At 43.4% G+C, this 57,671-nt stretch carries 49 protein-coding genes and 2 pseudogenes (2 of these 51 running past the window's edge); 27 read left to right on the top strand and 24 right to left on the bottom strand.

Features of this window, described 5'->3' with window-relative positions:
* Positions 1-544, bottom strand: partial view of a 30S ribosomal protein S16 gene (locus BVU_RS13855; RefSeq protein WP_005843292.1) — the 5' portion only. 8 nt of this gene lie to the left of the window's left edge; 544 of the gene's 552 nt are visible here — the first part of the coding sequence; its start codon is at positions 542-544; its stop codon lies beyond the left edge, outside the window.
* 206 nt (positions 545-750) lie between these two features.
* Between BVU_RS13855 and BVU_RS13860 the strand changes: the two genes are divergently transcribed.
* Positions 751-1,233, top strand: a complete 483-nt coding sequence (locus BVU_RS13860) for a ferritin (protein ID WP_011965728.1) — start codon at positions 751-753, stop codon at positions 1,231-1,233.
* A 451-nt stretch (positions 1,234-1,684) separates the two neighbouring features.
* Here the strand turns inward: BVU_RS13860 and BVU_RS13865 are convergent, their stop codons facing one another.
* The 7 genes from BVU_RS13865 to BVU_RS13895 all read right to left on the bottom strand — a co-directional run bounded on the left by BVU_RS13865 (position 1,685) and on the right by BVU_RS13895 (position 9,479).
* Positions 1,685-2,530: an alpha/beta hydrolase gene (locus tag BVU_RS13865; protein ID WP_005843296.1), complete on the bottom strand. Its 846-nt coding sequence runs from the start codon at positions 2,528-2,530 to the stop codon at positions 1,685-1,687.
* A 33-nt stretch (positions 2,531-2,563) separates the two neighbouring features.
* The gene (locus BVU_RS13870; RefSeq protein WP_011965729.1) at positions 2,564-4,555 is read right to left on the bottom strand and encodes an OPT family oligopeptide transporter; all 1,992 of its coding nucleotides are present in this window, start codon (positions 4,553-4,555) and stop codon (positions 2,564-2,566) included.
* Positions 4,556-4,640: 85 nt separating this feature from the next.
* Positions 4,641-5,402, bottom strand: a complete 762-nt coding sequence (locus BVU_RS13875; RefSeq protein ID WP_041174459.1) for a hypothetical protein — start codon at positions 5,400-5,402, stop codon at positions 4,641-4,643.
* The gene (locus tag BVU_RS13880) at positions 5,368-6,174 is read right to left on the bottom strand and encodes a metallophosphoesterase family protein (protein WP_005843301.1); all 807 of its coding nucleotides are present in this window, start codon (positions 6,172-6,174) and stop codon (positions 5,368-5,370) included. The genes BVU_RS13875 and BVU_RS13880 overlap by 35 nt, the downstream gene beginning before the upstream one ends.
* A 208-nt stretch (positions 6,175-6,382) precedes the next feature.
* Entirely contained in the window at positions 6,383-6,796 is a 414-nt protein-coding gene (locus tag BVU_RS13885) for a DUF1573 domain-containing protein (RefSeq protein ID WP_005843311.1), read from the bottom strand.
* Between the two features lie 94 nt (positions 6,797-6,890).
* A complete protein-coding gene (locus BVU_RS13890; RefSeq protein WP_005843313.1) occupies positions 6,891-7,244 on the bottom strand; it encodes a diacylglycerol kinase family protein in 354 nt (117 codons plus the stop codon).
* 21 nt (positions 7,245-7,265) lie between these two features.
* Positions 7,266-9,479 (bottom strand): RelA/SpoT family protein, encoded by a 2,214-nt coding sequence (locus tag BVU_RS13895; protein WP_005843316.1) that lies wholly within the window; start codon positions 9,477-9,479, stop codon positions 7,266-7,268.
* 143 nt (positions 9,480-9,622) lie between these two features.
* On the opposite strand from BVU_RS13895, the gene BVU_RS13900 reads away from it, so the two are divergent.
* Positions 9,623-11,140: a DUF4301 family protein gene (locus BVU_RS13900; protein WP_005843318.1), complete on the top strand. Its 1,518-nt coding sequence runs from the start codon at positions 9,623-9,625 to the stop codon at positions 11,138-11,140.
* 119 nt (positions 11,141-11,259) lie between these two features.
* Complete coding sequence (locus BVU_RS13905) at positions 11,260-12,510, top strand: PNGase F N-terminal domain-containing protein (protein WP_005843321.1); 1,251 nt, start codon at positions 11,260-11,262, stop codon at positions 12,508-12,510.
* Positions 12,511-12,614: 104 nt separating this feature from the next.
* Here the strand turns inward: BVU_RS13905 and BVU_RS13910 are convergent, their stop codons facing one another.
* Complete coding sequence (locus BVU_RS13910) at positions 12,615-13,331, bottom strand: DNA alkylation repair protein (RefSeq protein WP_005843323.1); 717 nt, start codon at positions 13,329-13,331, stop codon at positions 12,615-12,617.
* Positions 13,332-13,351: 20 nt separating this feature from the next.
* Complete coding sequence (locus BVU_RS13915) at positions 13,352-13,849, bottom strand: GNAT family N-acetyltransferase (RefSeq protein ID WP_005843325.1); 498 nt, start codon at positions 13,847-13,849, stop codon at positions 13,352-13,354.
* A 176-nt stretch (positions 13,850-14,025) separates the two neighbouring features.
* Between BVU_RS13915 and BVU_RS13920 the strand changes: the two genes are divergently transcribed.
* The 3 genes from BVU_RS13920 (at position 14,026) to purT (ending at position 16,678) form a co-directional block, all read left to right on the top strand.
* Positions 14,026-14,352: a PadR family transcriptional regulator gene (locus tag BVU_RS13920; RefSeq protein WP_005843327.1), complete on the top strand. Its 327-nt coding sequence runs from the start codon at positions 14,026-14,028 to the stop codon at positions 14,350-14,352.
* Between the two features lie 12 nt (positions 14,353-14,364).
* Positions 14,365-15,411 carry a PspC domain-containing protein gene (locus BVU_RS13925; protein ID WP_005843329.1) on the top strand — a complete coding sequence of 349 codons (1,047 nt, stop codon included), beginning with the start codon at positions 14,365-14,367 and terminating at the stop codon, positions 15,409-15,411.
* A gap of 88 nt (positions 15,412-15,499) precedes the next feature.
* Complete coding sequence (gene purT, locus BVU_RS13930) at positions 15,500-16,678, top strand: formate-dependent phosphoribosylglycinamide formyltransferase (protein ID WP_255323734.1); 1,179 nt, start codon at positions 15,500-15,502, stop codon at positions 16,676-16,678.
* A 541-nt stretch (positions 16,679-17,219) separates the two neighbouring features.
* Here purT and ccsA read toward each other — a convergent pair.
* The 6 genes from ccsA to BVU_RS13960 all read right to left on the bottom strand — a co-directional run bounded on the left by ccsA (position 17,220) and on the right by BVU_RS13960 (position 25,303).
* Positions 17,220-19,472 (bottom strand): cytochrome c biogenesis protein CcsA, encoded by a 2,253-nt coding sequence (gene ccsA / locus BVU_RS22970; protein WP_011965731.1) that lies wholly within the window; start codon positions 19,470-19,472, stop codon positions 17,220-17,222.
* Between the two features lie 119 nt (positions 19,473-19,591).
* Entirely contained in the window at positions 19,592-21,211 is a 1,620-nt protein-coding gene (locus BVU_RS13940; protein ID WP_005843336.1) for a di-heme oxidoredictase family protein, read from the bottom strand.
* 20 nt (positions 21,212-21,231) lie between these two features.
* Positions 21,232-21,429: a hypothetical protein gene (locus tag BVU_RS13945; protein WP_005843339.1), complete on the bottom strand. Its 198-nt coding sequence runs from the start codon at positions 21,427-21,429 to the stop codon at positions 21,232-21,234.
* Positions 21,430-21,447: 18 nt separating this feature from the next.
* The gene (locus BVU_RS13950; protein WP_011965732.1) at positions 21,448-22,629 is read right to left on the bottom strand and encodes an imelysin family protein; all 1,182 of its coding nucleotides are present in this window, start codon (positions 22,627-22,629) and stop codon (positions 21,448-21,450) included.
* A gap of 33 nt (positions 22,630-22,662) precedes the next feature.
* Positions 22,663-23,997: a hypothetical protein gene (locus tag BVU_RS13955; protein WP_005843343.1), complete on the bottom strand. Its 1,335-nt coding sequence runs from the start codon at positions 23,995-23,997 to the stop codon at positions 22,663-22,665.
* A gap of 640 nt (positions 23,998-24,637) precedes the next feature.
* Positions 24,638-25,303 carry a rhomboid family intramembrane serine protease gene (locus tag BVU_RS13960; protein WP_011965733.1) on the bottom strand — a complete coding sequence of 222 codons (666 nt, stop codon included), beginning with the start codon at positions 25,301-25,303 and terminating at the stop codon, positions 24,638-24,640.
* Between the two features lie 180 nt (positions 25,304-25,483).
* Here BVU_RS13960 and BVU_RS13965 point away from each other — a divergent pair, with 180 nt between their 5' ends.
* The 10 genes from BVU_RS13965 to bioD all read left to right on the top strand — a co-directional run bounded on the left by BVU_RS13965 (position 25,484) and on the right by bioD (position 36,190).
* Positions 25,484-27,424, top strand: a complete 1,941-nt coding sequence (locus BVU_RS13965) for a glycogen debranching enzyme N-terminal domain-containing protein (protein ID WP_005847983.1) — start codon at positions 25,484-25,486, stop codon at positions 27,422-27,424.
* Between the two features lie 14 nt (positions 27,425-27,438).
* On the top strand, positions 27,439-28,704 hold the full coding sequence (locus BVU_RS13970; RefSeq protein ID WP_005843349.1) for a glycosyltransferase: 1,266 nt from the start codon (positions 27,439-27,441) through the stop codon (positions 28,702-28,704).
* Positions 28,705-28,722: 18 nt separating this feature from the next.
* Positions 28,723-30,135 (top strand): glycoside hydrolase family 57 protein, encoded by a 1,413-nt coding sequence (locus BVU_RS13975; RefSeq protein WP_005843351.1) that lies wholly within the window; start codon positions 28,723-28,725, stop codon positions 30,133-30,135.
* Between the two features lie 152 nt (positions 30,136-30,287).
* Positions 30,288-30,653 carry a hypothetical protein gene (locus tag BVU_RS13980; protein WP_005847981.1) on the top strand — a complete coding sequence of 122 codons (366 nt, stop codon included), beginning with the start codon at positions 30,288-30,290 and terminating at the stop codon, positions 30,651-30,653.
* 12 nt (positions 30,654-30,665) lie between these two features.
* A complete protein-coding gene (gene bioB / locus BVU_RS13985; RefSeq protein ID WP_005843355.1) occupies positions 30,666-31,625 on the top strand; it encodes a biotin synthase BioB in 960 nt (319 codons plus the stop codon).
* 38 nt (positions 31,626-31,663) lie between these two features.
* Complete coding sequence (gene bioA, locus BVU_RS13990; protein WP_005843357.1) at positions 31,664-32,935, top strand: adenosylmethionine--8-amino-7-oxononanoate transaminase; 1,272 nt, start codon at positions 31,664-31,666, stop codon at positions 32,933-32,935.
* 27 nt (positions 32,936-32,962) lie between these two features.
* The gene (locus tag BVU_RS13995; protein WP_041174548.1) at positions 32,963-34,114 is read left to right on the top strand and encodes an 8-amino-7-oxononanoate synthase; all 1,152 of its coding nucleotides are present in this window, start codon (positions 32,963-32,965) and stop codon (positions 34,112-34,114) included.
* Positions 34,111-34,764, top strand: coding sequence for a DUF452 family protein (locus BVU_RS14000; protein WP_005843361.1), 654 nt, complete (start codon positions 34,111-34,113; stop codon positions 34,762-34,764). Before BVU_RS13995 ends, BVU_RS14000 begins: the two co-directional genes overlap by 4 nt.
* 11 nt (positions 34,765-34,775) lie before the next feature.
* Positions 34,776-35,531: a malonyl-ACP O-methyltransferase BioC gene (gene bioC, locus BVU_RS14005; protein ID WP_011965735.1), complete on the top strand. Its 756-nt coding sequence runs from the start codon at positions 34,776-34,778 to the stop codon at positions 35,529-35,531.
* A gap of 14 nt (positions 35,532-35,545) precedes the next feature.
* Positions 35,546-36,190 carry a dethiobiotin synthase gene (bioD, locus tag BVU_RS14010; RefSeq protein ID WP_005843364.1) on the top strand — a complete coding sequence of 215 codons (645 nt, stop codon included), beginning with the start codon at positions 35,546-35,548 and terminating at the stop codon, positions 36,188-36,190.
* Positions 36,191-36,409: 219 nt separating this feature from the next.
* Here the strand turns inward: bioD and BVU_RS21720 are convergent.
* The 3 genes and pseudogenes from BVU_RS21720 to dapF all read right to left on the bottom strand — a co-directional run.
* A pseudogene (locus tag BVU_RS21720) lies at positions 36,410-36,571 on the bottom strand (P-II family nitrogen regulator); the annotation flags it as partial.
* A gap of 62 nt (positions 36,572-36,633) precedes the next feature.
* Positions 36,634-37,359, bottom strand: coding sequence for a hypothetical protein (locus BVU_RS14015; protein WP_005847970.1), 726 nt, complete (start codon positions 37,357-37,359; stop codon positions 36,634-36,636).
* Between the two features lie 89 nt (positions 37,360-37,448).
* Positions 37,449-38,055, bottom strand: a pseudogene (gene dapF, locus BVU_RS21725) (diaminopimelate epimerase); the annotation flags it as partial.
* 264 nt (positions 38,056-38,319) lie between these two features.
* Between dapF and BVU_RS14030 the strand changes: the two are divergent.
* The 3 genes from BVU_RS14030 to BVU_RS14040 all read left to right on the top strand — a co-directional run bounded on the left by BVU_RS14030 (position 38,320) and on the right by BVU_RS14040 (position 42,310).
* The gene (locus BVU_RS14030) at positions 38,320-39,768 is read left to right on the top strand and encodes an ATP-binding cassette domain-containing protein (RefSeq protein ID WP_005843375.1); all 1,449 of its coding nucleotides are present in this window, start codon (positions 38,320-38,322) and stop codon (positions 39,766-39,768) included.
* Between the two features lie 162 nt (positions 39,769-39,930).
* A complete protein-coding gene (locus BVU_RS14035; protein WP_005843378.1) occupies positions 39,931-40,863 on the top strand; it encodes a dihydrodipicolinate synthase family protein in 933 nt (310 codons plus the stop codon).
* Between the two features lie 13 nt (positions 40,864-40,876).
* Positions 40,877-42,310, top strand: coding sequence for a sodium:solute symporter (locus BVU_RS14040; RefSeq protein ID WP_005843381.1), 1,434 nt, complete (start codon positions 40,877-40,879; stop codon positions 42,308-42,310).
* Between the two features lie 208 nt (positions 42,311-42,518).
* Here BVU_RS14040 and BVU_RS14045 read toward each other — a convergent pair whose 3' ends face one another.
* Entirely contained in the window at positions 42,519-43,469 is a 951-nt protein-coding gene (locus BVU_RS14045; protein WP_008667319.1) for an NAD(P)H-dependent flavin oxidoreductase, read from the bottom strand.
* A 241-nt stretch (positions 43,470-43,710) separates the two neighbouring features.
* Between BVU_RS14045 and BVU_RS14050 the strand changes: the two genes are divergently transcribed.
* From BVU_RS14050 to BVU_RS14060, 3 genes are all read left to right on the top strand, one after another.
* Entirely contained in the window at positions 43,711-45,009 is a 1,299-nt protein-coding gene (locus BVU_RS14050) for an anaerobic C4-dicarboxylate transporter family protein (RefSeq protein ID WP_011965736.1), read from the top strand.
* A 167-nt stretch (positions 45,010-45,176) separates the two neighbouring features.
* Complete coding sequence (gene ansB, locus BVU_RS14055; protein WP_005843386.1) at positions 45,177-46,235, top strand: L-asparaginase 2; 1,059 nt, start codon at positions 45,177-45,179, stop codon at positions 46,233-46,235.
* An 87-nt stretch (positions 46,236-46,322) separates the two neighbouring features.
* Positions 46,323-47,492 (top strand): porin, encoded by a 1,170-nt coding sequence (locus BVU_RS14060; RefSeq protein ID WP_005843388.1) that lies wholly within the window; start codon positions 46,323-46,325, stop codon positions 47,490-47,492.
* A 204-nt stretch (positions 47,493-47,696) separates the two neighbouring features.
* Here BVU_RS14060 and BVU_RS14065 read toward each other — a convergent pair whose 3' ends face one another.
* Entirely contained in the window at positions 47,697-48,875 is a 1,179-nt protein-coding gene (locus BVU_RS14065) for a dicarboxylate/amino acid:cation symporter (RefSeq protein WP_005843390.1), read from the bottom strand.
* An 84-nt stretch (positions 48,876-48,959) separates the two neighbouring features.
* On the opposite strand from BVU_RS14065, the gene gnd reads away from it, so the two are divergent.
* The 3 genes from gnd to pgl all read left to right on the top strand — a co-directional run bounded on the left by gnd (position 48,960) and on the right by pgl (position 52,719).
* Positions 48,960-50,396: a decarboxylating NADP(+)-dependent phosphogluconate dehydrogenase gene (gnd, locus tag BVU_RS14070; protein WP_005843392.1), complete on the top strand. Its 1,437-nt coding sequence runs from the start codon at positions 48,960-48,962 to the stop codon at positions 50,394-50,396.
* 48 nt (positions 50,397-50,444) lie between these two features.
* Positions 50,445-51,953: a glucose-6-phosphate dehydrogenase gene (gene zwf, locus BVU_RS14075; protein ID WP_005843394.1), complete on the top strand. Its 1,509-nt coding sequence runs from the start codon at positions 50,445-50,447 to the stop codon at positions 51,951-51,953.
* A 61-nt stretch (positions 51,954-52,014) separates the two neighbouring features.
* Positions 52,015-52,719 carry a 6-phosphogluconolactonase gene (gene pgl / locus BVU_RS14080; protein ID WP_005843397.1) on the top strand — a complete coding sequence of 235 codons (705 nt, stop codon included), beginning with the start codon at positions 52,015-52,017 and terminating at the stop codon, positions 52,717-52,719.
* Between the two features lie 295 nt (positions 52,720-53,014).
* Here pgl and cydB read toward each other — a convergent pair whose 3' ends face one another.
* The 3 genes from cydB to BVU_RS14095 all read right to left on the bottom strand — a co-directional run bounded on the left by cydB (position 53,015) and on the right by BVU_RS14095 (position 56,059).
* Positions 53,015-54,160, bottom strand: coding sequence for a cytochrome d ubiquinol oxidase subunit II (gene cydB / locus BVU_RS14085; RefSeq protein ID WP_005843399.1), 1,146 nt, complete (start codon positions 54,158-54,160; stop codon positions 53,015-53,017).
* A 154-nt stretch (positions 54,161-54,314) separates the two neighbouring features.
* Positions 54,315-55,817, bottom strand: a complete 1,503-nt coding sequence (locus BVU_RS14090; protein ID WP_005843401.1) for a cytochrome ubiquinol oxidase subunit I — start codon at positions 55,815-55,817, stop codon at positions 54,315-54,317.
* Between the two features lie 23 nt (positions 55,818-55,840).
* A complete protein-coding gene (locus tag BVU_RS14095) occupies positions 55,841-56,059 on the bottom strand; it encodes a DUF4492 domain-containing protein (protein WP_005843404.1) in 219 nt (72 codons plus the stop codon).
* A gap of 153 nt (positions 56,060-56,212) precedes the next feature.
* Here BVU_RS14095 and BVU_RS14100 point away from each other — a divergent pair, with 153 nt between their 5' ends.
* On the top strand, positions 56,213-57,556 hold the full coding sequence (locus BVU_RS14100) for a TolC family protein (protein ID WP_011965737.1): 1,344 nt from the start codon (positions 56,213-56,215) through the stop codon (positions 57,554-57,556).
* Between the two features lie 24 nt (positions 57,557-57,580).
* Positions 57,581-57,671 carry the start of an efflux RND transporter periplasmic adaptor subunit gene (locus tag BVU_RS14105; protein ID WP_005843408.1) on the top strand. 1,133 nt of this gene lie beyond the right edge of the window, so only the first 91 of its 1,224 coding nucleotides appear in the window; its start codon is at positions 57,581-57,583; the stop codon falls past the right edge of the window.

Here is a 57,671-nt window from a genome sequence, read left to right on the forward strand (position 1 = left end):
CAGCAGGAGCTTCAGTAGCTTCAGCAGCAGGTGCTTCTTCAGCAGGAGCGTTAGCGGCTTCTGCTTCAGCTTTGGCAGCGGCTTCAGCAGCTTTCTTCTCAGCTACTTTCTTGGCAATTTCTTCATTTACTTTCTTTTCAGCTTCCAAACGAGCTTTTGCTTCAGCTTTCTTTGCTTCATCCAGTTTAGCCTTCAAAGTAGCCAGACCAGATTGTTTGTTGTTCTTCCAAGCTTCGAATTTAGCTTCAGCTTCTGCTTCTGTGAATGCGCCTTTGGCAACACCGCCCAGCAAGTGCTTTTTCATGTAAACACCTTCTTTTGACAAGATGTTACGTACTGTGTCAGTAGGCTGTGCACCGCACATTACCCAATGAAGTGCGCGTTCAAAATTCAAATCTACTGTGGCAGGATTGGTATTAGGGTTGTAAGTACCAATTTTTTCAGTAAATTTACCATCACGTGGAGCTCTTACGTCTGCGATAACGATTGAATAAAACGCATAGCTTTTGCGTCCGTTTCTTTGCAATCTGATTTTAGTTGCCATTTCTAAATAATGTTTTTATAATTAATGATTTGAATTAATGCTAATAACCCGTATTAGCGGGTGCAAAGGTAAGACTTTTCTTTTGAATCGCAAAGACTTGGATGAGATAAAATATAATTTTTATACAAAGGTGAACGGACATAGTGTTAATCGCTAGAAAAATTATATATTTGCAACAGTTACAATTTAACTAAAAAATAAAAATTATGATTTCACAAAAATTACAAGAAGCAATTAATGCTCAGATTGTAGCCGAAATGTGGTCGGCCAATCTTTATCTTTCCATGTCTTATTTCTTCGCTGCGAAAGGCTATGAAGGTTTTGCTTCATGGATGAAAGCGCAGGCTCATGAGGAGAGTGATCATGCTGATGTGTTGGCGCAATATGTGATGAAACGTGGCGGACAAGCCAAGGTGGGGGCTGTGGATGCTGTTCCTCAGGAATGGGCTTCTCCGCTGGATGTGTTCGAGCATGTATACAAGCATGAATGCCATGTTTCCGAATTGATTGACAAACTGGTAGATGTTGCTTCTGCTGAAAAGGACAAGGCTTCTCAGGATTTCTTGTGGGGATTTGTACGTGAGCAGGTAGAAGAGGAAGCTACCGTTCAGGGTATTTTGGACAAGATCAAGCTGGGTGGTGATGTGGCTTTGTATCATTTGGATATTCAACTTGGCGCAAGAAAATAAGCGAAAGAGAAACGAATGCCTGTTTTTTGTCTTCTGCAGATAAAGATGCAGGTGTTTATCGGAAATAGAAAGTGGGTGTGTCAAAATCCAGTTTTTGGAAATATGAATTTATAATTTGAGCATCCTAAAAGACTAAAGAAAGGGTCGCATCAAACTCTGTATTGGTACAACCTTCCGCGATAGCGTATAAGCTATAAAAAAGATAGCCGTCCAGATTTTGGGGCGGCTATTTTTGTGTCTGCTTCCATTTGCCCGGAAGTAAATCACGATATTTTTCTATAGAGGTATTGGGAAACCATGCGGCACAACGGTCTATAATGTCGCATAGGTATTCAAATACGTTTATACCACACCTGTGACAGGTAATGGCCAATGAATAAGTGTTATAATTACTATCTGTAACTTTTCGGAGCAGTCATTTTTGTTTTGACACATTCATCTCCTTGCTTTTTTACAGTATTTCTCTCAACCATTTTTCTAATTCTCCCGTCCATTGGCGCTTATAGGTAAAGCTGTCACGGAAGCCCCAGCCGTGGCCGCCGATAGGATAGGTGTGGAGGGAAGCAGGGACTTTATTCTTTACCAGTGCCAGGTAATAGCTCACGCTGTTGCTGACGGGTACAGCTCCGTCATCGCTGCTATGCATGATGAAGGCGGGAGGAGTGTCGCCTGTTACTTGCAGTTCATTGGAGTAAAGTCTCACTAGCTCTTCTGACGGGCTTTTTCCTAAAAGATTGTCACGTGAGCCCTTATGGCAGTTGGACAGATCCATGCTTATGACGGGATAAAACAGGATCTGAAAATCCGGACGCGTTCCGGCTGTATAGTGGGTGGCTGCCGTACTGGCCAGATGTCCGCCCGCAGAGGCCCCCATGATACCCACTTTTTGAATATGCCATTCGTTGGCGTGTTCTCTCATCAGCCGGATAGCCTGATGGGCGTCGCTCAACGGTACATCATGGTGTCCGTTTGGCATACGGTATTTCAATACGGCGTATGTGATGCCTTGTGCGTTGAACCAGTCTGCCATATCGTGCCCTTCGTGATTCATTGCCAGGCGTATGTATCCCCCTCCGGGACAAGCCACGACTGCCAGTCCGTTCGGTTTGGCTGCCGGATAAATGGTAAGGGTAGGCTCACTGACATTGGAAATCCGGTTGTTCTCTAATTTCTGCTCGGGAGTGGTGATGCCGTTGGAGTTGGGGGCGCCATCGGGCCATAATTCCAACTCTACAGGTTTCTGGGCAGATAATGCGGTAGAGATTGCAAGTAAACTCATTAGTAAGATTCGTTTCATATAGCTTTTATTTTCACGGTATTTGAAAAAGGGTTATTTTTTCTTTATATGCATACTGGCTTTAACCAGCCATATGATCAGGAGGATATAGGCGGCCATTGACAGCACTTCGCTCAACGGGTTGCTCAGCCATTCTTCGTTGATCAGATTGATACCGCCAAAGCGCATGGCGGCACTGACAACCCCCATCAATGCGCCTCCGGCTATGAATCCGGATGCCAGCAAAGTTCCCTTCTCGCCACGTTCGGCGTTCACCGCCTCGTCTTTGCTGCGGGTAGTGACATACCAATTCACCGCTCCACCTACCAGCAACGGCAGGTTCAATTCCAGTGGAATGAACATACCCAGCGCAAAAGCCAGTGCGGGTACTTTGAAGTAGGTCAGCACCAATGCCAGCACAGCGCCTATTCCGTAAAGCAGCCAGGGAGCGCCTACACCGTTCATCAGCGGGTCTATTACGGCTGCCATCGCGTTGGCCTGCGGAGCTGCCAATGCGCCGGTGGAGAAGCCGTAGGTCTTGTTCAGGATCATGATGACGCCGCCCACAGTTGCTGCCGATACTAGTGTGCCGAGGAATTTCCATGTTTCCTGTTTGGCAGGAGTACTGCCCAGCCAGTAACCTATTTTCAAGTCTGTGATGAATCCGCCTGCCATAGAGAGTGCCGTACAAACCACACCACCCATAACCAGTGCAGCAACCATGCCGGTAGCACCTTTCAGTCCAACGGCAACCATTACTACTGAGGCAAGTATCAGTGTCATCAGTGTCATTCCCGATACAGGGTTAGTGCCGACTATGGCGATAGCGTTGGCTGCTACGGTGGTGAACAGGAATGCAATGCCGGCTACGAGCAGGATGGCTACAATGCTGTGTAATACATTTCCATGCATCACATCAAAAAAGAAGAACAGTAAGATCAGCAGGATGGTGAAGATGGACCCGAAGGCGATTATTTTCATGGAAAGGTCTTTCTGCGTGCGGATGACGTTTGCTTCCACCTTCTTGCCGCCCATCTCTTTGGCGGCCAGTCCCACAGCACTCTTTATAATGCCCCATGAGCGCACGATACCGATCACACCGGCCATGGCGATACCACCGATACCGATACTTTTGGCATATTCCTTGAATATAAGTTCGGGTGACATTTCGCTGATGGTTTGTGTCAAGGCCGGATTCCATGCATTCAGCACTTGGTCGCCGAACAACAGGGCCATACCTGGAACAATAACCAGCCATACCACCAATGAACCGGCACAAATGATAGCCGCGTATTTCAAGCCGACAATATAGCCTAGGCCTAATACTGCTGCACCGGTGTTTATTTTCATCACCAGTTTGGCTTTTTCGGCAACCATCTCACCCCAGCCGCATACGCGGGTGGTGAAGTTTTCATTCCACCAGCCGAATGTAGCTACAATGAAATCGTACAGACCTCCTATTAGTCCTGCAAAAAGCAATGGCTTTGCCTGGCTTCCGCCTTTCTCGCCGGAAACAAGCACTTGCGTACTGGCAGTGGCTTCGGGGAAGGGATATTCGCCATGTTTGTCGCTGACGAAATATTTACGGAAGGGGATGAGGAACAGGATCCCCAAAATACCTCCCAGCAGTGAGCTGACAAACATCTGAAAGAAGTTGACTGTCATTTCGGGGTATTTGTCCTGCAATATATAAAGGGCGGGCAATGTGAAGATGGCTCCTGCCACTATGACTCCCGAACAGGCACCGATGGATTGGATGATGACATTCTCACCTAACGCGTTTTTACGCTTGGCGGCTCCCGATACACCTACGGCGATGATGGCGATAGGGATGGCGGCTTCAAAAACCTGTCCCACTTTTAATCCCAGGTAAGCTGCGGCCGCCGAGAATAATACCGCCATGGCGATACCCAATAGCACAGACCATAGGTTTACTTCGGGATATTTTTTGTTTGGTGACATGATGGGGTGATATTGTTCCCCCGGTTTCAGAGGTCGGAACGCGTTATCGGGCAATCCAACCGATTTTTCTTCTTCTTGTTTCATGTTTCTCTATGTTGTTATTTTTGAAATTTATCATAATAAATGCCCAAAAATAGTGAAAAAATAGAGAAACATCCTCATGATTTGATTAGAATATCTGAAATTTCAATCCAAATGATAGTCTCAGATAGTCATCGGGTTTCAAATAACTGTTGTTGAACGCACTGACAACGTATAAATCGCATGTGCTGATTTCGTAGAATGCGGTGATGCTTTTAGAGAACTTCCGGTACTTTTCGGGCACATCGAAACGGACGCGTTGTCCCAGAAAGATATGGGTGCGGATACGGGTGGAAAATCCGTAGTATCCACGGGGATAGCGCTCAGGTTCGCTTGTCCAGAAATCATCGCTGAATACGGTGTTGAAATAGATTCCGGTAGTCAGCGGTTCCAGCGAGAAGTCTTTGCCCAGCCAGATACTCCACGGGATATAATTCTGTTTCAAGGTCATGGTCATCTTGAAATGTTTGGATGAGTAGCGGGGGATGAAGCCCAAAAGAAGATCGGTTTCCCATTGGCCTCTTTTTCCATAATCCCAGCCTATGCCCCAGGATAACAGGCCCATTCCACCGGCGTACTGTAATTTGGTGTGGGTGGGGATCAAAGCTTCCCACGCACGCCTGTAACGGTGTACGCGCTTGTCGTATTTATGGTGCCGGTTTGGCATTTGGGTTACAATATCTTCCTCTTGGTTTTGAACGGAAGGAGAGGAGACAAGTATGTTGTCTTTGGATAAGATGGAGTAAAGTGTATTATTTTCTTGGGCTTGTGCCGTAAAAGGCAATAGTGGCCACAATAGGTTCAGAAATATCTTTTTAAAATTCAACTGTTTCATAATCGTAGGTTCCATCTTCTTTAATGGTGAATAATAAGTAGATGCGTTTGTCTATGCAGGGGCATTGGAAATACAGAACTCCGTCGTTGAATAGATCATCTACTGCGAATTTGTGTTCATGGCCGTAAAGACAGAACTGGACTTTGGGGAACTGGTTGACGTATAGTTGGAAGATTTTTGCTACATTGTTGTTGAATACAAATTCAAAAGGTTTTACGTGCATTGCGAATACCGTTTTTTCTATTTCAGGCGACAGGTTGTTCAGTTCATTTTCTATAAAATTGAAATCGGGAACCGGTTCCGAATAATCATATTCCATCGCATTGGTATTGAGGCAGATAAAGCGTACATTTCCGGCTGTGAAGGCGAAGTTGGGATCTCCATAAATGGCTCTGTATGCGTCTTCACCTGTACCCAGGCAGTCGTGGTTGCCTAAAAGGCATACGTAGGGCATCTGGAATTTGTTAAATATGTCCCGCATCCATATGAATTCTTTTGTGACGCCGAAATCGGACTGGTCTCCTCCGTGAATGACAAAGTCTATGTCACCACGGGCATTGAGGGCTTTTACAACATCTTCGGTAGAGTTGTACCATCGTTGGGTATCACTGATCATGGCAAAGCGGATTGTTTTTTTGCCTTGCATTTTGTTTTCTATCAACTGGATGTTTTTGTTGGTCAGTTCTCTTTCTCCTGTAATATGTACATCGTATGGATGGGTTTCCAGCATGTCACAGCCACTGAAACAGAGGGCCAGCAGGACAAAGAATAATAGCTTGTTTGTCATTGTTCTCTTAAATTTGCTGCAAAGTACGTTATTTTAATCAGAATAAGAGTGGCTTATTATTGGGGAAAAATGTTCTTTTTTTCTTATTTTTTTGTCTTTACTTGGATACAGGCAGGCGGGGCAGTGTTTTCCGGATATAAAAAGAGGATGTATCAAACTCGAATCTTCTTTTGTTTTGATACATCCTCTCTCTTATGATGTGAGAATTCTATTCTGCAACTGTGCTTTTCGGGGTCATATCACCTTCTATATAAAGACGTGTCATTTCATTTTTCCCGTTTGTGCGGATAGTGATTGATTTCTTGAAATGTCCCGGAAATTTGCCGGCTCCATTATAAGTCACTGTTATCTGTCCACTTTCACCCGGTTTGATGGGCTCTTTAGGATATTGGGGAACAGTACATCCGCAAGATGCGATCGCTTGATGAATGACCAAGGGACCGTCTCCCGAATTTTTGAATTTGAAAACGCAAGTAACTTTCGGGCTAGACTCGGGGAATGAACCGAAGTTATGTGTTGTTTTCTCAAAGGTTATTTCTGCTTCTCCTTGAGATTGCCATACGGCTGCGTATGTGGTTAACCCTATAATCAACAATAATGTTGAAAGCAAAATTTTCTTCATTAGTTCCACTTTTTAAAAATTATCGGGGCTAAATTACTGTTTTTTTTATAAAAGGTCTTTAACTGTTAGTGAAATAAATGGTAAATTAACACCTTTAAAAATAAGGGACAAAGATAATCAACCCTATGAGGGCGGCAAAGATAGCGCAAATCAGTACGGCTCCTGCCGCTATGTCCTTTACGTCTCCGGCTATAGGATGGTAGTCTGGTGATACCAGGTTTACCAGGCGTTCTATGGCTGTGTTGAATGCTTCGGCAGCCAGTACCATTGCAAAGCACAGGAGGATGACAAGCCATTCGGTGCGTGTTATTTCAAACCGGATGCCTGCAATGGTTACGGCGATGATGGCTGCGCAATGTATCCAGGCATTGTGTTCCTTGCTTAAAAAACTACATACGCCTTTCCAGGCGTATGTAAAGCTTTTTAGTCGTTTATGCAGTTCATTCATTTTTTTAAGTTTGGGGTGAGTTTATCCTCTGTTTACCTGTTTTACTCCTTTTACTGTCTTTATCTTTTTTACTAATGATTCCAGCTTTGAAGTATCATCTACCATTACGGTCATCATGCCGCTGAACAGCCCGTCGTGCGAGTCGATACTGATGGAACGGAGCAGGATATCGTTTTCCTTATTGATAATGGAGGTGATATTTGTCACAATTCCTATATCGTCATGGCCAACGATGCGCAGCGTGATGGGGTATTGTTTGCCGTGGCTTTTCCCAGCCCAACGCGCCTTTACGATACGGTAGGCGAAACGTGATTGCAACTCCCGTGCGTTAGGACAGTCGGTACGGTGTATTTTGATTCCTCCGCTGATGGTTACAAATCCGAATACATCATCGCCATAGATAGGGTTACAGCATTTGGCTAATTTGAAGTCCAGTCCTTTCAAATTCTGATCAATGACCAGTACGTCCTCTTTGAAGGTCTTGTCGTCCTGTGCTGTCTGCATGCTGAAATTCTCGGCGCTGCGATAGACAATATCTTCCCGGTTTTCCGTTTCCTTTTTCTTCAGTTCCAGGTATTTTTCGATGATGTCGTTCGCATCTCTTGTCTCGTTGGCTATGTCCTGGTAGAACTCGGTTACGGTTTTGTATCCCAGCTTTTTTATCAGGCGCATCATCACTGCTTCATCGTATTCCAGTTTGCGGTTCTTGAATTTACGTTCTATGGTTTCTTTGGCGAACTCTGTCTGGCGGGCTTCTATCTCTTTGATGGCCTGGCGTATTTTGGTTCTTGCCTTCGAAGTGGTGACGATGTTCAGCCAGTCGCGTTTGGGTGTCTGGGTGTTTGAAGTCATGACTTCTACCTGGTCACCGCTGTTCAGCGTTTGCTTTAATTGTGCGTTCTTTCCGTTCACCTTTGCTCCGATACACTTGGACCCCAGTTTGCTGTGGATGGCGAAAGCAAAGTCCAGTACGGTCGCTCCTTTCGGCATCTTGTACAAGTCACCTTTGGGGGTGAATACGAATACTTCGTCTTCGTATAATTCCAGTTTGAACTGGTCCATCACTTCCAGGTCACTGTCGGCGTTCTCCAGTGTTTCCCGGATGGAGGTCAGCCATTCATCCAGACCGCTTTCTCCTTTTACGCCTTTGTAACGCCAGTGGGCTGCCAGACCACGTTCCGCTATCTCGTCCATGCGTTCGGTGCGTATCTGTACTTCCACCCATTTGCCTTCAGGCCCCATTACAGTGGTATGCAAGGATTCGTATCCGTTACTTTTGGGTACGGAGAGCCAGTCGCGCAGACGTTTGGGATTGGGCATATACATATCGGTCACAATGGAATATACCTGCCAGCATTCTTGTTTTTCCTTGTCGACGGGAGAGTCCAGAATGATTCGGATGGCAAACAAGTCATACACTCCTTCGAAGGGACATTTCTGTTTCTTCATTTTCTGATAGATGGAATGGATGGACTTGGTACGCCCTTTCATGTGGAACTTCAATCCTGCTTCTTCCAGCTTATGCTGTATCGGTTCGATAAAGGCGGCTATGTATTTGTCACGGGAGGCTTTCGTTTCGTTCAGTTTGTCCTTTATATGATAATATACGTCGTGTTCGGTATATTTCAAGGAAAGGTCTTCCAGTTCCGATTTCAGTTTGTATAGCCCCAGCTTGTGTGCCAGTGGTGCGTACAGATAGGCAGCTTCGTTGGCTACTTGGGTGCGTGCTTCTATATTGGGAGTCTCCTTTATCTGTCTCATCAGGTTCACGCGGTCTGCAATGATGATCAGAATAACACGCATGTCTTCGGCAAAGGAGAGTAGCAGGTTGCGGAAATTTTCCGATTCTATGGTAGGGCTTTTGGAGTATAGCTCATTGATTTTCACAAGACCGCGTATGATCCCCGCTACATCCTCTCCATATTCCTGTTGTACAGATGCTAAGGTGCATAAATGGTTCTTTACCGATTCGTGCAGCATGATCCCCAGGATGGAAGCCCGTTTCATCCCAATTTCCTCGGCCACGATGACAGCGGTCTGCATATCTTTGATGATAGGATTCATTCCGAAACAATTTCGTGGCAGGTTACCTTCGGCAACTGCTTTTATGAGGTGTATTTTTAACTTATGGCAATCACCCTTCTGCAAGGTGTCGCCGGATAATTGCAGCAATCGTTTATAGAGGGCGAACAGTTGCTCACGCTCTTTGGCTGTGAAAAATGCTTTTTCTTCCATAACACGTGAAATCTTTTCGAGGGTAAAGGTAGTTTTTTTCTTTATTTATTAGGTAGTGTTCTCGCATTTTTTTGTATTTTTGGGCAATTAATAGTGAAAGAATAAGGTAACAATTTATTTAAACCATATAAAATCATGTACTTATGTTAACACCTGAAGACAAAGACTTATTAGTGAAAAAAGGAATTTCCGAGCAGCAGATTGCAGAACAACTGGCTTGCTTTGAAAAGGGTTTCCCATTTTTGAAGCTGGATGCAGCCGCTTCTGTTGAAAAGGGAATCATGGCTCCCGCCGAAAATGAAATGAAAAATTATTTGGAAGCATGGGATACATATAAGGAAGGGGAGAAAACTATCGTGAAGTTTGTACCCGCCTCTGGTGCTGCCAGCCGCATGTTCAAGAATTTGTTCGAATTCCTGGGGGCTGATTATAATACTCCGAAGACTGATTTCGAAAAGAAATTTTTCGACCATATTCATAGCTTCGCATTCTACAATGACTTGAATGCGGCTTGTATGGATAATACAGGAAAGGATATTGATGCTTTGATGGCCGGGAAGGAGTATAAACCTATAGTAGCCAATTTGTTGGAAGCTGCCGGCTTGAACTATGGGGCATTACCGAAGGGGTTGTTGAAATTCCATCGGTATGCGGATGGTGTGCGTACACCGCTGGAAGAACATTTGGTGGAGGGTGCGTTGTATGCGGCAGGCAAGACCGGAAAAGTGAATGTGCATTTCACCGTCTCTACGGAACATCGTGAGTTGTTCACAAAGCTGGTGGAAGAGAAGGTTGCCGTTTATGCAAAGAAATACGGGGTGGAATATGATGTGTCGTTTTCTGAACAGAAGCCGAGTACGGATACGGTTGCTGCCGATATGGAGAACAAACCTTTCCGCGATAAAGGCAAGCTGTTGTTCCGTCCGGGGGGGCACGGCGCGCTGATTGAGAACCTGAATGATTTGGATGCCGATGTTATCTTTATCAAGAATATAGATAATGTGGTTCCCGATCGCTTGAAAGAGGATACTGTTACGTATAAAAAGCTGATTGCGGGGGTACTGGTTACTCTGCAGAAGCAGGTATTTGAATATTTGGAATTACTGGATGGCGGTAAATATACACATGCGCAGCTGGAAGAGATCATTCGTTTCTTACAGCAGACTTTATGTTGCCGCAAACTGGATATCAAGGATCTGGAAGATGCCGACCTGGTTATTTATCTGCGTAAGAAGTTGAACCGTCCGATGCGTGTATGCGGTATGGTGAAGAATGTGGGTGAACCGGGAGGCGGCCCGTTCCTGGCTTATAATGCGGATGGTACTGTTTCATTGCAAATTTTGGAAAGTTCTCAGATTGACATGAATGATCCGGTCAAGAAAGAGATGTTCGAGAAGGGTACTCACTTTAATCCGGTGGATTTGGTGTGTGCGGTACGCGATTATAAAGGAAACAAATTCGACTTGGTGAAGTATGTGGATAAGGCTACAGGTTTTATCTCTTATAAATCAAAGAACGGTAGAGAACTGAAAGCATTGGAGCTTCCGGGCTTGTGGAACGGCGCAATGAGTGACTGGAACACTGTTTTTGTTGAAGTGCCGTTGAGTACCTTTAATCCGGTGAAGACTGTGAATGATTTGTTGCGTGAACAGCATCAATAATTCCTTTTTTTATTATAGACTACATGGATTTATACAGATCGGACGATTTGTGTAGGTCCGTGTAGTTTTTTGTGAAATTAATTTATATACCCTTGATTACTAACCTATAATTAAAAAGAATGAACCTGCTGACCTTTATTGCCCCACTGGCTGTGGCGGCAACTTTTATGATGCCGGCCGATGCTGCAAATCACAAAGAATTACCGGCATTGGGAAATACTCATATTCAAGTATTCGACAAAACCCCTGTTTGTTTTCGTCCCGATTCTTTCCCTAATTATACTCCTGCCAATGCTGACGGAGTGATCCGTCTGGTAAACGGGCGTATCATTTTAAAGAAAATAACCTTGCCCGATTATAAAAGGGATGTGGATGTTACTCTGAAAGTAACTGTAGCTTCCAATGGTGACCGTTGGGATAAATCTGGCTCTTGTTTTGTGCTTCCCAAAGAATCGGTGATTAATCTGATGAATATAGCCGAAGGCAAGAGGGCGTTTCCTGCGGTAGACAGTACCAAATATGAAAAAATGATTGGTATTGTTCCGGGTCAGGATTATGTGCCTACCCTTGAACTGATGCGTTTTATGACCCCGTTCGGTGTGGGGTATTATAGTTCGGATAATGATTCTTTGAGCAGCAAGAGGCGTCCTGTATATATCCCGAAATGGGAAAAGAGTGTGACTTGGGTGCAGGATATTACCGATCTTTATCCGGCATTGGAGAGAGAGGCATACGTGGGAATTTATATTGATACATGGACTGCCGAGGGGTATGTGGCCAGTATGGAATTGGATGTGAAGGAGAGTAAGATCACTTGCGACGTGATGCCGGAGCGCCGTGTGAAGCCTTTGATGAATACGGTGTATTATATCGGACAGACTTATCCGGATATTTTCTCACGCAAAGATGTGGTGATGGATTTTGATATGCCGAAAGCTGCCAAGAATGTTCGTTTGAAGTATATTGTAACAGGTCACGGAGGACATAGTGGCGGAGATGAGTTTGTGGAGAAACGGAACATCGTGTCTGTTGATGGCAAGGAGGTGTTGAATTTCATTCCTTGGCGTGATGACTGTGCTTCTTTCCGCCGTTTTAATCCGGCCACGGGAGTATGGCTGATACCACGAGTTGCCGCATATATAGGTGATAAGGGGTATACGACAAAAGAGATTGAAGAACCTTTGGCTTCTTCGGATTTGTCCCGTTCCAATTGGTGTCCGGGTAGCGATGTGATGCCTGAGGAGGCTGTTATTGGTGACTTGTCGGCCGGTAAACATTCTTTTAAGGTAAGTATCCCTGAGGCACAACAGGTAGATGGCAATAAATTGAATCATTGGCTGGTTTCAGCTTATTTGGTTTGGGAGGAATAACTTTTCCCGATTATTAATAGCTGCTGGAGCGGTTTGAATCTTTCCGAATATGAATGGTGAATTTCTTTCGGAAGGATTCAAAGCCTCTTTGCGGTAAATGGACATTATTTGTTTTTTCTTTTCATGCTGCGGATGATTTCTTTGTCCTCCGTGCTTACCCGATAAGATTCTATGATTTTTTGTAGTGCCTTATTGTAAGTAAAGTCATCTAAATGATTTTCCTTCAGATAGTTCATCGTTTTTTGAGGAAACTTGACATAACATACGGATAAAGCCCATGCTACAGCCATCTTCACATAATATCCTTCGTGACTGATCCGGTCCATCCATTGCAATACGTTGTCTATATACTCTTCGTCAATATAATGAGCCATTGCCATTACTACTCCGAAACGTATTTCATATTCTTTGTCGGATTTCATCCGGTCTTCCAAAAATAGCCAGACCCTTTTCTTGTTCTTGTCCACAAACCGTTGTTTGCCGTAAAAGTCAAAGGTGTCACAAACAGACCAACTGTTGATGATGGCAACAAACCGGGCAACCAGTGAAAGATATGCTTGCGTGTCTTTCATTTTCAGATTACTTATTACCATACCTTGTAGCATACGTTCCTCCATATAATAAGTATCCGCAGTCTGTAGATAACTCTCCCAGTCATCTTTGGCAATTTGTGCTCCTAACCGCCTTAGGGCAGGGATGCGGATACCCAATACATTTTCTATTCCCGGATGCAGCGATTCGGTGAACTTTTTATTTTCATTTTCTGCCAGTTGCAGCAAATTTTCTTTTATGGTCAATCCATTGATACGATATTCGTCCATTTTGTTTTTGTAAGATAGGGTTAGATTTTCAGTCCCATGATATAATCGTTCATATAATATCCGTTGCCTATATGGAAATCTCCTTCTGCAACTTTTTCCATTCCCAAATGTTGGTAGAATTGTAAAGCCTTATTGTTACGGTTTACATTCAAATGCATTTCGCAAGGTCCGGGATGGATTTCTTTAATTGCTTTGACGGCCTGCTCAAATAGTGCTTTGCCCAACCGGCAACCTTGAAAAAGGGGAAGTACATAGATTTTCTGCAGATGAAATAAATGTTCTCCTTCGGGCTGTATGGAAACATATCCGGCAGCTTCTCCATCTTTGTAAGCTATGTAATAGATGTGCCCTTCCTCTTCCATTTGTTTACGCAGGTTTTTCGGAGAGTACATCCAGTCCATCATGTAATCCAATTGTTCTTTTGAAAGAATTTCCCGGTAGGTAGCCGGAAACACGATCTGAGCCATCTCGTTAATCAACTGAATATCATTGGTCGTTGCCTTTTTTATGGTAAACATGATCTTTATATCTTTTTAGTGTTATAACGAGAGGCAAAGATAAACTTTTTGCAAGAAAAAAAGGGGCTTCCTTTCTTTTTCTTGTTTAAATATTAATTTATGCAAAATAGTAGAACTATGTAATACAAGGTACTTGTATAATACATATATTTGTGCCAAACAAAGTATTATAGATTATGAATGTAGACAATGTACGATCTCAGATGCGCAAAGGAATGCTGGAATACTGCATTTTATTGTTGTTGCACAAAGAGCCGTCATATGCTTCGGATATCATTCAAAAATTGAAAGAAGCCCGGCTCATTGTAGTAGAAGGGACGCTTTATCCGCTGCTTACCCGGCTGAAAAACGATGACCTGCTCTCATACGAATGGGTAGAGTCCACTCAGGGACCACCTCGTAAATATTATAGTCTCACTCCTCAGGGTGAAACATTCCTTAGCGGACTGGAGGCTGCCTGGGAGGAGCTGGCGAATACAGTGAATCATTTAAAAAACAATTAAAAACAGGATACAATGAAAAAGACTTTAACCATAAATTTAGGAGGTACCGTTTATTATATAGACGAAGACGCTTACCATTTGTTGGATAACTATTTAACTAACCTGCGTATTCACTTCTGTCGTGAGGAGGGAGCGGAAGAAATTGTACATGATATAGAATTACGTATCTCTGAGCTGTTTACCGACCGTTTGAATGAAGGTAAACAGGTTATTACCATTGAAGATGTGGAAGAAATCATAGCCCGGATGGGTAAACCCGAAGATCTTTCCGATGAAGAAAGTGGAGAAGCATCGGGTTCGGAAAAACAAAAAGGAACCACTATGCGCCGCTTGTTTCGTGATCCGGACAATAAGGTACTAGGTGGAGTGGCTTCCGGACTGGCTGCTTATATGGGATGGGATGTTACTTGGGTACGTATCATTCTATTGGTTCTTGGTTTCTTTGTTCATGGGGTGATATTGGCTTATATCATAGCGTGGATTATTATTCCTATGGCGCGTACCGCTCCCGAGAAACTCGCCATGAAGGGGGCTGCTATTAATGTGGAGAATATAGGCAAGACTGTAACAGACGGATTTGAAAAAGTGAATGATTATGTACGCTCAGACCGTCCTAGGAGTATCTTGCAAAAGATAGGGGAGGGGATTGTGTCTGTGGCAGGGTTCCTTATCAAGTTCCTGCTTGTTTTCATTGCTATTTGCTGTGCGCCTGTATTGTTTGTATTATTGATTGTCTTTTTTGCATTGCTGATGGCGGCTACGGGACTGATTGCTGCATTGCCGGCTGTGCTTTATGAGGTGCTGCCTGCGGTTAATTGGGCTACGGTGGGTAGCTCTCCGGGGTTGACTGTCGCTATGTCCGTAGCAGGTATTCTGGTTATCGGTATTCCTATTATAGGACTGATACACATGCTGATGCGTCATTTTGGAGGTTGGCAACCCATGTCCATTGTAACTAAAATTATATTTATCGTATTGTGGCTCATCGCGTTGGGAGTGGGTGTTTTCTTTGTACTGAATGATCCAAATATTGCTTCAATGATATCGTATAGTTTATAAAATACACTATCTTTGCAGATGGAAAGTTGGGAATCAAGAGGTGTTTTGTTCTCAACTCTCCGTTTTTTGTAAGGAATATCAAACATATATAAATACTATGACTAAGAAGATTTTATTGCTGGGTTCTGGCGAATTAGGTAAGGAATTCGTCATTGCGGCAAAACGTAAAGGGCAGTATGTTATTGCTTGCGACTCTTATGCAGGTGCTCCGGCCATGCAGGTGGCTGATGAATTTGAAGTGTTCAGTATGCTTGACGGTGATGCGTTGGATGCTGTGGTAGCCAAACACAAGCCGGATATAATTGTGCCTGAAATTGAAGCTATCCGTACCGAACGTCTGTATCATTTGGAACAGGAAGGTATTCAAGTAGTGCCGAGTGCCCGTGCAGTGAATTTCACGATGAACCGCAAGGCCATTCGTGATTTGGCAGCTAAGGAATTAGGATTAAAGACAGCCAAGTATTTCTATGCCAAGTCTTTGGAAGAATTGCAGGAGGCCGCAAAAGAGATTGGTTTTCCCTGTGTGGTGAAACCTTTGATGTCTTCATCCGGCAAAGGCCAGTCTTTGGTCAAGAGCGCGGATGAGTTGGAACAGGCATGGCATTATGGGTGTGAAGGCAGTCGTGGAGATATTAAAGAATTGATCATTGAGGAATTTATTCAGTTCGATAGTGAGATTACTTTGCTCACCGTCACTCAGAAAAACGGTCCTACTTTGTTCTGTCCGCCTATCGGACATGTACAGAAAGGGGGAGATTATAGGGAAAGTTTCCAGCCGGCGCACATTGATCCCGAACATTTGAAGGAGGCACAGCGTATGGCCGATAAAGTGACGGCGGCTTTGACCGGTGCGGGAATCTGGGGAGTTGAATTTTTCTTGAGTCATGAAAACGGAGTTTATTTCTCCGAACTTTCTCCCCGTCCGCATGATACCGGAATGGTGACTTTGGCAGGTACTCAGAATTTAAATGAGTTTGAGTTGCATCTGCGTGCGGTGTTAGGCCTTCCTATCCCTGAAATTACACAAGAACGCATAGGGGCCAGTGCAGTGATTCTTTCTCCAATTGCCAGCAAGGAAGCTCCCCGTTATCGTGGTGAAGAGGAAGTTTGTAAGGAGACAAATACTTATCTCCGTATTTTTGGTAAACCTTATACAAAATTGAACCGCCGTATGGGAGTTGTGGTTTGTTATGCTCCTAATGGCAGTGACTTGGACGCTTTGCGTGACAAGTGCAAGGCTGCTGCTGCAAAGGTAGAGGTGTATTAATATCTTGTATTGATGGATATAAAATAAAGGTCCGGGCTTTCCCAAGTCCGGACTTTTTGTTGTTCCGAAGGTATGCTTCCCTGGAACAAGGTTTTATAGTCTCTCTTTTGTGACTAACATTACAGAGAAATAATAATAGAGAGAACTCCACATCAATGGTTACGGTATAATAAGATAAATTCTTTTTGGCAAAATTGCAACATTTAATAATCTCAGACAATACCTACAAATAATGATTTTGATAGATACCTTTTCTACTTTCGTTTATTATAGTTATAAATAGGGATGTCTGACTGTCCAGAATACCTATATCATGGATTGCACAGACAGATGGCAAACCTTATCTTTGCATTGTAAATAAGTCATATAAAAATTACGTAAACCACAAGTTAGTTATTAGTTAGTAGTCTCCCTGCGAAGTGATTCGCGGGGAGTGCTTCTTTTATGGGGTAATTTCCTTTTTTTATAGTGTTTCAGGTTCTTTGTCCAAGTTGGTTTCTATTTGTTTCGGAAAGGATAGCTTTTCATTGATGGATGAGGGCTATCCGTTTGCGTAGCTATGCATTCCTCCTAACAGAAAATTCACTCCGAAGTAAGTAATCAGTACTGTTATAAAAGCAGTTATACAGAAAACATGAAAAAACATGGTGCGATGAAACCATGGCAGTGATCTCGGATGCAGTGCCAAGGCATATACCAGCATGGTGATTAAGGCCCATACTTCTTTAGGATCCCATCCCCAATAGCGTCCCCATGATACGTTTGCCCATACAGCACCAATGAAAATACCGATAGCGAGTAAGAAAATTGCCGGATAAAGAATTATTTGGCTTATTATCTGCAATCGTTCTATTTGTTCTTTGCATTCTTTCTGTGATTGGTGGAGTATGACCGCTGTTACACCATTCAGCATGATAAATGCCAGCAGCGAATAAGCGATCATGATAACTACTACGTGGATACTCAATAATGGAGATTGCAGAACCGGCATCAGTTGTGTGATTTGTGGGTTTGATTCTCCCAGCATGGATACCATCAGCGTAAGTCCGCAAAGCAGGAAACCGAAAGGGAGCAACATTGCGAATTTACGTTGTAGCAGAAAAGTGAGCAATAGCGTACACCATGCCATGAACTGCATGGTTTCGAAGCCGTTGGACAATGGCAGATGATTGCTCACATAACCACGCAGGCAGATAGCAGCCGACAAATAGGTAAAAACAATCCATAGCAAAATATTCAATATTATGATTGCCTTCCGGCTTGTTCTCTTTTGCGATGCCATGCAATGGCAATAATAGATAAAACATATCAGGCCGATGCAAATACATGCCATGGCGACAGATTTGCTATAATCAAATTGATTATATATTTTCTCAGCCTTGAATTTATTATCTGCAGGAAGCAGTCCGTCACACTCTTTCTGCTGGTATTTCTTGATTTTTTCTAATAACAGGCAGGCATCATTGTACTTTTTCATCACAATCATTTCGTTTACATAACTCATAGATTTACGAATGAATACCCATTTGTCATTATCCATATCTTGAGGTAATTGGTCGCTTTGCGAATACCATTCCAATGTCTTTCCGGCTATATTGCGACAAGGGAATATTTTCATCATGGCACCGGTACATACTAAATTGATGATATTGAATTTCTCATCAGCTTCTTCTATGCCTCGTTTGTCAGTCACCTGTTCTCCTGAACGGATATGGTTCATCATTTTTTCCAGCTTGTATTCATTAATGGTACTGATATAGTCTTTCAGCCTGGCGTAATTCCCTTCTATTTCCAGTAATTTACGGGCTTCATTACTCTTGATTCGTATAATTGGCTCATTTTTCCAACTGTCATAATAAAACAGCCATCCGGTAAGTACTTCTTCTGGTGTCAGTCCTTTATATGAGGAACTACCGTAAAGTTTGATTGTAAAATCACGGGCAAAGGTTTGTAAAGGACAGATACGGTTGTTGTATAAAATATATAAATCTCCAAAATGTTCGGCTACTTCGCGCGGAAGCACCTTGGGGGATGGATTGTTTGCTTTGAGAAAATTACTGTTGAGACTGAATGCGAATAAAAGCAAGATGACTGTCAAGCTTCTGTGTAGCAAAGGGCTTTTCAGCAGTTGGCGGAACCGACTTTGCGGGCTGAAGAAAAAGAAAACGGTGGAAAGTAGCAATAAAGTATATCCTGCATAAGTGATTCCTATACCATAAGGATCATGAGATACACTAAATACGCTTCCTTCATTATCTTCACTGTAGCCTGATTGATAAAAGCGATAGTGCTGGTATGAAAATATATGATTCATGGAAACCTTCCCCTGTATCTGGCGGTGGCAGTCTTTGTCTGCTACTGAAATATGACTGATAAAGTCCATTGGAGCCAAGGTTCCTTTGTAATAAATAATTTCAAATTGGTTTAGTGTGATGCTGAAAGGTAGCTGGTGGGAAATTCCTTTGGAATCGGTGAAAGAGGTCTGTTGTTCTCCTTGGCGGACACGCATAGTGCCTTGTTCTCCATATATCCATGTGGTGAATGCCCCTGCCAATATAAAGAGAAGAGAAAGATGAAGCAAAAAAATAACAGGCTGACGATGCAGTTTGCTTTTTATGATGTATAATAAGGAAGTAATTGCGGTTACTCCCCATAAAATGACAAAAGGTACGGAACTGTAGATATACTCGTTTACAAAGTCCGTACCATATATTTTTTCCAATATAGTAGCTATAGTAAGAATCAGAAGTAATATGCCTAGCAGACTGAAGGCAGTTCGTTTTAATAATTTCATGTAGTTATAATTTTCTGAAAGATAACCAGAAGGTGAATCTTGAATTTGTCTCATCCCCCTGAATGTCCTGTCATATTATTGGTGATAGGATTCAGGAGGGAGACAATCTGTTTCATTGTTTAAATGGCATCAATAAATTTGACGATGGCGTCACGATCTTCTTTACTGAGTTCGCGGAACTTGTCAATGCTCCAGCGTGCGTCACTATTTGAAGCTCCATGCCACATAATGGCTTCAATGACATTACGTGCACGACAGTCATGCAAACGGTCGCTGTGTCCGGCACAGATTAAGGAAAGTCCGCGTCCCCAAAGAGGAGTGGTACGGCACCATCCCGTGCGGATATTGTTCTTCATTTCCAGGCGGTGCTGAACCATATCTGAATATGGCCAGATAGTTTGGTGTGGATGGCGTGGCAGACGGCTGTCACCATCTTTGAAGTATCCGTTCGGATCGGGATAATTATCGTCTCCTGTAGTCCATGACGGACGATGGCAGGTAGCACAGCCTATTTCACGGAATAATTTGTGACCTCTCTGAACTGTTTCGTCATCCAGATTCCGTGCGGCAGGAACTGCCAGTCCTCTGTGCCATATCATGAAGTTTACATAATCTTCGTCTGTCATTTCCACCGGAAGTTCCTTATTCATCAGATAGTTGTATATATCTTGTTCTACATTACCGGTCTGTTTCCATTCAGGGAAATAGTTATAAAAATCTTTTTGTACATCCGGGTCTTTGGAGGCTGTTTTGGCATACGTGTCAGTCATGTAGTGATAACGGCGGTCACTACGGGTAACATTGGTGATGTTCCAGATTGCATTGGCACCGGGACCATCCTGTATGGAAGATCTGGTCAAAGCGTAAGTATAACGTTTGGGATATTGTTTACCTGTAAGTCCCTTATAGAGTGAAGTCCACTCTCCGTTTGCGAAGATGGCTGGATTCAATTTTACACCTGCTTTTTCCTGACGTGCATATTCTGCTTTCAACGAATCATCGGGAATGGCATCTAGTAATCCGGTTCCGTAGATACCAATGGTAGATTCCAGCAAAACTACTACATCAGAGTAGTTGACAGGGGTGACAACTTGATTATAAGTAGCCTCCAAAGGTACGTAGTATGCATCTTGAGGAATAGTCACTTCCGGATAGATCAGACTGTATGTTTCTCCGTCAGGAAATTTATTTCCCCATTCGTCTGTGTAAGGCAGCCAGTCTATTTTTATCTTATCTTCATCTATTGGTGCTTTGAAAGGGGCTACAGCTTTGGTTTGAGGCATTCCCGTTAAAGAACTTAGGTAGTTATCCTTTCCATCGGTCACAACAAGTAGATATCCATTTCCCCAGTCATCAGCACGATAACGGTCTACCCGTTTGCCATGACCGTATCCGGGGTGGCAGTTCATACATGAATTGCGGATATAAAGCGGTCCCAAACCATTGAAAGGTTTGGAATTCTGCGTATAAGAACGTTCAAAGAAATATTCCCCATATTTGAATTTGTCGGTCATACCTGCATTTTCCGTTGCAGGAGTAGGATCTTCATAAGCAGAAGCGGAATTGTTGAAGGTTGTACCCAATTCTCCGCCTGCATAGGTCTCTACATTTACGTTGATATCAGGATTGACTTCCGGAGATTTGTTTTCCGGATTGTCATCGTCATTACAGGCTGTTAGCGAGAGCATTGTAAGGCCGCATAGAGCAGCAAGCCAGTGTATTTTAAATAACTTATTCATATAAGAATGTTTAAAGTTAGTTACTTTTCAAATTTATATACCAAAGAATCTACATAAGGTTGTCCTCCCCCGGTCTTTTTCACTATCATGTCTGTTGTAGAGGGGACATCCGGCAGCACAAAGCCGGTGCTTGGAGCGAATGTAAAATCACCATCTACAGCAAAAGATAGTACAATAGACCTTTTCCGGACACCCTCTTGCAGATCCTTTGTGGTCATTGGGGTAAACAGTTCTTTTTAATTGTTTCTTAAAGCTGTTTTAACATCAGACAATATGGCATCAAGATCCTGACAAGCTTTAATTGCTTCACCTGCACTTGGATCTTTAATATTGTTTACAAATGGAGCTGCCATGGCATTGATTTTGGTCAGAGCATTGTTTATGGCATTTACAACTTTTGTATCCAGTTCTTTATCTACTCCAGCAATATAGTTGTGTAGTGAGTTGGTTTCGTCACGTTCATTTTCTATACCGCCCATGTAAGCATTCTGAATACTGATGATGTTGTCATAAAAGTCTAGAATGGACTTGTGACTGTATGGTGATTCTATATAAGCAGGGTCTTCTCCGCTATAAGGTTTTCCTATTTTAGAAGTTCCTACTTCATCTGCGATAGTCTTGCAGCCGTCAATGATAGCTTGCATGGCCAATGTCCAGCTGGCGTATGTACTACCTGCTTTTCCTGCATTCAGCATATTCTCACCATAAGAATATTCACCACTGTTTACAGTGTAAGGCAGTTCTAACTCATTTGCGACTTTAGCGACACGGTCGGCATTGACAGCACTTTCGCCTCTCCATGAAAGTTCCAGCTGCCAGCAACGGTTACGCAAATCACCAGCTACAGCTACGGCGTAAGTCAGATGTAAGTCACTGATTTTAGAAACTGATTTGGGGCTACCATCTTCGAAAAGGATGTATTCAATACCATGAAATCCTAATAAAGAATTACCCAATTTCTCGCCGGCATAAATATCTCCGTCTTCACCACCCATTGCTTCTACCTGTTCCGTATTTTTCAGTGCGGTCTGTAATCCGTCCAAGTCCAAAGGCCATGAGTCAATATGCGGGTCGATACCGAAATCGGTAGCTGCCCCATACAGGAAAGCTTCACTCTTTTCCCACCATGCACGTGCTTCAAGGAAGGTTTCGCAGGTAGCTTTTACATTTGCATCAGTCTTGCTGCTTTTTAATGCTTGTAAATCTTTTACTAGCTGTTCGGTTTCATCAGCCAGGTTCTTGTAAGTAACATATACCGTGTGATCAAGATACTGTTTTGCGATTGCTTTGAATTTTGCATCTGTTTCAGACGTACCGGTATCCGGAGTCGGATCATCGTTATCACTGCATGCGCTGAAACTGCAAGTCATCATTGTTGCTACAGCAACAAGTAAGGGGATTTTTAACAAACTTTTCATACCTATTTAATTTTAAAAAATGAATAATCGGGTTTATTTAATGAAAAATCCTGCATAAGCTATGCCCAATGAAAAAGAGGGTTCGTTATTATACTGGCTTTTCAAGAAGCGTTTTGAGTATTCGGCTTTTACTACGATGTCTTTCATAGGATAGTAGTTCAAACCGACGGCCATGCGTTGTTTTTTAGTCCATTCATATTTGCTGAAACCTTTAGCAGCCTTATGATATGAGTCATAGTATTCATATCGTCCAAATACATATAGTTTTTTACCATTGTCTCTCATTTTCTTTACTTGAGAAAAAATATCATATCCTGCCTCGATTCCGGCGGCAATGGCTGTCTTGCCCACGGCTGTGTGAGGATAAGGGGACTGTGTGCTATTGTCTTGGCTTTTGTTGTGAGTGGAGATCAGATCAGCGTCTCCCAGATGGCCATAATCAAAATTGCCGCGTACTACCCAGTTATGATCATTATAATCAAAGTCGAATGCACCTATGACCACTGTTCCTTTCACATCTTTATATTTGGTGGATTTTTCATCTTTAATAATGTCGTTTTGGAAACTGTTACCTATATAGCCGCTTATTCCCATACGCAATCCTTTGACAGAGTAATTGTCGATACGTGCCGCTCCTGCCAGATTGTTGGCTACTTTAAATTCATAGGCTGATGCAGAACCATCATGAATCCATCCGCTATGATTGAACATATTAGCATTCAATGCGGGAATAACCATTGCCTCATAACGCCAGTCACCTATACGCCCCCATACACTAAGACCGGTTTCATGCCATGTGCAAGGCATTATTGTGTTTTCACCTTCAGGACGATATACTGTAAAGAACTGAGTGGGAAGATGGGCGTTGTTTATTTGTCCTATCGGCACGATGATGTGCCCTGCGCGGATATTGAAGCCCGAGCAAAAAGATTTCTGAATCCAGAACTGCTCCAAAGCCACTTCACCCCCACGTTCTATTTCTTTTTCAAATTCTCCGGCTTCTTCGTCTTCTACTTCTATAGCCGATTCTGTTCCTCCGTGTTCAAACTCTATTTCACTACCCATGCTCCATCCTTTTCCGAAATCGTAGCCAATCATGATTACTACATGAGGTAAGTCTACGCGTCCGTGTCCGTCAGAGTCTTTGTAACTGTCTGCTTTAGAATAGCGGTACATATTGTCACTATAAAAGTTACGTGTGTACACTGCTTCTCCGTAACCTCCCAATGTTAGCCGGGATTTTTTTTTAGGTTCTTCCTCCGTAGTTTTCTCTGTGTTATCCTTATCTATACTTGTTGCTTTTTCTGCATAACTGTTTGCAAGACAGGCCAACAAGCATAATGAGAACAATAAAACCTTTCTTTTCATTTTTGCTTTAATTTTTATAATTTTAAATCGGTGCAAAGTTATGGGAGGTTAAAAGGGTGGGCAATACCTAAAAATGGGTATTATTTTATGAAAATTGGTAATGAGTAGGTATTAAAGCTTGAATGATGCTGTCCGGAAAGGTTTATTACCCTGTTTTTCAGTTGTAAAATGATGCATTAAAATTTAAGATGGCAAAATAATAGTCTGTTTTAGTCTTTCCACATATGGCCAGATGCATATCTTCTTGCCACATGCTTTTTTACCTTTTTAAAAGAAGGGTGTTAGGGGATTTTTCTCTGTAAAGAGTGCAAGCCTTGTAATCAGATTCATCCTTAAAAGATCTTGTTTGTATCCCTAACCCTTTCCTGCCGTGTGGTTAAGGGTTTTCTTCCTGCCTGTTTTATCTCCGCAAGCCTTTGGAGTTATCTCCATAAGCTTTGGAGTTAACTCCATAGCCTTGGGAGATAACTCCAAAGGCTATGGAGATAGAATATATCCGTATAAAAAGGTTTAATCTGAAGATAGAAAAGGCTTATACAATAGGGAGGATATGAGCATTCGTTTAATTCCGTTAGCGGGTTATTGCTTTTTTCATCCCTTCCGGTCCTTTGGACTTCATGAGGCGGAAAGATTGGTTTAGTCATTCTTTCTTTTCTTGGTCCGGATTTGTAATGACTTCTTCGTCTTCCGGATAACTCCTGTTATCTTCTTCTTCCTCGTCAATGAAAAGTTCCGGTTGTTGAGGGCCTTTGTGTCTGAACAATATAGCTGCGGCTATTCCGGCCGCTGCGCCCCCCAAGTGTCCCTCCCAAGAAGTGGTGGAGGAAGCGAACTGTGGGAACATGTTCCATACCAGGCTGCCATATAGAAAGGTGACAAGCAATGACAGGGCTACTAAAGGAACGTGTTTGCGGAGAATGCCACTGAAGAACAGAAAGAAGGCGAGTGAATAAATTATACTGCTGGCACCTATATGCCATCCCGGCTTGCCTATTATAAATGTAAGTATTCCACTGACTATCCAGATGAAAAAAAGTATACCAATGCCCAAATCACGATAAAAGTAGAGCAGACACCATAATAAAAAAAGAAGAGGGAAAGTGTTCGCAAATAAATGTTCCCAATCGGCGTGTATCAACGGAGAAGTGAGAATTCCCATTATTCCTTTGGTTTCTTTGGGATATATGCCCCAGGTGATAAAATCCCAATTCATGACACTTTCCATTGTACGCAGGGTGTACAGAATGAAAAGAAGTAATAACGGAAGAGCAAAAGCCAATAGAATTTTTTGAATTTCAAGTTTCATTTTGTCATAATTATGCTGATTTCTGTGCAATACTACGGATATTTGAGCGAAAAATGAAAAATATTTTGCTATTTAATTTTGCTTTATCCATTTAATTACTAATTTTGAGCGTTGCATACAAAAATAATATGTGACACAAATTGATATGGAAATTTGATTTATAACCTTAAAATAACAACTATGAGTTACTTACGATTTGACAAGACTCTTATGACGAACCTCGGGGAATCATTACCGAAAGAAATTCTCCGCACAAACCGTTCAGGGGCTTACCATTGTACAACCATTGTTGATTGCAATACGAGAAAATATCATGGATTGCTTGTCATTCCGGTGCCTGAGCTGGATGATGAAAACCATGTATTGTTATCGTCGTTGGATGAAACAGTGATACAACACGGCGCTGAATTTAACCTGGGGCTTCATAAGTATCAGGGTGACAATTACAGCCCCAGGGGACACAAGTATATCCGGGAATTCGAGTGTGAGAAAGTTCCTACCACTATATACCGGGTAGGTGGTGTGATTCTGAAGAAGGAAAAGCTTTTCGTTCATCATGAAAATAGAATTTTAATCCGTTATACTTTGCTGGAGGCACATTCGGCCACTACGTTGCGTTTGCGTCCGTTTCTGGCTTTCCGCAGCGTCCGTCAGTATACTCATGAGAACGCACAAGCCAGCCGTGACTATCAGGAGGTGGACAATGGGATCAAGACATGCATGTATCCGGGCTATCCCGAATTATATATGCAATTGAACAAGAAGAACGAATTCCACTATCAGCCGGATTGGTATCGGGGAATTGAGTATCCCAAAGAGCAGGAGAGAGGATATGATTTTAATGAAGATTTGTATGTTCCGGGTTATTTTGAAGTGGACATAAAGAAAGGTGAAAGCATTGTCTTTTCAGGAGGTGTTTCCGAGGCCGGTACCCGTACATTAAAGAGAACCTTTGAAGAGGAGGTGGAAGAACGTACTCCGCGTGATAATTTCCAGCACTGTCTGATAAATGCTGCCCATCAGTTCTTAAATAAACAGGGAGATGAGTTTTATATTTTGGCAGGATATCCGTGGTTTAAATGCCGTGCGCGCGATATGTTTATTTCCCTGCCGGGACTGACATTGGCGATTGATGAAGTGGCTAAGTTTGAAATGGTGATGGAAACGGCCCGCAAGGCAATTCATGACTTTATTAATGATGAGCCTGATGATGTTAAAGTGTACGAAATGGAGCATCCTGATGTTTTGCTTTGGGCGGTGTGGTGTATCCAGCAATATGCCAAGATGGTGTCGCGTGACCAATGCCGTGAGAAATATGGTACATTGTTGCAGGACATTATGGAATACCTTCGCCGGGAGAATCATCCGAACCTTTTCTTGCATTCAAACGGTCTGCTATATGCCAACGGAACGGAAAAGGCTATCACATGGATGAATTCTACCGCAAACGGACGTCCTGTGATTCCTCGTACAGGCTATATCGTAGAAATTAATGCTTTGTGGTATAATGCCTTACGTTTTACAAGTGAACTGTTGGGCGAAGGTGGAAACAATAATTTGGCTGAAACGTTAAATGTATTGGCAGAAAAGACGGGAAAGGCTTTCGTGGATACTTTCTTGAATGAGTATGGTTATTTACTGGATTATGTGGATGGCAATATGATGGACTGGAGCGTGCGTCCGAACATGATATTTACTGTAGCATTCGACTATTCTCCGCTTGATGCCCGTCAGAAGAAAGGGGTGTTGGACATTGTGACCAAAGAACTGCTTACTCCGAAAGGGCTCCGTTCGCTCAGCCCGAAGAGTGGCGGTTACAACCCGAACTATGTAGGTCCTCAGATGCAGCGTGATTATGCTTATCATCAAGGTACCGCATGGCCTTGGCTGGCTGGCTTCTATTTTGAAGCTTACCTTCGTATTTATAAGATGAGTGGCATAGGATTTGTGGAGCGTCAGCTGATAGGCTACGAAGACGAAATGACTTCTCATTGTATTGGCTCTATACCTGAACTGTTTGATGGTAACCCGCCTTTCAAAGGTCGTGGAGCTGTATCATTCGCTATGAATGTGGCAGAGATATTGCGAGTATTATATTTATTGAGTAAATACAATTATTGAAAGGAGGGACCTGTATGAAAGTATTAATGTTTGGATGGGAATTTCCTCCCAAAATATATGGTGGTCTTGCTGTAGCATCTTACGGTATAACAAAAGGTCTGAGTCTGCAAGGTGATATGGAAACAACCTTCTGTTTGCCCAAACCTTGTGGCGACGAAGAAAAGTTTCTGAACATTATAGGCATGAACCAAGTGCCCATTGTGTGGCGTGATGTGGATTATGATTACTTAAAGTCACGTCTTTCGACTTCGACTCCGGAACAGTATTATGCTTTCCGTGATCATATCTATTCTGATTTCTCATATATGCACGTCAATGATCTGGGGTGTATGGAGTTTGCCGGCGGCTATCCGGGAAACCTTCATGATGAGATCAATAACTTTTCTATTATTGCCGGTGTGGTTGCGCGCCAGCAAGAATTTGATATTATCCATGCGCACGACTGGCTGACTTATCCGGCTGGTGTGCATGCCAAGCTGGTAAGTGGCAAACCTTTGTGCATCCATGTGCATGCTACTGATTTTGACCGTTCGCGCGGTAAAGTGAATCCTACAGTATATGCTATGGAAAAGAATGGCATGGATCATGCCGACTGTATTATGTGTGTGTCCGAGCTGACCCGTCAGACTGTTATTCACCAATATCATCAAGACCCGCGCAAATGTTTTGCCATGCACAATGCCGTTTATCCGCTTTCGCAAGATTTGCTGGACATTCCTCGTCCTGATCACTCGAAAGAAAAAGTGGTGACTTTCCTGGGGCGTATCACGATGCAGAAAGGACCCGAGTATTTTGTGGAAGCCGCCGCATTGGTCTTGAAGCGTACCCGTAACATCCGTTTTGTAATGGCAGGATCGGGAGACATGCTGGACGCCATGATCAATCTGGCTGCGGAACGAGGTATTGCAGACCGTTTTCATTTCCCGGGGTTCCAGCGTGGGCGTCAGGTTTATGAAGCATATAAAAACAGTGATGTATTCGTAATGCCTTCCGTGTCAGAACCTTTTGGTATTGCTCCTTTAGAGGCTATGCAGTGCGGAACTCCTTCTATCATCTCAAAGCAATCGGGTTGCGGTGAAATTTTGGATAAAGTAATCAAGACAGATTATTGGGATATCAACGCTATGGCCGATGCCATCTATTCTATTTGTACGAATCCTTCTCTTTTCCAATATCTGCAGGAAGAAGGAAAGAAAGAGGTGGATGGCATTACATGGGAGAAAGTCGGCTTGAGAATCCGTGCCCTCTATGAGCAGGTGTTAAAAAACTATGGTAAATAATAAAACAATAACTAGGATATGAAAACAATATGTCTTTATTTTGAAATACATCAAATTATCCATCTGAAACGCTATCGCTGTTTTGATATAGGCCGTGACCATTATTATTATGATGATTATGAAAATGAGCGCGGCATCAGTGATATAGCCGAACGCTCGTATATTCCTGCGCTGAGTGCGTTGATTGAAATGGCAAAGAATCACGGTGATACTTTCAAGGTGGCTTTGTCTATCTCGGGTGTGGCGCTGGAACAGTTGGAAGTGCATGCGCCCGGTGTAATCGAGTTGTTGCATCAGTTGAATGAGACCGGATGTTGCGAATTCTTGTGCGAACCTTATTCTCACGGTCTTTCCTCATTGGCTAATGAAGATTGTTTCCGCGAAGAAGTGGAACGTATGCGTACCAAGATTAAACAAATATTTGGCAAGGAGCCGAAGGTATTCCGTAACTCCAGCTTGATTTATTCGAATGATATTGGCGCTACGATAGCCGATATGGGCTTTAAAGGTATGTTGACTGAAGGCGCGAAACATATTTTGGGTTGGAAGAGCCCGCACTACCTGTATCATTGTGCCATGAATCCGAACTTGAAGTTATTGCTTCGCGATTTCAAATTGTCTGATGACATCAGCCTGCGTTTCTCTAATTCCGAATGGAATGAATATCCGTTGTTTGCCGACAAATATATAGATTGGATTGCAGCTTTGCCGGAGGAGGAGCAGGTTATCAATATTTTCATGGAACTTTCTGCTTTGGGTATCGCCCAGCCATTGTCTTCCAATATTTTGGAATTTATGAAAGCACTGCCTGTCTGCGCAAAAGAAAGAGGGGTTACTTTCTCTACTCCGACCGATATCATTACCAAACTGAAATCTGTGGATCAGGTGGATGTTCCTTATCCTATGTCATGGATAGACGAGGAACGCGATATCAGTCCGTGGTTAGGCAATGTGATGCAGCGTGAGGCTTTCAATAAACTTTATAGTGTGGCAGAACGTGTTCATTTGTGCGATGATCGCCGTATTAAGCAGGATTGGGATTATTTGCAGGCAAGTAATAATTTCCGCTTCATGACCACTAAGAATACCGGTATTTGGTTGAATCGTGGTATTTATGATTCTCCGTATGATGCTTTCACCAACTACATGAACATTTTGGGTGATTTTATAAGTCGTGTCAATTCGTTGTATCCGGTAGATATGGATAACGAAGAATTAAATTCGTTGCTTACTACCATTAAGAATCAGGGCGAGGAATTGGTGGCTTTGAACAAGGAAGTGGAGAGATTGCAGGCTAAACTGGAGAAAGCTGAAGGCAAAAAGGCTCCTGCCGTAAAGAAAGAACCTGCTGCCAAGAAACCGGCGGCGGCCAAGAAAACGACGGCAAAGAAGCCGGTTGCCAAGAAAGCTGCTTCGAAGAAAGAAGAATAACAGAAATATAATATAAAGGACTTAAGAATTCACCGTTGTGCTTTCGGAAAACTGGTTTTAAGGTTGTAAGAGGCGGAACGGTGTTTTTCTATATAAAAGTTTGCTGCATTGAATATTTTATTTACCTTTGCCAATCTCAGATACGAAAAAACATGAAACAATTGTGCCAGAATAAACATACGATACGTTTCCGCTATTGGAGCCGGAAGAAGTACGCTATGTTTTATAGCTTGGGCAAATATGTAACTATTGGTAATCTGAAAAAGGAGATTGCCGATGTATCGTTGGGTAAACAGGCAAATGTTTGCACGGCATTCTCTGTTTGCTCTTCCGCACGGAAAGAGGATGCTGGAGAGGAATATGAAGAAGGAATGGCCCCTGTTGAATCCATGTTGCAAATGTTTCGGATCCAACTGCCTCAACCACAGGTGGCTGACGTGATTTGTCTTTTTTATTTAAATAAATATTTGTTTGCCGGAAAGATGTGCCATGCATCTTTTCGGCTTTTTTTGTCTTAATATGAACTGTATATGATGCTGAATGAAATAAGAAACAAAGTGTTGGGCGGTGAGAAGATTACCGTAGAAGAAGCCCGTTGGCTGTCCTGCCAGGCAGAGAAACAGGATTTGTATGATGCGGCTCATGAGATAACACGGGTTCTGGCTTCTCGGAAATTCGATATGTGTTCCATTATCAATGCTAAATCCGGTAAATGTCCTGAGAATTGTAAATGGTGCGCACAGTCTGCACATTATAAAACAAAAGCGGATGTTTATGATTTGGTTGGGAAGGAAGAATGTCTGCGCCATGCTTTGTATAACGAAGCGCAGGGAGTATCCCGTTTTTCTTTGGTGACCAGCGGCAGGAAACCGGGTAGCCGTAACATGGACCGGCTATGTGAGACAACAGAGTACATGCGTGCGCATTCGCATATTCAGTTATGCGCTTCTTTAGGATTGCTGGATGAAGCGGAATTGGAACGGCTGTTTAAGGCAGGCATCACCCGTTATCATTGTAATCTGGAAACGGCTCCCTCTTATTTTTCATCTCTATGTTCTACTCATACACAAGAACAGAAAATAGAAACGTTGCAGGCAGCACGCAGGGTGGGGATGGATGTATGCAGCGGAGGAATCATCGGCATGGGCGAAACAATGGAACAGCGTATTGAGTTTGCTTTTACACTGAGGGAATTGGAAGTACAGTCTATTCCTATAAACCTGTTACAGCCTATACCCGGCACTCCATTGGAAAAAATGGATCGTCTTGCAGAGGCGGAGATTCTGACAACCATCGCTTTATTCCGTTTTATCAATCCCACAGCCTTTCTTCGTTTTGCCGGAGGGCGTTCACAGATGAGTGTGGAAGCTGTAAAGAAAGCATTGTATATCGGTATTAATTCTGCCATTGTGGGAGATTTGCTGACTACATTAGGTTCCAAAGTTTCAGAAGATAAAATATTGATAGAAGAGGCCGGGTATTCGCTTTGATACATTATAAAGTTATTATAACAATAAGGAAATAATATATGGAAAATTTTGACAGGGAGCATTTATGGCATCCTTATACATCGACTACTCATCCGCTGCCCACTTATAAGGTAAGACGGGCGGATGGAGTATATATAGAATTGGAGGACGGAAGATGTTTGATAGAAGGGATGTCTTCGTGGTGGTGCATGGTACATGGATACAATCATCCGGTATTGAACCAAGCGCTCAAGGAACAGATAGACCGTATGAGCCATGTCATGTTCGGCGGACTGACACACGATCCGGCCATCGAATTAGGCAGGTTGTTGCTGAAGATTGTTCCTCCCCGTATGCAGAAAATATTTTATGCTGATTCCGGTTCGGTTGCGGTAGAAGTGGCACTGAAAATGGCCGTGCAATATTGGTATGCGCAAGGGAAGGAAAAGAAAAATAATTTTGTAACTATTCAGTCCGGATATCATGGAGATACGTGGAATGCCATGTCCGTTTGTGATCCGGTGACCGGTATGCATCATATTTTTGGCCCTACATTGCCTGTGCGTTATTTTGTTCCTGCTCCCCGGTCGCGCTTTGGCGGAATCTGGTATGAAGAGGATATAGAACCCTTGAAGGAAATATTGGAACAGCATCATGAAGAAATGGCCGCATTGATTCTGGAACCTATTGTACAAGGGGCGGGCGGAATGCGTTTTTATCATCCTGAGTTTTTGCGCCAGGCAGAGAAACTTTGCAGGCAATATCGTCTGTTGTTAATCTTTGATGAGATAGCGACAGGTTTCGGAAGAACAGGGAAACTGTTTGCTTGGGAGCATGCAGGTGTCCAGCCCGATATCATGTGCATAGGTAAGGCACTGACCGGTGGATACATGACTTTTTCTGCTGTCCTTGCCAGTGATGAGGTGGCTGATACTATTTCCGGCGGTTATCCGGGAGTCTTTATGCACGGCCCTACTTTTATGGGAAATCCGTTGGCTTGTGCCGTAGCGAAAGCATCCGTGGAATTGTTGCTTTCATATAGTTGGGAGGAAAAGGTAAAGGCTATTGAATCACAATTGAAGAGGGAGCTGGCTCCTGCTGCTTTATTGCCGCAGGTGGCTGATGTGCGTGTATTGGGAGCTATCGGGGTTATTGAAGTGAAGAAACCGGTAGATATGGCTTTCATGCAACGTCGTTTTGTCGAAGAAGGAGTATGGGTACGTCCTTTTGGAAAACTGATGTATATCATGCCGCCTTTTATAATTCAGCCGGAAGAATTGAGCAAATTGACGCATTCACTGGTAAAGATAGTAGGAGAATTAAAAGAATAAGTGATAGTATTGGGAAAAATAGAAAAAATGAGTTCATTAACAGACTGGGAAAGAGAATTAGCCCTGCTTGAAAATAAAAGTAATCTTCGTAAGTTGCCTGTTATCCGCCATTTGGGAAAAGAGGTGGAGGTGAATGGAAAAGTGATGCTTAACCTTTCATCCAACGATTATCTGGGATTGGCTGCTTATCTGCCATTACGTACGGAATTCTTGCAAAGTCTTACTCCCGACACTTTTCTTCCTTCCTCTTCATCCTCTCGGCTGCTGACAGGAAATTTTAATATCTATGTTCAGATAGAGGATTTGCTTGCCCGACTGTTTCGGAAGGAAAGCGCGTTGGTTTTTAATAGTGGTTATCACATGAATGCCGGTATTCTTCCTGCAGTGAGCGATGCTCGTACATTGATTCTTGCCGATAAACTGGTACATGCCAGCATTATTGACGGCATTCGTTTATCGGCGGCCAAGTGTATCCGGTACCGGCATAACCGATATGACCAATTGGAACAGTTGCTGGTTTCCAATCATGCCGGGTATGATAGAATAATTATTGTAACCGAAAGTATTTTCAGTATGGACGGTGATGAGGCCGATCTCCGCCGTTTGGTCACTTTGAAGCAACAATATGATAATGTATTGCTGTATGTGGATGAAGCGCATGCTGTAGGGGTGCGGGGGATGCATGGCCTGGGGTGTGCGGAAGAACAGGATTGTGTGGCTGACATCGATTTTTTATGTGGAACTTTTGGTAAAGCGTTGGCCTCAGTAGGAGGCTATATTGTTTGTTCGAAGACCATCCGTGATTATTTGATCAATAAAATGCGTACATTCATATTTACAACGGCTCTTCCTCCTGTCAACTTGCTATGGACATTCTTTATCCTGGAGCATTTGGACAGTTTCAGCTTCCGGAGGGAAAGGTTGAAGAGAATATCCTCTCTTTTGAAAGACGCGTTGGTAAAGAAAGGCTACGCTTGTCCTTCTACCAGCCATATTCTGCCAATGACGATAGGCGATAGCGGTGATACGGTGTTAAAGGCCGATTTCTTGCAGCGTAAAGGTTTTTATGCGTTGCCGGTGCGTCCTCCCACTGTGCCCGAAGGAACATCGCGTATCCGTTTTTCGTTGACAGCGGATATTACTGAAGAAGAAATAAAAAGTCTGATAGAATTGATATGAAACATTATTTTATACAACAAAAGCATCTTCCCCGATTGACACTTTTTTTTGCCGGTTGGGGAATGGATGAATGTCCTTTCATGGATCATTGCCCCGAAAATAGCGATCTGTTGGTTTGTTATGATTATCGTTCGCTGGATTTTGATTTCACGTTGTTGCAGGGTTATCAGGAGATTCGCCTGATAGCCTGGTCTATGGGAGTATGGGCCGCGTCTATGGTATTGCAGGATATGGACTTGCCTATTTGTGAGCGTGTTGCTTTGAATGGCACGGTAACTCCTGTCGATGATTTGAAAGGTATTCCGCAGCAAGTTTTTGAAGGAACACTGGAAGGCTTGAATGAGGGTACGTTGGAAAAGTTTATCCGCAGGATGTGTTTGAAAAAGGAGAATCTGGAAACATTCTTGTCGAAACGTCCGCAACGTGCGGTAGAGGAACTGCAAGAAGAGCTTCGGAGGATTGGAGAACAGGTAAAATCTTGCGCTGTTCCCAGTTTTGCATGGGAACGGGCTGTTATAGGCAAGAATGATTTGATTTTTACGGCGGTCAACCAAAGAAATGCATGGACAGGGACGGAAGTGGCAGAGTATGATATTCCTCATTATTCAGAAGAAATAATGAGAGATTTGCTATGCCCGTCTGTTATTTAAAACAAAAACGTATGATTAATAAGCAATTGATAACCCGTCGCTTTTCCCGCGCTGTAGAGAGTTATAACCGTGAGGCGGTGGCACAAAAGCAGATAGCATACCGCATGAGTGATATGCTAAATCATTATTTGCCCCGTCCGTGCGGCCGGATATTGGAAATTGGTAGCGGGACGGGCTTTCTTACCCGCAGGTTGATGGAAACCCTCCATCCTGAAAAACTGGTGTTGAATGACATTTGTCAGGAGATGAGTTCTTGTTTCACCGATTTGTTGGGAAGCGGGCAGGCTACCTTTCTGGCAGGGGATGCCGAGTCCCTTCCTTTTCCAAAAGGACAGGATTTGATTGTATCATGCTCGGCATTACAGTGGTTTGTTTCTCCCGAGCTGTTTTTTGAACGTTGTAATACTTTGTTGAAGCAGAAAGGATATTTTGCTTTTACTACGTTCGGCAGGGATAATCTGAAAGAAGTTGCATCGGTTACCGGCAGCGGTCTTCACTATCGTTCTTTAGAGGAATTAGAAGAAGCGCTGCGCATACACTATGAGATCGTGAAGGCTCATGAGGAACGTATCTGTCTGACTTTCGGTACTCCGCTCGAAGTGCTTTATCACTTGAAACACACCGGGGTGGCTGCTGTCAGGCAACAAGCGTGGACTAAAAGGGATTTGCAGGATTTCTGTGACAAGTATGCCCGTTTGTTCAGTGATGGTCGTTCGGTGACTTTGACTTATCATCCTATTTATATTATTGCAAAGAAAAGACAATAGAAATAAAAAGAATCATGAAACAGAATGTATTTTTCGTAAGTGGTATTGATACAAATATTGGTAAAAGTTATGCCACGGCCTATCTGGCACATCTTTGGAACAAACAAGGATGTCGTACTATTACTCAAAAATTCATACAGACAGGAAATCCGGAAGGTTATTCGGAGGATATTGAGTTGCATCGTCGTCTGATGGGGATGGAGTATTTGCCTGAGGATGAGCAGGGACTTACCAAACCTGAAATATTTTCTTATCCGGCTTCTCCCCATTTGGCTTCACGAATAGATAACCGCGCCATTGATTTTGATAAAATAAAGCATGCCACGGAGGTGCTGAGTGAGCGCTATGATGCTGTTTTAGTAGAAGGAGCCGGGGGGCTGATGGTGCCGTTGACAGAAGATAATCTGACTATAGACTATGTTCAGGAATCGGGTTATCCCTTAGTTTTTGTTACTTCGGGACGATTGGGAAGTATCAACCATACATTATTGAGTTTTGAGGCTATAGAACGGAGAGGGATAAAGCTTCATACAGTGATGTACAATCTGTTTCCCGAAGGAGAGGATAAAATCATTCAAGCAGATACAGAAACTTATATTTGTCGTTATATAGAGAAGCATTTCCCGGATACAGCATTTGTGAAGGTACCTTGCTTGTAATTCATCTTTCTTGTTTATGATGTGTTTACCTGATAAAAAGAGGTTGTTCTACATCTGACGACCTCTTTTTATTAGTTGTATCCATAATTTTCCGCTTAAGTTATAGTATGATTTTTACTTTGTGGAGTAGTTTTGTCCGTGTAATGAGTTATTTCTCCTGTTCTGCATTGTACAAGGCGATATATCCGCGTTCTTCTGTATGGATGCGGACGGCATTCAAATGCGTCCTTGACATGTTTTGCCAATGCCTTTTACATTGCAATAGGAAAGCCATTCGATTTTGGCTTCGAGCAATGCTTCTTTTACGTCCTCGAATTGGGTCTTACAGATAATAGCTTCAATTTTTTTATTGTTGTATTTGTATTTTGTATATAATGTAATCTTTTTACCTTCTAAAAAACTAATACTTTGTTGTTATCCTTGTCTGGTTATGCTCTTTATGATTAAAAACTTAGCCCGAAAACGAAATAAGCCCCTTCAGTGCGTGGGTTTACGGTGACTTTTGCAAAAGCTGGAACGGAGAATGAATCGGTGATTTTTATTTCCTTGGCGGCTCCCATGCTGATGTCGCATACGGTGAAACCGTTGGAACCGTTGCATACAGGGGCTTCGGAATAGTTGTAAAAGTCTGTGCCCCACGGAGTCGCTCCTATTTCCGCTGTCCATTCCAGCCCTGCCAGTGTGAAAGGTACGGTAGCCGAGATATAGGACGAATAGGCTCTGTTTCCTCCGTTATTCACTCCGTCGGTTCCGGCGAAATTGGTATACCAGTTCAAGGCCAGCGGTCCGAAGTCATAACCTATTTGTGCCTCGAAGGTATGGTTGGTATTGTGTGAGCCGTAATGAAAATACCCCGGTCCTCCATTGAACCAGTAATCTGTGACGGAGATACTGAAACCTCCTGTGGCGTAGCCTAATGTGAGGTCAATCTCTTTTGTATCTTCTTTTTCGATACCTGCTGTTCCCCATGCAGACAATGAGAACCCTTTGTAAGAAACTGACAACGTGGGTTGGATACTGACACCTCCTAAATCCTGGCCACGCCAGATGTATCCGCTTACGAGATCGGCTCCTGCGCTGGCTTCCACTTTGTCCTGCGCCATGCCCATTGCCGGAACAGCTATTGCCAAGGCCGACAGAAATGTTGTTTTTCTAAAACTCTTTTTCATTGCTTTTTACCTTTTTAATCCATAATAGTGAGTTTGTTATATCTCGTATGTATTTGTTTTTCTTGTAATGGCTTGTGCTTGTTATGTGATAATACTTCAACGAATTCTATATTGGTTCGTTCGGGAAAAAGCGGATGATTCTCCAGTTTCGGACCTATTGCCGGCAAATTTACATCTTTTATATCATCTATGAAAACCACTAAATATGGATTTCACATACAAACAAATGTTCTTTTGTATTCTTTTCCATCTACTGTGATTGTTTTTGCCAACATTTTGCCGTCCGGGGTATTTATTTGTCTGGAGTTGGCAAGCAGGGGAAGATCCATGTCCACTGTTACTTCTTCTACCAGCTCGTTCTCCGTATGCAGTTTTAGGACCTTGATTCCTGAGAGCGTTTCCTGCGTGATGGCTTTCTTTTGAGTCAATTTGTTGTCATATACATACTTTCCTATACATCTGGAGGCGTTACCACACATCATGACTTCAGAACCATCTGCATTGAATATGTGCATACTGAAATCCGCTTTGGCTGATTTCCCAATCAATGCCAGCCCGTCGGAACCGATCCCCGTGTGACGAGCTCCATCTGATGGAAGTTCTCACGGGGTCTGCTATGAGGTGCTTTAGGGTGTTTACGTATATATAGTCATTACCTGCTCCCTGCATCTTTGTGAACGTGATTGTTGTTGCCATTTTGTCTATAATTTCTTCTGTTATTATTTCCTTTTGTCTTAATTTAGTGCAAATATATATCTTGTTGATGCTTTATAAATTTGAGCCTATATTCTGTTATGGAACATATAGTTTAGGTAATATTTTGTTGGTTATTCAGTGTCGTATAATTGGTATCATATATAATTAAGGTGGATGATTGATGTAACAAGATGATAATATATTATCTCATTTTTATATTATTTTGTTACCTTTGCATCCTGTTGGATAAAAAAGAGATTTGTAATGCAGAATATTATTGCGATAGAAAATGGTGTGACCCGCCATCCGCTGTACCGGATGAAGGAACCGGTGAATATGACACTTGCCGCCGGAGAACATATAGCTGTTGTGGGGAGAAACGGGGCAGGAAAAAGTATATTGGTAGATACGATTACAGGCCGGTGGCCGTTGTTGATGAACGAAGTGAAGTATGATTTCTCTCCTTCTCCTTCGAAGATGGCATACGAGAATATAAAGTATATTGCTTTCCGTGATTCATACGGAGATTCCGATGGAAATTACTATTATCAGCAACGATGGAATGCCCATGATTTGGATGAAACCCCACTGGTACGTGATTTGTTGCCCGAAGCGACCGATTCAGGTCTGAAAAAGGCTTTGTATGAACTGTTTGGCATAGAGAGGATGCTGGATAAACATATTATTCTGCTTTCCAGTGGTGAGTTACGTAAGTTTCAACTGACAAAGACTTTGCTGAGTAATCCGCGTGTACTGATTATGGATAATCCCTTTATCGGACTGGATGCGAAGACGAGGGACCTGCTTCATACATTGTTGGGCGAACTGACTAAAGTAACCCATTTGCAGGTAATCCTTATCTTGTCTAAGTCCGATGATATTCCTGCTTTTATTACTCATGTTATTCCTGTGGAAGACAGGGTGTGTGGTAAAAAGATAACTTTGCAGGAATATTTGGCGGTCCGTAAGCCGATACCGGAACGGATACTTTCCGAAGAAAAGGAGGCACGGATTCTGAATTTGCCTTACGGCGGTGATTTGTATCACACCGAGCACGTAGTCGATTTGAACAAGGTAAGCATCCGTTATGGCGAGCGTACCATTTTGAAAGATTTGGACTGGACAGTGAAATGTGGCGAGAAATGGGCTTTGAGTGGAGAGAACGGTTCAGGAAAGTCTACGTTGTTGAGTTTGGTCTGTGCGGATAATCCGCAGAGTTATGCTTGTGATATTACCTTGTTCGGCAGAAAACGCGGTTCCGGAGAAAGTATTTGGGAGATAAAGAAGCATATAGGATATGTCAGTCCTGAGATGCATCGCGCTTATCTGAAAAACCTTCCTGCCATAGATATTGTGGCAAGCGGACTACATGATTCTGTGGGGTTGTACAAACGTCCGCGTCCCGAGCAGATGGCGGCTTGTGAATGGTGGATGGATATTTTTGGTATTGCAGATTTGAAAGACCGGAATTTCTTGCAGTTGTCCAGTGGCGAGCAGCGTCTGGTGTTGTTGGCCCGTGCTTTTGTGAAGGATCCTGAGTTGCTTATTTTGGATGAGCCTTTGCATGGGTTGGACTTGTACAACCGCCAGTTGGTGAAAGATGTGATAGAAACTTTCTGTCGTCGTAAGGACAAGACCATGATTATGGTGACACATTATCAGGAAGAGTTGCCCGCATGTATAACTAACTTTCTTTTCTTGAAGCGGAATTAAAAGTTCTTTTTCTAAAGGTACGTTCCGGGCAGACGGAAGACGACTGGTTAAACGATAGTGCCCTGTCGCTTTCCGGACAAGCCGGGATGTTGGGCTGAGTACAAATAATCCTACTGTTCGTTTCATAAATATAGCATTGAAATTTTTAAAAGAAAACGAATCATGGAAAACACATTAAAAAAGCCTATGACAGGCATTATTCCTCCTTTAGTGACTCCGTTACTGGATAATGACAAACTGGATATTGATGGTTTGGAAAGGTTGATAGAACGATTGATAAAAGGAGGAGTGCACGGATTATTTATACTGGGTACCACCGGAGAAGCGCAGAGTATCAGTTACCGGCTTCGCCATGAAATGATAAAGGAAACTTGCCGTATCAATGCCGGAAGACTTCCGGTTCTGGTTTGTATTTCCGATACTTCAATTGTAGAAAGTATTCATCTGGCACATGTAGGGGCCGAGTGTGGTGCTTCAGCCGTAGTTTCCGCTCCCCCTTACTACTTTGCTCCGGGACAGCCTGAACTGGCCGAATTTTATGAGGACCTGATTCCTCAGTTGCCGTTACCTATCTTCTTGTACAATATGCCGTCGCACACGAAAGTGAATTTTGCTCCGGCTACTATTCAACGTATTGCCCGTAATCCTCAGGTGGTGGGGTTCAAGGATAGTTCGGCTAATGCCGTTTATTTCCAGTCCGTGATGTATGCCATGAAGGACAGACAGGATTTCGCCATGTTGGTGGGACCGGAGGAAATTACGGCAGAGTGTGTGTTGCTGGGTGGACATGGGGGGATCAACGGAGGTGCCAATATGTTCCCGGAATTATATGTAGATCTTTATCATGCTGCGGTAGCGCGTGACATGGAAACCGTAAGTCGGCTGCAACCCTTGGTGATGCAAATCAGTAGCAGTATTTATACCGTGGGGCAGCATGGCTCCAGTTATTTGAAAGGATTGAAATGCGCGTTGTCTTTATTGGGCGTTTGTGATGATTTTGTTGCGGCTCCTTTCCATCGCTTCAATGTTCCGGAACGCGAGAAGATACGCAAGGCGTTGGAGGCACTCCCTTTTTGTCCGGAATTGAAACCTTAAATGCTCGGTCTGTATGCATATCATTGATATAATCGTCTTTTTGTTGTTTACCGGCGGAGTCGTGGCCTTCGGTTGTTCTTTCTTTAAGAAGAAAGGTACCTCCGAGGAGTTCACTTCTGCCGGAAGAAGTTTGCCCGGCTGGGTGGTGGGGATGTCCATTTTCGCCACGTATGTCAGCAGTATCAGTTATCTGGGATATCCGGGAAAGGCCTTTTCGGGAGATTGGAATGCATTTGTATTCAGTCTTTCTATTCCTATCGCCTCTTATTTTGCGGCTCGTTACTTTGTGCCTTTTTACCGGAGTCAGGACAGCATATCGGCTTATAGCTTTTTGGAAAACCGTTTCGGTCCTTGGGCACGTATATATGCTTCGTCCTGCTATCTGCTCACCCAGATAGCACGTACAGGGTCTATCCTGTATTTGTTGGCGTTGCCCATGAATGTATTGTTGGGATGGCATATCCAGACCATTATTGTTGTAACCAGTGTGGCTATTGTGCTTTATTCCATGTTGGGTGGCATGAAGGCTGTCATTTGGACAGAGGCCATACAGGGAATTATTCTGATCGGAGGTGCGTTGGTATGTATGTTTATTTTGCTTTTTGATATGCCCGGAGGTCCGGTGCAGACTTTCTCCATCGCCATGGAAGATGGTAAATTCAGCTTGGGAAGCTTTGGAAGCAGTTTAAGTGAGTCCACTTTTTGGGTGTGTCTGATTTATGGTATATTTACTAATTTGCAGAACTATGGTATAGACCAGAGTTATGTGCAACGTTATCATACGGCGAAGAATGAGAAGGAGGCTAAGTTTTCGGCCTTGTTCGGAGGATATTTGTTTATTCCCGTTTCGGCCGTTTTCTTTATGATAGGGACTGGACTGTATGCGTTCTATAAAGTGCATCCGGGGATCTTGCCCGACGGGGTGGGGGCGGATTATGTCTTTCCGTTTTTTATAGTCAATGAGTTGCCGGTGGGGTTGACAGGCCTGCTGATTGCTTCTATCTTTGCCGCAGGTATGAGTACCATTGCGACCAGTGTCACTAGTTCGTCTACCATCATTCTGACGGATTATTATCAGCGGTTCCGCAAACATGCCGGAAACAGGGAGCGGATGTTGGTGCTGAAACTCTCCAGTGTAGGAGTGGGAGTGGCAGGGATTCTGGTGGCTTTTGCCTTTATGAGTGTGCAAAGTGCGCTGGATGCCTGGTGGGCGTTGGCGTCTATTTTCAGCGGAGGCATGTTGGGACTGTTTCTATTGGGGTATATTTCGAAGAAAGCACGTAATTTTGATGCGGTACTGGGAGTCGTTTGTGGAGTAATTCTGGTTTGTTGGATTGTGATATCCCCCTTTGTACATGCCAATCTGGCTATCGTGTTCGGGACGTTGCTGATATTTTTGGTGGGATTCCTGAGTGCTAATCTGCTTAATAAGAGAAGATGTAAGTAGAATAACTTAATTTTATAAAACTCAACTTTATAGAAAAGAATTTTTCATCTGAAACTTGACATTCTTCATTGACAATAAGAAGGCCGTATCACTTTTGAGTAATGATACGGCTTTTCTGTATTTGTCGGTTACAATCTGTAACCTTTAGAATGTTCATTTTGGTTTTGATTCACTCTCCGGTTTATTAATCGTTTCATCGTTCTCCTTATCAGATAAATCTTTTCAGCTCATTGACCCTGTTTAATGCGGCATTGAAATCTTCCACCAGTTCTTTCATCACTTCGTCTACCGTCTGTAATTTATGTATGCATGATGCGACTTGTCCTATTTCCAGTTCACCTTCGAATAAATCTCCTTCAAAGATTCCCTTTTTGGCACGTCCTTTTCCTAACAAAGTGCGTAGTTCATCCGTTGTTGCGCCACGGCTTTCCGCTTCTTCTACTTGTTTGAAGAAATCATTCTTGACCAACCGGACGGGAGAGAGCTGTTTCAATGTCAGTTGGGTATCTCCTTCATTCAGTCGCAGACACCGGTCTTTGAATGTGAAATGAGCAGAACTCTCTTCGGTTAATGCAAAGCGCGTCCCTATTTGCACCCCGTCGGCCCCCAATGCCATAGCAGCCAGTATGCTTTCTCCCGATCCGATACCTCCGGCAGCTATCAACGGCACAGTGGTGATCTGTCTGACGGCTGGAATAAGACATAGGGTGGTCGTTTCCTCCCGTCCGTTATGTCCTCCTGCTTCGAATCCTTCGGCTACGATGGCGTCTACACCTGCTTCTTCACATTTGGCGGCAAACTTGGTGCTTGCCACTACATGGGCCACAATGATTCCATGCTCATGCAGGTGTTCTGTCCAGGTCTTTGGATTTCCGGCAGAGGTGAAGACGATTTTCACACCCTCTTCTATTACCATATTGATAAGGATGTCTATTTCGGGATACATCAGCGGAATGTTTACTCCGAAAGGTTTGTCTGTCGCCGCTTTGCATTTCTGTATGTGTTCGCGTAAGGTCTCGGGATGCATGGAGCCTGCTCCTATCAGTCCCAGTCCTCCGGCGTTACTTACTGCGGAGGCTAGTCGCCAACCGCTACACCATACCATTCCTCCCTGTATGATGGGATACTTTATTCCAAAAAGATTGCAAATTCTGTTCATATGTAATAATTTAGTGATTTGTCTATTTGCTAATGTACCAATAACTATGTGGGACATAATACAGCCGATTAGCACATTGACGAATAGTTCATTATACAAAACAACTAACTTTTATTGAATGTTTTAGGGAGAAAGTAGTGAAAAAAGGAAAAATTCTTAGAAATTTTAAGGTTTGTAGAACAGAAATGGTCTATCTTTGTTCTCAGAATTAAAATTGTATATTTATAAACGGATAAAAAACATGTTATTACAACTGCTATTTGTACTTGTCGCTATTATTGTAGGTGCCCGTCTGGGAGGTATCGGACTGGGAGTGATGGGAGGTGTGGGCCTTGCCATATTGACCTTTGTTTTCGGACTTCAACCTACCGCTCCCCCTATTGATGTGATGTTGATGATTGTCGCCGTTATCTCTGCCGCCTCTTGTATGCAGGCTGCCGGCGGACTGGACTATATGGTGAAATTAGCAGAACGGTTGTTGCGTCGTAACCCTTCACAAGTGACTATCCTGAGTCCGTTGGTTACTTATCTGTTTACTTTTGTCGCAGGTACGGGGCATGTGGCCTACTCTGTGCTTCCTGTCATAGCCGAGGTGGCTACGGAAACTAAAATTCGTCCTGAGCGTCCTTTAGGCATTGCCGTTATCGCCTCGCAACAGGCTATTACTGCCAGCCCTATCTCTGCCGCTACCGTAGCGTTGCTGGGATTGCTGACAGGATTTGACATCACTCTGTTTGATATTCTGAAGATTACTATTCCCGCTACATTAATCGGTGTGCTGGTGGGAGCTTTCCTTTCAAAGAAGGTGGGTAAAGAGTTGTTGGAAGATCCCGAATACTTGCGCCGCTTGGAAGCCGGGATGATTGATACAAAACATGTGGAGCTGAACGATGTGAAGAATATGTTTCATGCCCGTATCTCGGTGATAATTTTTATTGCCGCCACGCTGTTGATAGTGTTGTTCGGTTCTATTCCTGTCATGCGTCCTGTGTTCAATGGTACGGCTTTGGATATGCCGGCTATTATTGAGATTTTGATGTTGTGTGCGGCGGCTGTTATTCTTCTCATTTCACGTACGGATGGAATTAAAGCTACACAAGGCAGTGTGTTTCCTGCCGGGATGCAGGCGGTAATCGCTATATTTGGTATTGCATGGATGGGAGATACCTTCATTAATGGAAACATTACGGAACTGACAGGCTCTATTGAGGGGATTGTGCGCCAAATGCCCTGGTTGTTCGGTCTGGCATTGTTTGTCATGTCCATTTTGCTTTATAGCCAGGCTGCTACGGTGCGTGCCATTGTGCCGTTAGGGATAGCACTGGGTATTTCTCCGATGATGTTGATTGCTTTGTTCCCTGCTGTCAACGGATATTTCTTTATTCCTAATTATCCTACAGTGGTGGCAGCTATAAATTTTGACCGTACAGGAACAACAGGCATTGGAAAATGGATTCTGAATCATTCGTTCATGATGCCTGGGATGGTGGCCACCATTGTTTCTATTGTGGTAGGCCTGCTGCTGGTACAGGTGTTCTAGAAAGGAAAGGGGGTAGGTGTAGTCGGACTTGAAGATGAGTGATCTTCTGCCTGTAACATTTATAATGATTCGATGTATACATATATATCATCGGCACATCTTCTTCTTTGTGTGAACAAAATTTCCAAATAATTATTATAGTAATAAAACCTAAACTTGAAAAGATTATGAACGGATTAAGAAAACTCAGCCTTATGGCGGCAATGCTGGTATGTACCACATTGGCTGCTGTCTCCCAAAAGCCTAATATCCATATATTGGCTACAGGGGGGACTATTGCCGGAACAGGCGCTTCGGCTACTAAAACAAATTATACTGCCGGACAGGTGGCTATCAGCACATTGCTGGAAGCGGTTCCCGAAGTGAACAAAATAGCCAATGTGACCGGGGAACAGATTGTAAAAATCGGTTCTCAGGACATGAATGATGCCGTATGGCTGACGTTGGCCAAGCGTATCAACGAGCTTTTCAGCCGTGGAGATGTGGACGGTATCGTGATTACTCACGGAACTGACACAATGGAAGAAACCGCCTTTTTCCTGAACTTGACTGTGAAGAGTGACAAGCCTGTTGTATTGGTAGGAGCCATGCGCCCCTCTACGGCCATGAGTGCGGACGGACCGTTGAACTTGTATAATGCGGTAGTTACTGCCGCTGCTAGGGAATCACGGGGTAAAGGTGTCGTAATTGCCATGAACGGTTTGATTTTGGGAGCCCACGGAGCCATGAAGACCAATACGGTGGATGTACAGACTTTCCAGTCTCCTAACTCCGGTGCGTTGGGATATGTATTGAATGGTAAGGTTTTTTATAATATGGAATCTTTGAAACGCCATACCACCGGTTCCGATTTTGATGTGGCCCACCTTGACAAGCTGCCGAAAGTAGGTATCGTTTACAGTTATTCCAATGTAGAGGCTGATGTTATGATCCCTTTTCTGAATAATGGTTACCAAGGTATTATTCATGCCGGTGTGGGGAATGGCAACATTCATCAGAATTTGTTTCCGATATTGGAAAAGGCCCGTCAGCAAGGTATTTTGGTAGTGCGTTCCAGCCGTGTTCCTACCGGACCGACCACATTGGATGCCGAGGTGGATGATAATAAATATCAATTCGTGGCTTCACAAGAGTTGAATCCTCAGAAAGCGCGTGTGTTGTTGATGTTGGCATTAACTAAAACAAAAGACTGGAAGAAGATTCAGGAATACTTCAACGTATACTAGTCCATCCGGCACTTTTTCTTTTTATCTCTTTTTCTTTTGCGCGCATAAAAGAAAAAGAGAATACATTATAACCTAAAACTTTGACTTATGAAAAGAATAATGTTAGTATGCCTGACAGCCCTTGCTGTCTCAGGTACTTACTCTTTATATGCCCAATCTTCCGGAAGTGATTTCATGGTCGGTGACAAAAGCCTGTTTGAAGAAGTCACCGGTATCAAGAAGAAAACGGACAAGTTCAATCTCTATCTTAATATGCACGGTGATTTCAACATGAAATGGAATGATTCCGGATTTGATCAGGGCGCATTCGAAATGAAGCAGCTCCGTATCGAAATGAAGGGGGATATCAATGATTGGTTGAGTTACCGTTACCGTCAGCGTCTGAATCGGGGTAACGATGGTTCCGGCAATATAGATAATGTACCTACCAGCATAGATTGGGCAGGAGTAGGCATCAGATTAAATAAGTTCTCATTTTTTGCCGGAAAGCAATGTGTCTCGTATGGTGGTATAGAATTTGATTTGAATCCGATTGATATTTACGAATATAGTGACATGATAGAGCACATGAGTAACTTCATGACCGGTTTGAATGTGGCATACAACTATAATCCTTATCAGCAGATACAATTTCAGGTATTGAACAGCCTGAACGGGCCGTCCGAGGAGATGTATGGGGATTTGGAACGTACCAAACTGCCGTTAGTTTATACCTTGAACTGGAACGGAAATTTCCTGGATGTTTTCAAAACCCGTTGGTCTGCCTCTGTTATGAACGAAACGAAGGGCGAAAAGATGTATTATTACGCTTTGGGTAATGAATTTAATTTCAGCCCTAAATGGCATGCCTATTTTGACTGGATGTATTCTCGTGAAGGAGTAGACCGTAAAGGGATTATAACTAACATCGTAGGAACTGATAATCAGGCACACAATGCTTTTAATGCCGAATATATGTCCTATGTGTTGCATGTGAATTATCGTTTTGCCCCAAAGTGGAACTTGTTTGCAAAAGGAATGTATGAAACTGCTTCCGTTTATAAGGCAAGTGATGAAGTGGAAAAAGGGAAATATCGCACGGCATGGGGATATGCAGGAGGTATAGAATTTTATCCGATGGAGAGCAATCTGCACTTCTTCCTGGCATACGTGGGGCGTTCCTATAAATATACCGATCGTGCAAAGGCGTTGGGTGAGGACAATTTCAGTACCCATCGTGTGTCAGTGGGATTCATTTGGCAGATGCCTGTATTCTAGCTCATGCTTTCCTTTTTTGTTTGTTATGAAGAATCGGCAGGCAACTTGTTGCCTGCCTGCTATTTATCATGAAAATGTCTTTCTTTTATCAGAATTAAAGCCGTTACCTTTTTTATCATACACGTCATAAATCAGCCTGGCAACTTTTCATGAATGGGTTACAGAGTTTCCTGACTTTATCTGATTCGGGAATATTTTTCCTGTTTATTGTATGGACCGGAGATTTTTCTTTCCGAAAAACTTATCAATAATCAATGCGATAGCCCCATCGCCCGTCACATTACAAGCAGTACCGAAACTATCCATGGCAATGTAAAGTGCTATCATCAAAGCCTGTTCACTTTCTCCGAATCCCAGCATGGAAGACAGGATCCCCAATGCAGCCATGATGGCTCCTCCCGGTACTCCCGGTGCAGCTACCATCGTGATTCCCAGCATAAAGATGAATCCTGCAAACATGGGGAAATCAAATGGCATTCCTTGCATAATCATCAGTGCCAGTGCGCAAGCAACAATCTTCAACGTGCTTCCCGACAGATGAATTGTGGCACATAGCGGAATGACAAATCCGGCTATATCCTCCGTGACCCCATTCTTGACAGTCTGTCGCAAAGTCACCGGAATGGTGGCTGCCGATGACTGTGTGCCCAATGCTGTGAAATAGGCAGGCATCATCTTTCCCAGTAGTTTGAACGGATTCCGATGTACAAACAGCGCTGCAATGGTATATTGAAAAACCAACAGGAAGATGTGAAGCAGGAAAATGACTCCGATGATCTTGATAAATACCATCAGAATGTTATATACCTGTCCGGAATGGGTCATATTCAGGAATATACCGAATATATAGATAGGCAGTAGGGGCAGAATCACCGTCTGGATGGTTTTGACTATGATTTCTTTGAAATCGTTACATACGTTTTTCAGCGCTGTACTATCCAAATGTGCGATGCCCAGACCTAGTGTGAAGGCTAAAATCAAGGAAGTCATCACATTCATCACCGGGGGGATGGCTACAGTGAAGAATGGAGAAATATCATGTGCCTCGCTGATTTGTTCTATCGGTGCTCCCGGAGTAATCATGGAAGGGAAAAAAGTCACTCCGGTGAAATAAGACAGGAAACCGGAGAACAACGTGGCGCTGTATGCTACCAATGTCGTTATCACCAGCATCTTTCCTGCCTCCTTACCGATATCGGCAATGGCAGGAGTGACCAGTCCGAGAATAATCAGTGGAATGATGAAACCCAAAAATTCGCTGAAGATTCCGTTGAAAGTCACAAATACTCTGACCAATTCGCCGGGAAGAACGTTTCCGAATCCTATACCCAATGTGATGGCGATGATAATTCGGGCTAATAAGCCGATTTTTAACCTCTTCATGATAATGTGTTATTATTCAAATTGCAAAGATAGAATTATTGAACAAATAACCTATCAAATTGTTAAATATAAAAAGAATAATTTATGGAAAAGGCAGATATAGGATTAATCGGATTAGGTGTGATGGGGCAGAACCTTGCTCTGAATCTTGCCAACAAGGGATGGAAGGTTGTAGTATGGAACCGTACCGTTCCTGGAAAAGAAGAAAATGTAGTGGAACACTTTATAGCCAACCGCGCCAAAGGAAAAGGCATCATAGGCAGTAATGAACTGACAGATTTTGTCGAAGCACTGAAAACTCCGCGTGTCATCCTTTTGATGGTACAGGCGGGTCCCGCTGTCGATGAACTGACGGGCAAGCTGTTTCCTTTGATGGAAAAGGGTGATATCCTCATTGACGGAGGCAACTCTTATTATGAAGATACGGAACGTCGTGTAAAGGAACTTTATGATAAAGGAATGTACTTTGTAGGTTGCGGCATTTCAGGAGGTGAGGAGGGTGCTTTGCATGGAGCGTCCATCATGCCCGGTGGTGCGCAAGAGGCATGGTCAGTCATTCAGCCGATGCTGAAAAGTATTGCGGCAAAAGCTGAGGATGGTACTCCGTGTTGTGAGTGGGTAGGTCCCGGTGGCGCAGGCCACTATGTAAAAATGGTGCATAATGGCATAGAATATGGGGATATGCAGCTGATTGCTGAAACTTATTTCGCCATGAAGCACCTGCTGGCGTTGAAGAATGAACAGATGGCGGATATTTTTGAACAATGGGACAAAGGACGTCTGCATAGTTACCTGATAGAGATTACTTCGGCCATTCTGCGTCATAAAGAAGAAGGAGGCGATTATTTGCTCGATAACATTCTGGATGCTGCGGGACAAAAAGGAACGGGTCGCTGGAGTGTCATTAACTCCCTACAACTAAATACACCACTGGGCGTGATTGCCGAGGCGGTTTTTGCCCGTAATCTGTCGGCAGAGAAGAACTTGCGCGTGCTGATGTCCAAACATTATATGCATGTGGAGAATCATCCGGTATATAATTATCAGGATACGGTGATCGGATTGGAAAGTACCTTATATGCGGCTCGTCTGACAGGCTATGCGCAAGGGTTTGCTCTGATGTGCACTGCCAGTGAGCAATATGGCTGGAAGTTGAATCTTTCCACTATCGCGCTGTTGTGGCGCGCCGGATGCATTATTCGTTCTGCTTTTCTGAACGACATTGCCGAGGCCTATCACCGTGCACCGGGATTGTCGCATCTGTTGCTGGACGAGCATTTCGGACGGGAAGTAATGGAAGCCCTGCCCGCGTGGAAGAAATACATCGGTGTCATGTTGAGAGAAGGGTTGCCCGTACCTGTACTTTCCGCAGCGTTGAATTATTTTCTAGGTTTGACCACCAACCGTTCCCCAGCCAATATGATTCAAGCGATGCGTGATTATTTCGGAGCTCATACCTTCGAGCGTGTGGACAGTCCACGGGGGGAATTTTTCCACGAACATTGGGAAGACAACTATTGATATGTCGCAACACAAAGCATTATACATTCATTTTTAAAAGAAAGAATCATGAGTTTACCACATAGTTTATTTTTGGTCATCTTCGGTGCATCCGGTGATTTAACCCGGCGCAAACTGATGCCTGCCTTGATAAAGATACATAACGGGAAACGCTTCCCCGAGCATTTTGCCATTATCGGCTGTGCCCGTACTGCATACACGGACGAGACCTATCGTGCCTATCTGAAAGAAGAACTGATAAAATTCGGTTTTCTTACTAAAGAGGAAATGGAAACATTGGACGATTTTCTCTCTACTGTTCATTACCAGTCCATGGACCCGGCTGACGAAACCACTTATTTTCTGTTGAATGACCGTTTGAAGGAGCTTTCGCCTCAATATGAGAATAATGGGAACTATTTGTTCTATCTGGCAACTCCGCCCTTGCTTTATGAATTGATTCCGAAATGTCTGCATGATGCGGGCTTGTTGAAAAAGCCTGGATTAAAGCGTATCATTGTCGAGAAGCCTTTCGGATACGACCTGGCTTCCGCTCAGAAACTAAATAAAATCTATGCCGCTTATTTTAAAGAAGAGGATATCTACCGCATCGATCATTTTCTGGGCAAGGAAACGGTGCAGAATATTATGGTGACCCGTTTTGGAAGTACTATTTACGAACCGATATGGAACCGTAACTATATAGATTATGTAGAAATCACTGCGGTGGAAAATATGGGTATAGGTACTCGCGGAGGATATTATGACGGGGCGGGAGCTCTGCGCGATATGGTACAGAACCATTTGATGCAGTTGCTTGCTATTACTGCCATGGAACCACCGGCCAAGTTTGACAAGAATGGTTTCCGTAACGAGGTGATCAAGGTCTACCAATCCCTTCGTCCGCTGACTGATAAGTATATCCGTGATAATGTCATCCGCGGACAATATATTGCTGGTGATGACCGTATCGGTTATCGTGAAGAAAAGAATGTTCGTCCTGATTCCCGTACAGATACCTACGTGGCGATGTGTCTGTATGTGGATAACTGGCGTTGGCAGGGAGTGCCTTTTTATATCCGTACCGGAAAGCAGATGCCTACCAAGGTGACCGAAATTGTGGTTCATTTCAAACCTGCTCCTATGCAGATGTTCCAAATGAAGGAAGGCTTTTACAAAGGTGAGGAACTGATTATCCGTATTCAACCCGACGAGGGAATTCTTCAGCGCATAGCCATGAAAGAACCTGGTGCCGGTTTCTATATGGGAACCATGGAGATGGACTTCAGCTATGACCAGCACGATCAGGAAACGGGGGATGCGTATGTACGCCTGTTGGAAGACAGTCTGGTGGGTGATCCTACACTTTTTACCCGTTCCGATGCTGTGGACGAGAGCTGGACTTACTTTGATAAGATTCTGGATTATTGGAAGAAGCATCCCGAAACTCCTCTTTATGGGTATCCTGCAGGAACATGGGGACCGAAAGAAGCGGATGTATTGATCAACCGCAGTCATTCCGAATGGACAAACCCGTGCAAGAATCTGACACATTCCAATTTATACTGTAAATTGTAAGTCGTCATCTGTGGATAGTAAATTTAAAACAGCAAACTCTAAGTAATAAATAGTGAATAAGATGATTGACCATAACTTTTATGCGTCGCCTGTACAAGCGTCGCAAACCTTGATAACTCATATATTGGAAGCGATGGATAAAGAGCTTGAACGGCCTTTTACCATTGCTCTTTCCGGAGGAACTACTCCTGCCACACTTTTTGAGGTTTGGGAGCGTGAATATGCCGCATATACCCCTTGGTCCCGTATTTATTTCTATTGGGTAGACGAGCGTTGTGTGCCACCTGGCGATGATCAGAGCAACTTTGGCTTGGCCTATCGTCTGTTGTTTAGTAAGGTAGGTATTCCCGCCAGTCATTGCTACCGTATTGTGGGTGAGGGCGCTCCCGAAGAAGAAGCCAAACAGTATTCTTCCATAGTCAAGACCACCGTTCCGACCGTGGACGGTGTGCCTGTTTTTGATTTTGTATTATTAGGGATAGGAGAGGACGGGCATACATCATCCATTTTCCCCGACCATCAGGAACTTCTTACCGCCGGGGAACCGTATGAGGTGTCCGTCAATCCTTATAATAAAACAGTGCGTATATGCATGACGGGACGTCCCTTGATAGAAGCCCGGCATACCTGTTTTCTAGTGACGGGCGAGAACAAATGCAGTATTTTGAAAGAAATCCTTGATAAAAACAAGGAAGGGGTCTATCCGGCATCTTATATTTGGCATCATGCACGTAATTCGCAACTGTATGCATCACTTGTATCATAATATTTCTTTTAGATGAAGAGTTTAAACGAAAATAACTTTCTAGATGGGAAATGAATCAACTATGGATGCTATGTCTCCTATAGATATAAAAAAAGGAGCAACGCCTTGCTCCAACCTTTGTTAACCTTAAATCTAATACTATGAAAAACACAATGCAAAGGTACGGATATTTCGGAAATTTGCAAGATATTCTCTTCATTTTATAGGTTGAAACAATGTTATTTAACATAGAAAGGCATCCTGTTTACAGCTATTTGCAAAACAGGATGCCTTCACTATAATCCATTAAGACTCTTTAATAAGCGTGTCCGTCTTGTTCCAGTTCCTTTGCTGTAATGGGCTTGCGGTCTATGGCACGCCAAGCATAAATAATATAGGCCAGAACGAAAGGTACCAGAATGGAAACGTATGCCATGGTGCGCAGGGTAAATTCGCTGGAGCAACTGTTTGCCAAGGTCAGCGAACTTTGTAGATCGGCTGTGGACGGGTAATAAGCCGTATTATTATATCCCGCACAAAGCAATAAAGCTAATACAGTCAATACAACTCCTATTCCGGTAAACCAGATACCATTGGTCGCAGTCTTGCTGAAGACAGCCCTTCCGATACCCCAAAGTACCCCGACAACGCCTGATAGGAACAATACCAGCAATAGAGGTATATCCATCAGATTGATGAAATACTTGTAAGGTTCCATATAAACTTCTTTTGTCTCGGGATTTACAGCGAAACCATCAGCCAATAAAGTACGGATAACAAATGCCAGAAATAGAATAAGGAAAGGAATAGCATCTGTTATAAGCTGACGGCGGCAGCGGGGGATTAAGTCTTTATCCCGGATGTTATTGATAAAATAAAGATTGCCCAAAAGGCGGGCCAGGAAGAATACGGCAAATCCCAAGACCAGATTCCAAGGATTGGTCAGCGCATCCAGTCCGTGCCATCCGTTTGCCCAACTGCTGATGACAGGCATCAGCTCATTACCCATGTTTCCTTTATTAACCAGGAAATTGGAGCCGGTAAAGAATGTGGCTACCGCACCTCCCAGCAATAGAGGCCCTACAATACCATTTATAACCAGAAACCATTGGTAAGTATGTTTGCCCAGCAGATTGCCCAGCTTGGACTGGAACTCGTATGAAACAGCTTGCAATACGAAACTGAAAAGAATAATCATCCACAACCAGTAAGCACCGCCAAAGCTGGTACTGTAGAACAGCGGAAAAGAAGCGAAGAAGGCGCCGCCGAAAGTGACAAGGGTGGTAAAAGTAAACTCCCACTTGCGTCCTGTGGAGTTTACCAGCAAGGCACGTTCTTCGTCATTGCGTCCCAGCGTGAACAGCAAAGAGTTGCCACCCTGCACAAAGAGCAGGAACACCAACAAAGCACCCAGTAACGATACTAGGAACCACCAATAATTTTGTAGAAATATATAGTCCATAATATTCTAAATTAAAAATTGAGAATTGAATATTGAAAAATAGAATTAGAGAAACTTGAACTAAAAAAAGAATGACTTGCTGGCGGAATTAATCTCCTGTATGTAGCCCATTTATTGCGCAGCCTGAATTATTTCCGCCTGTTTCATTTATTCCTTAATTCTTAATTCCTTCCGGTCCTTTCTTGATGGCCTTCAGCATGATACCTATTTCAGCAAAGAGCAGAACGGTAAACAATAGAAGGAAGATAAAGAAAGTAAGCTGTACGGAACCTGTCTGCAATTTGGAGATGGCTGCTCCTACAGGCAACATATCCTGTATGGCCCATGGCTGGCGCCCCACTTCGGCTACCACCCAGCCTGCCTGACTGCCGATATAGGCTAGTGGAATAGTCCACAAAGCCACCCGTTGCAACCATCGCATATCAGCCAGTTTCTCTTTTTTCGATACAATCAGTACTATAATAAAGAACAGGATGAAATAACCTCCCAGCCCCACCATGATCCGGAATGACCAGAAAGTAAGTCCTACATTAGGAACCAGATGGGCAGGATCCTTGATATATCCGTAACCAAAATATTTCACGTTTTCGTCCAATGTCTTGCGAGCTGCTGCGGCACTTGCTTCGTCACCTGCCTTATGCGCTTTGCGGAATGCATCCAGGGCGGCGATGGCAATCTGTCCGCGTTTAATTTTCTCTTCGGCCGATAAAGCCGTTGTACCGTCGGGCATCTGATAACCACCTTCCAGCAGATTGTTGATACCCGGTACATAACCGTCTATGTCGTGAGTGGCAAGGATAGAAAGCATTTTGGGGATTTTCAAATCGCCTGCAATGGTGAAGGGTACTCCGTTTCCGCCATCGTGCAATCCTTCAGCGGCAGCCATTTTCATAGGTTGCACTTTGGCTACCTGTACTCCCGAAATATCCCCCGTCCATGCAGTGACGAGAGAGGCGAACAGACCTACGGCGGCGGCAACTTTAATACTGCTCAGAGCGAACTCCTTCTGACGGTTGCGCAGTAAATACCAGCAACTTATTCCTACTACAAAAACGGCTCCCAGTATCCAGCTGCTTAACACTGTGTGGAAGAACTTGGCGATAGCCATGGGAGAGAGGGCGACAGCTGCAAAGTCCACCATTTCATTTCTTACTGTTTCGGGATTGAAAGCCATCCCTACGGGGTATTGCATCCAGGCATTGGCGACCAGAATCCACCAAGCGGAGATCGTTGCTCCCAGTCCGGTGAGCCAGGTGGATGCCAGATGGAAACGCTTGCTCACTTTGTTCCAGCCGAAGAACATGACGGCAATGAAAGTGGCTTCCATAAAAAATGCCAGGATTCCTTCGATAGCCAGTGGGGCTCCGAAGATATCGCCCACAAACCAGGAATAGTTACTCCAGTTAGTTCCGAACTCGAATTCCAGAATCAGACCGGTGGCAACACCTACGGCGAAATTGATTCCAAACAGTTTCATCCAGAATTTAGCTGTGTTCTTCCAGAATTCCTTACCTGTTGTTACATAAAAGGTCTCCATGAGCCCCATTATCACAGCCAATCCCAAAGTGAGAGGTACGAAAAGCCAGTGATACATGGCCGTTAGAGCGAACTGTGCTCTTGACCAGTCAATTAATGAAGTGTCAATGTTTTCAAACATAACTTTCTGATTTATTTAAATGTTTATGGATTTGCCCGTTCTATTAACTCCTCACCTACATACTGTTGCTTCTCTTCCGTTGTCTTCCCGCCAAGGAAGGAGGGAAAGAAGAAAAGTTTTAGAATAAAGAACATGATGAATAGTTTGATAAGAATAATCGTCCAAAGGGTACGTCCCAAGGTCATCTCGCGAAAGCCGTCGCGATAGAATATCCAGATGCGTGTCAACAAAGAATCATTCATAAATTTATCTTAAAGTTGTAATAATTACAAAGAAAAACACTTTATCGGTAAAAAGCAAGTTTTTGTCCATAGAAATATTCCACAAATCTATATTTATTGCTAAAAAAATCACAGTCCTCTACTTTTGTACAAACAAATTAAATAGTAAAAAGGATGAGACAACGAGTAGTATATTTCGTAATGATTTGGGTCGCGGTCACTTCGGTTTCCGCGCAAGAGGCCAAAAAGTGGACGCTGGACGACTGTATTGACTATGCATTGGAGAAAAATATCCAATTGCAGCAGGACAAAATCTCACTGGAAGAGAGTTCTGTAGACGTGAAAACCGCCAAAGCCGCACTATTTCCCAGTCTGTCGTTCAGTACAGGACAGAATGTGACGAACCGTCCGTATCAGGAAACCAGTAACACGGTAAGCGGAACGGAAATCATCAGTAGTGACAGTAAAACCACTTATAATGGAAACTATGGTCTGAATGCACAATGGACATTGTGGAATGGTAACAAACGGTTGAATGCCATCAAACAAAAGAAGACGGGTCAGCAGATTGCAGGGCTTACCGTAGCCGAAACAGAAAACTCTTTGCAAGAGCAGATTGCACAAATATTCATCCAGATACTTTATGCCGACGAGTCGGTGAAAATTAACCAGAACACCTTACAGGTGAGCCAAGCTACATACGACAGGGGCAAAGAACTCTTTCATAAAGGAAGTATTTCAAAAGCCGATTTGGCACAATTGGAATCACAGGTAGGCAGTGACAAATATCAGTTGGTGATCTCCGAAAGTTCCTTGCGTGACTATAAATTGCAGTTGAAGCAGTTGTTGGAGCTGGATGGTACGGAAGAAATGGATTTGGTTCTTCCCGAACTCGCCGATGAACATGTTTTGCAACCGTTACCTGCTCAGGAGGATGTTTATCAGCAGGCTTTGGCATCACGTCCGGAAATTCAAAGCAGCAAGTTGAGCATAGAGAATTCCAAATTGGACATATCAGTGGCTAAAGCCGGCTATCTCCCTACCATCAGTCTGAGTGCATCTACGGGGAGTATGACAAACAGTGCCAGTGATAATAGCTGGAGCAAACAAATGAAATATGGCTGGAATAATATGATAGGATTGAATATAAACATTCCGATTTTTGATAATCGCCAGAACAAAAGTGCTGTGCAGAAGGCACGTTTGCAATATGATAGTAGTCTACTCGATTTGATAAACAAGCAAAAGGAACTCTATAAGAATATAGAAAGTCTGTGGTTGGACGCTACTAATGCTCAAGAGCAATATGCGGCGGCTGAGAGTAAGCTGAAAAGTAGCCAGGCCAGTTATGAGATGGTCAGCGAGCAATTCAACTTGGGAATGAAGAATACCGTAGAGTTGCTTACCGAGAAAAATAACCTGCTCAGTGCACAGCAGCAACGTATTCAGGCCAAGTATATGGCTATCTTGGATCGGACTCTACTGAACTTCTATGCAGGTCAGGATATAAAATTATAATCATAACGCTATACATATTATATTATGGAAAAGAAGAAAATGATCCTTACTACAGCGGTAGCCGTAGTGGTCGTGGCAGGCGGTTTCTGGATGCTTGGCGGACCGGAGGGAAAAA

Origin of the sequence: Phocaeicola vulgatus ATCC 8482, assembly GCF_000012825.1 — a bacterium.
GTDB classification, from domain to species: Bacteria; Bacteroidota; Bacteroidia; order Bacteroidales; family Bacteroidaceae; genus Phocaeicola; species Phocaeicola vulgatus.

Excerpts from the sequence above, each read along its gene's own strand:
- BVU_RS14065 (WP_005843390.1), bottom strand. The coding sequence starts at position 48,875 with ATGAAGAGGTTAAAAATCGGCTTATTAGCCCGAATTATCATCGCCATC.
- BVU_RS13925 (WP_005843329.1), top strand. The coding sequence starts at position 14,365 with ATGAAAAAGACTTTAACCATAAATTTAGGAGGTACCGTTTATTATATA.
- BVU_RS14045 (WP_008667319.1), bottom strand. The coding sequence starts at position 43,469 with ATGAACAGAATTTGCAATCTTTTTGGAATAAAGTATCCCATCATACAG.
- BVU_RS14095 (WP_005843404.1), bottom strand. The coding sequence starts at position 56,059 with ATGAATGATTCTTTGTTGACACGCATCTGGATATTCTATCGCGACGGC.
- BVU_RS14015 (WP_005847970.1), bottom strand. The coding sequence starts at position 37,359 with ATGAAAAAGAGTTTTAGAAAAACAACATTTCTGTCGGCCTTGGCAATA.
- pgl (WP_005843397.1), top strand. The coding sequence starts at position 52,015 with ATGATTGACCATAACTTTTATGCGTCGCCTGTACAAGCGTCGCAAACC.
- BVU_RS13995 (WP_041174548.1), top strand. The coding sequence starts at position 32,963 with ATGAGTTCATTAACAGACTGGGAAAGAGAATTAGCCCTGCTTGAAAAT.
- zwf (WP_005843394.1), top strand. The coding sequence starts at position 50,445 with ATGAGTTTACCACATAGTTTATTTTTGGTCATCTTCGGTGCATCCGGT.
- BVU_RS13970 (WP_005843349.1), top strand. The coding sequence starts at position 27,439 with ATGAAAGTATTAATGTTTGGATGGGAATTTCCTCCCAAAATATATGGT.
- BVU_RS14060 (WP_005843388.1), top strand. The coding sequence starts at position 46,323 with ATGAAAAGAATAATGTTAGTATGCCTGACAGCCCTTGCTGTCTCAGGT.
- BVU_RS14030 (WP_005843375.1), top strand. The coding sequence starts at position 38,320 with ATGCAGAATATTATTGCGATAGAAAATGGTGTGACCCGCCATCCGCTG.
- BVU_RS14050 (WP_011965736.1), top strand. The coding sequence starts at position 43,711 with ATGTTATTACAACTGCTATTTGTACTTGTCGCTATTATTGTAGGTGCC.
- BVU_RS13940 (WP_005843336.1), bottom strand. The coding sequence starts at position 21,211 with ATGAATAAGTTATTTAAAATACACTGGCTTGCTGCTCTATGCGGCCTT.
- BVU_RS13860 (WP_011965728.1), top strand. The coding sequence starts at position 751 with ATGATTTCACAAAAATTACAAGAAGCAATTAATGCTCAGATTGTAGCC.
- BVU_RS13960 (WP_011965733.1), bottom strand. The coding sequence starts at position 25,303 with ATGAAACTTGAAATTCAAAAAATTCTATTGGCTTTTGCTCTTCCGTTA.
- BVU_RS14040 (WP_005843381.1), top strand. The coding sequence starts at position 40,877 with ATGCATATCATTGATATAATCGTCTTTTTGTTGTTTACCGGCGGAGTC.
- BVU_RS13870 (WP_011965729.1), bottom strand. The coding sequence starts at position 4,555 with ATGAAACAAGAAGAAGAAAAATCGGTTGGATTGCCCGATAACGCGTTC.
- bioB (WP_005843355.1), top strand. The coding sequence starts at position 30,666 with ATGATGCTGAATGAAATAAGAAACAAAGTGTTGGGCGGTGAGAAGATT.
- BVU_RS13865 (WP_005843296.1), bottom strand. The coding sequence starts at position 2,530 with ATGAAACGAATCTTACTAATGAGTTTACTTGCAATCTCTACCGCATTA.
- BVU_RS13980 (WP_005847981.1), top strand. The coding sequence starts at position 30,288 with ATGAAACAATTGTGCCAGAATAAACATACGATACGTTTCCGCTATTGG.
- BVU_RS13880 (WP_005843301.1), bottom strand. The coding sequence starts at position 6,174 with ATGACAAACAAGCTATTATTCTTTGTCCTGCTGGCCCTCTGTTTCAGT.
- BVU_RS13885 (WP_005843311.1), bottom strand. The coding sequence starts at position 6,796 with ATGAAGAAAATTTTGCTTTCAACATTATTGTTGATTATAGGGTTAACC.
- BVU_RS13975 (WP_005843351.1), top strand. The coding sequence starts at position 28,723 with ATGAAAACAATATGTCTTTATTTTGAAATACATCAAATTATCCATCTG.
- bioC (WP_011965735.1), top strand. The coding sequence starts at position 34,776 with ATGATTAATAAGCAATTGATAACCCGTCGCTTTTCCCGCGCTGTAGAG.
- BVU_RS13955 (WP_005843343.1), bottom strand. The coding sequence starts at position 23,997 with ATGAAAAGAAAGGTTTTATTGTTCTCATTATGCTTGTTGGCCTGTCTT.
- BVU_RS13895 (WP_005843316.1), bottom strand. The coding sequence starts at position 9,479 with ATGGAAGAAAAAGCATTTTTCACAGCCAAAGAGCGTGAGCAACTGTTC.
- BVU_RS14000 (WP_005843361.1), top strand. The coding sequence starts at position 34,111 with ATGAAACATTATTTTATACAACAAAAGCATCTTCCCCGATTGACACTT.
- cydB (WP_005843399.1), bottom strand. The coding sequence starts at position 54,160 with ATGGACTATATATTTCTACAAAATTATTGGTGGTTCCTAGTATCGTTA.
- BVU_RS13900 (WP_005843318.1), top strand. The coding sequence starts at position 9,623 with ATGTTAACACCTGAAGACAAAGACTTATTAGTGAAAAAAGGAATTTCC.
- bioD (WP_005843364.1), top strand. The coding sequence starts at position 35,546 with ATGAAACAGAATGTATTTTTCGTAAGTGGTATTGATACAAATATTGGT.
- BVU_RS14035 (WP_005843378.1), top strand. The coding sequence starts at position 39,931 with ATGGAAAACACATTAAAAAAGCCTATGACAGGCATTATTCCTCCTTTA.
- gnd (WP_005843392.1), top strand. The coding sequence starts at position 48,960 with ATGGAAAAGGCAGATATAGGATTAATCGGATTAGGTGTGATGGGGCAG.
- BVU_RS13875 (WP_041174459.1), bottom strand. The coding sequence starts at position 5,402 with ATGGAACCTACGATTATGAAACAGTTGAATTTTAAAAAGATATTTCTG.
- BVU_RS13910 (WP_005843323.1), bottom strand. The coding sequence starts at position 13,331 with ATGGACGAATATCGTATCAATGGATTGACCATAAAAGAAAATTTGCTG.
- ansB (WP_005843386.1), top strand. The coding sequence starts at position 45,177 with ATGAACGGATTAAGAAAACTCAGCCTTATGGCGGCAATGCTGGTATGT.
- BVU_RS13950 (WP_011965732.1), bottom strand. The coding sequence starts at position 22,629 with ATGAAAAGTTTGTTAAAAATCCCCTTACTTGTTGCTGTAGCAACAATG.
- BVU_RS13965 (WP_005847983.1), top strand. The coding sequence starts at position 25,484 with ATGAGTTACTTACGATTTGACAAGACTCTTATGACGAACCTCGGGGAA.
- BVU_RS14090 (WP_005843401.1), bottom strand. The coding sequence starts at position 55,817 with ATGTTTGAAAACATTGACACTTCATTAATTGACTGGTCAAGAGCACAG.
- BVU_RS14100 (WP_011965737.1), top strand. The coding sequence starts at position 56,213 with ATGAGACAACGAGTAGTATATTTCGTAATGATTTGGGTCGCGGTCACT.
- BVU_RS13945 (WP_005843339.1), bottom strand. The coding sequence starts at position 21,429 with ATGACCACAAAGGATCTGCAAGAGGGTGTCCGGAAAAGGTCTATTGTA.
- BVU_RS13890 (WP_005843313.1), bottom strand. The coding sequence starts at position 7,244 with ATGAATGAACTGCATAAACGACTAAAAAGCTTTACATACGCCTGGAAA.
- bioA (WP_005843357.1), top strand. The coding sequence starts at position 31,664 with ATGGAAAATTTTGACAGGGAGCATTTATGGCATCCTTATACATCGACT.
- BVU_RS13920 (WP_005843327.1), top strand. The coding sequence starts at position 14,026 with ATGAATGTAGACAATGTACGATCTCAGATGCGCAAAGGAATGCTGGAA.
- ccsA (WP_011965731.1), bottom strand. The coding sequence starts at position 19,472 with ATGAAATTATTAAAACGAACTGCCTTCAGTCTGCTAGGCATATTACTT.
- BVU_RS13905 (WP_005843321.1), top strand. The coding sequence starts at position 11,260 with ATGAACCTGCTGACCTTTATTGCCCCACTGGCTGTGGCGGCAACTTTT.
- BVU_RS13915 (WP_005843325.1), bottom strand. The coding sequence starts at position 13,849 with ATGTTTACCATAAAAAAGGCAACGACCAATGATATTCAGTTGATTAAC.